54 protein-coding genes (1 of these 54 running past the window's edge) are annotated in these 57,671 nt (G+C 42.6%); 26 read left to right on the forward strand and 28 right to left on the reverse strand.

Translation table 11 applies throughout. From position 1 onward, the window contains the following. Nucleotides 1–267: 267 nt before the first annotated feature. Nucleotides 268–498, reverse strand: a complete 231-nt coding sequence (locus H9629_RS11980) for a hypothetical protein (protein WP_064096110.1) — start codon at nt 496–498, stop codon at nt 268–270. A 250-nt stretch (nt 499–748) separates the two neighbouring features. On the opposite strand from H9629_RS11980, the gene H9629_RS11985 reads away from it, so the two are divergent. Next, nucleotides 749–1,225 carry a CinA family protein gene (locus H9629_RS11985; protein WP_191731162.1) on the forward strand — a complete coding sequence of 159 codons (477 nt, stop codon included), beginning with the start codon at nt 749–751 and terminating at the stop codon, nt 1,223–1,225. Between the two features lie 102 nt (nt 1,226–1,327). Next, on the forward strand, nt 1,328–1,945 hold the full coding sequence (locus H9629_RS11990) for an aminotransferase (protein WP_081406360.1): 618 nt from the start codon (nt 1,328–1,330) through the stop codon (nt 1,943–1,945). 65 nt (nt 1,946–2,010) lie between these two features. Here H9629_RS11990 and prpC read toward each other — a convergent pair whose 3' ends face one another. Then, complete coding sequence (gene prpC, locus H9629_RS11995) at nt 2,011–3,150, reverse strand: bifunctional 2-methylcitrate synthase/citrate synthase (protein ID WP_191731163.1); 1,140 nt, start codon at nt 3,148–3,150, stop codon at nt 2,011–2,013. A 4-nt stretch (nt 3,151–3,154) separates the two neighbouring features. Beyond that, nucleotides 3,155–4,039: a methylisocitrate lyase gene (gene prpB, locus H9629_RS12000; RefSeq protein ID WP_064102075.1), complete on the reverse strand. Its 885-nt coding sequence runs from the start codon at nt 4,037–4,039 to the stop codon at nt 3,155–3,157. Nucleotides 4,040–4,269: 230 nt separating this feature from the next. Between prpB and H9629_RS12005 the strand changes: the two genes are divergently transcribed. After that, nucleotides 4,270–4,917 carry a TetR/AcrR family transcriptional regulator gene (locus tag H9629_RS12005; RefSeq protein ID WP_191731164.1) on the forward strand — a complete coding sequence of 216 codons (648 nt, stop codon included), beginning with the start codon at nt 4,270–4,272 and terminating at the stop codon, nt 4,915–4,917. Between the two features lie 113 nt (nt 4,918–5,030). Then, on the forward strand, nt 5,031–5,951 hold the full coding sequence (gene argF, locus H9629_RS12010) for an ornithine carbamoyltransferase (protein WP_191731165.1): 921 nt from the start codon (nt 5,031–5,033) through the stop codon (nt 5,949–5,951). Between the two features lie 56 nt (nt 5,952–6,007). Here the strand turns inward: argF and H9629_RS12015 are convergent, their stop codons facing one another. Beyond that, a complete protein-coding gene (locus tag H9629_RS12015) occupies nt 6,008–7,300 on the reverse strand; it encodes an MFS transporter (RefSeq protein ID WP_191731166.1) in 1,293 nt (430 codons plus the stop codon). A gap of 347 nt (nt 7,301–7,647) precedes the next feature. On the opposite strand from H9629_RS12015, the gene H9629_RS12020 reads away from it, so the two are divergent. Further along, complete coding sequence (locus H9629_RS12020) at nt 7,648–8,124, forward strand: hypothetical protein (protein WP_064102169.1); 477 nt, start codon at nt 7,648–7,650, stop codon at nt 8,122–8,124. Between the two features lie 108 nt (nt 8,125–8,232). On the opposite strand, the gene H9629_RS12025 is transcribed toward H9629_RS12020, so the two are convergent. The 10 genes from H9629_RS12025 to rpiA all read right to left on the reverse strand — a co-directional run bounded on the left by H9629_RS12025 (nt 8,233) and on the right by rpiA (nt 18,358). Then, entirely contained in the window at nt 8,233–8,586 is a 354-nt protein-coding gene (locus H9629_RS12025; protein ID WP_064102073.1) for a YnfA family protein, read from the reverse strand. Nucleotides 8,587–8,681: 95 nt separating this feature from the next. Further along, complete coding sequence (clpA, locus tag H9629_RS12030; protein WP_064096102.1) at nt 8,682–10,958, reverse strand: ATP-dependent Clp protease ATP-binding subunit ClpA; 2,277 nt, start codon at nt 10,956–10,958, stop codon at nt 8,682–8,684. Between the two features lie 9 nt (nt 10,959–10,967). Next, complete coding sequence (gene clpS / locus H9629_RS12035; RefSeq protein ID WP_064102072.1) at nt 10,968–11,381, reverse strand: ATP-dependent Clp protease adapter ClpS; 414 nt, start codon at nt 11,379–11,381, stop codon at nt 10,968–10,970. Nucleotides 11,382–11,399: 18 nt separating this feature from the next. Then, nucleotides 11,400–12,149: a DUF6776 family protein gene (locus H9629_RS12040; RefSeq protein ID WP_064096100.1), complete on the reverse strand. Its 750-nt coding sequence runs from the start codon at nt 12,147–12,149 to the stop codon at nt 11,400–11,402. A 76-nt stretch (nt 12,150–12,225) separates the two neighbouring features. Further along, nucleotides 12,226–13,281, reverse strand: a complete 1,056-nt coding sequence (gene argC, locus H9629_RS12045) for an N-acetyl-gamma-glutamyl-phosphate reductase (protein WP_171254951.1) — start codon at nt 13,279–13,281, stop codon at nt 12,226–12,228. Between the two features lie 145 nt (nt 13,282–13,426). Next, nucleotides 13,427–13,786 (reverse strand): hypothetical protein, encoded by a 360-nt coding sequence (locus tag H9629_RS12050; protein ID WP_171254941.1) that lies wholly within the window; start codon nt 13,784–13,786, stop codon nt 13,427–13,429. Nucleotides 13,787–13,925: 139 nt separating this feature from the next. Next, nucleotides 13,926–15,518: a rhodanese-like domain-containing protein gene (locus H9629_RS12055; RefSeq protein ID WP_191731167.1), complete on the reverse strand. Its 1,593-nt coding sequence runs from the start codon at nt 15,516–15,518 to the stop codon at nt 13,926–13,928. A 73-nt stretch (nt 15,519–15,591) separates the two neighbouring features. Continuing rightward, nucleotides 15,592–16,584 carry an aliphatic sulfonate ABC transporter substrate-binding protein gene (locus H9629_RS12060; protein WP_191731168.1) on the reverse strand — a complete coding sequence of 331 codons (993 nt, stop codon included), beginning with the start codon at nt 16,582–16,584 and terminating at the stop codon, nt 15,592–15,594. A gap of 178 nt (nt 16,585–16,762) precedes the next feature. Continuing rightward, a complete protein-coding gene (locus H9629_RS12065) occupies nt 16,763–17,446 on the reverse strand; it encodes a M48 family metallopeptidase (RefSeq protein ID WP_191731169.1) in 684 nt (227 codons plus the stop codon). A 240-nt stretch (nt 17,447–17,686) separates the two neighbouring features. Beyond that, nucleotides 17,687–18,358, reverse strand: coding sequence for a ribose-5-phosphate isomerase RpiA (gene rpiA, locus H9629_RS12070; protein ID WP_064096095.1), 672 nt, complete (start codon nt 18,356–18,358; stop codon nt 17,687–17,689). A 104-nt stretch (nt 18,359–18,462) separates the two neighbouring features. On the opposite strand from rpiA, the gene ilvA reads away from it, so the two are divergent. The 4 genes from ilvA to H9629_RS12090 all read left to right on the forward strand — a co-directional run bounded on the left by ilvA (nt 18,463) and on the right by H9629_RS12090 (nt 22,724). Then, entirely contained in the window at nt 18,463–20,001 is a 1,539-nt protein-coding gene (gene ilvA, locus H9629_RS12075) for a threonine ammonia-lyase, biosynthetic (RefSeq protein ID WP_144725380.1), read from the forward strand. A 152-nt stretch (nt 20,002–20,153) separates the two neighbouring features. Next, the gene (locus tag H9629_RS12080; RefSeq protein WP_191731170.1) at nt 20,154–20,621 is read left to right on the forward strand and encodes a hypothetical protein; all 468 of its coding nucleotides are present in this window, start codon (nt 20,154–20,156) and stop codon (nt 20,619–20,621) included. Between the two features lie 109 nt (nt 20,622–20,730). Then, nucleotides 20,731–21,387 (forward strand): potassium channel family protein, encoded by a 657-nt coding sequence (locus H9629_RS12085; RefSeq protein ID WP_064096092.1) that lies wholly within the window; start codon nt 20,731–20,733, stop codon nt 21,385–21,387. Continuing rightward, entirely contained in the window at nt 21,384–22,724 is a 1,341-nt protein-coding gene (locus H9629_RS12090) for a TrkH family potassium uptake protein (protein WP_191731171.1), read from the forward strand. Before H9629_RS12085 ends, H9629_RS12090 begins: the two co-directional genes overlap by 4 nt. A gap of 69 nt (nt 22,725–22,793) precedes the next feature. On the opposite strand, the gene H9629_RS12095 is transcribed toward H9629_RS12090, so the two are convergent. From H9629_RS12095 to H9629_RS12105, 3 genes are all read right to left on the reverse strand, one after another. Further along, nucleotides 22,794–23,933 (reverse strand): phospholipase A, encoded by a 1,140-nt coding sequence (locus tag H9629_RS12095; protein WP_064096090.1) that lies wholly within the window; start codon nt 23,931–23,933, stop codon nt 22,794–22,796. Nucleotides 23,934–23,954: 21 nt separating this feature from the next. Beyond that, entirely contained in the window at nt 23,955–26,894 is a 2,940-nt protein-coding gene (locus H9629_RS12100) for an insulinase family protein (protein ID WP_191731172.1), read from the reverse strand. A 165-nt stretch (nt 26,895–27,059) separates the two neighbouring features. Continuing rightward, on the reverse strand, nt 27,060–27,512 hold the full coding sequence (locus tag H9629_RS12105) for a GNAT family N-acetyltransferase (protein WP_144723977.1): 453 nt from the start codon (nt 27,510–27,512) through the stop codon (nt 27,060–27,062). A 276-nt stretch (nt 27,513–27,788) separates the two neighbouring features. On the opposite strand from H9629_RS12105, the gene H9629_RS12110 reads away from it, so the two are divergent. From H9629_RS12110 to H9629_RS12120, 3 genes are read left to right on the forward strand one after another with little or no spacing between them, the layout of a single operon-like run. Beyond that, a complete protein-coding gene (locus tag H9629_RS12110) occupies nt 27,789–28,793 on the forward strand; it encodes an adenosine kinase (protein ID WP_191731173.1) in 1,005 nt (334 codons plus the stop codon). 14 nt (nt 28,794–28,807) lie between these two features. Beyond that, complete coding sequence (locus H9629_RS12115; protein WP_171255289.1) at nt 28,808–29,116, forward strand: Rieske (2Fe-2S) protein; 309 nt, start codon at nt 28,808–28,810, stop codon at nt 29,114–29,116. 19 nt (nt 29,117–29,135) lie between these two features. Further along, on the forward strand, nt 29,136–29,750 hold the full coding sequence (locus tag H9629_RS12120) for an OB-fold-containig protein (RefSeq protein ID WP_064102168.1): 615 nt from the start codon (nt 29,136–29,138) through the stop codon (nt 29,748–29,750). A gap of 60 nt (nt 29,751–29,810) precedes the next feature. Here the strand turns inward: H9629_RS12120 and H9629_RS12125 are convergent, their stop codons facing one another. Beyond that, on the reverse strand, nt 29,811–30,497 hold the full coding sequence (locus H9629_RS12125) for a YidB family protein (protein ID WP_064096084.1): 687 nt from the start codon (nt 30,495–30,497) through the stop codon (nt 29,811–29,813). A 106-nt stretch (nt 30,498–30,603) separates the two neighbouring features. Further along, nucleotides 30,604–31,074: a DUF6231 family protein gene (locus tag H9629_RS12130; protein WP_191731174.1), complete on the reverse strand. Its 471-nt coding sequence runs from the start codon at nt 31,072–31,074 to the stop codon at nt 30,604–30,606. Between the two features lie 34 nt (nt 31,075–31,108). Here H9629_RS12130 and H9629_RS12135 point away from each other — a divergent pair, with 34 nt between their 5' ends. Continuing rightward, nucleotides 31,109–31,978 carry a DUF2797 domain-containing protein gene (locus H9629_RS12135; RefSeq protein WP_191731175.1) on the forward strand — a complete coding sequence of 290 codons (870 nt, stop codon included), beginning with the start codon at nt 31,109–31,111 and terminating at the stop codon, nt 31,976–31,978. Between the two features lie 61 nt (nt 31,979–32,039). Here H9629_RS12135 and H9629_RS12140 read toward each other — a convergent pair whose 3' ends face one another. The 3 genes from H9629_RS12140 to H9629_RS12150 form a co-directional block, all read right to left on the reverse strand. Further along, on the reverse strand, nt 32,040–33,905 hold the full coding sequence (locus H9629_RS12140; protein WP_191731176.1) for a SurA N-terminal domain-containing protein: 1,866 nt from the start codon (nt 33,903–33,905) through the stop codon (nt 32,040–32,042). Nucleotides 33,906–34,035: 130 nt separating this feature from the next. Further along, a complete protein-coding gene (locus tag H9629_RS12145; RefSeq protein WP_004279807.1) occupies nt 34,036–34,308 on the reverse strand; it encodes an HU family DNA-binding protein in 273 nt (90 codons plus the stop codon). 157 nt (nt 34,309–34,465) lie between these two features. Further along, a complete protein-coding gene (locus tag H9629_RS12150) occupies nt 34,466–34,945 on the reverse strand; it encodes a phasin family protein (RefSeq protein ID WP_064102064.1) in 480 nt (159 codons plus the stop codon). 203 nt (nt 34,946–35,148) lie between these two features. On the opposite strand from H9629_RS12150, the gene H9629_RS12155 reads away from it, so the two are divergent. From H9629_RS12155 to fdx, 8 genes are all read left to right on the forward strand, one after another. Beyond that, nucleotides 35,149–35,799 carry a hypothetical protein gene (locus H9629_RS12155; RefSeq protein WP_144723971.1) on the forward strand — a complete coding sequence of 217 codons (651 nt, stop codon included), beginning with the start codon at nt 35,149–35,151 and terminating at the stop codon, nt 35,797–35,799. Nucleotides 35,800–35,911: 112 nt separating this feature from the next. Continuing rightward, nucleotides 35,912–36,385 carry an Rrf2 family transcriptional regulator gene (locus H9629_RS12160; protein ID WP_005096769.1) on the forward strand — a complete coding sequence of 158 codons (474 nt, stop codon included), beginning with the start codon at nt 35,912–35,914 and terminating at the stop codon, nt 36,383–36,385. A 1-nt stretch (nt 36,386) separates the two neighbouring features. Then, complete coding sequence (locus H9629_RS12165) at nt 36,387–37,604, forward strand: IscS subfamily cysteine desulfurase (RefSeq protein WP_064096078.1); 1,218 nt, start codon at nt 36,387–36,389, stop codon at nt 37,602–37,604. Nucleotides 37,605–37,708: 104 nt separating this feature from the next. After that, on the forward strand, nt 37,709–38,095 hold the full coding sequence (gene iscU / locus H9629_RS12170) for a Fe-S cluster assembly scaffold IscU (RefSeq protein WP_004279815.1): 387 nt from the start codon (nt 37,709–37,711) through the stop codon (nt 38,093–38,095). A 34-nt stretch (nt 38,096–38,129) separates the two neighbouring features. After that, nucleotides 38,130–38,450, forward strand: a complete 321-nt coding sequence (gene iscA / locus H9629_RS12175; protein WP_005107159.1) for an iron-sulfur cluster assembly protein IscA — start codon at nt 38,130–38,132, stop codon at nt 38,448–38,450. A gap of 102 nt (nt 38,451–38,552) precedes the next feature. After that, entirely contained in the window at nt 38,553–39,068 is a 516-nt protein-coding gene (gene hscB, locus H9629_RS12180) for a Fe-S protein assembly co-chaperone HscB (protein WP_064096077.1), read from the forward strand. 36 nt (nt 39,069–39,104) lie between these two features. After that, entirely contained in the window at nt 39,105–40,964 is a 1,860-nt protein-coding gene (hscA, locus tag H9629_RS12185; protein ID WP_191731177.1) for a Fe-S protein assembly chaperone HscA, read from the forward strand. 15 nt (nt 40,965–40,979) lie between these two features. Continuing rightward, a complete protein-coding gene (gene fdx, locus H9629_RS12190) occupies nt 40,980–41,318 on the forward strand; it encodes an ISC system 2Fe-2S type ferredoxin (protein ID WP_191731178.1) in 339 nt (112 codons plus the stop codon). An 88-nt stretch (nt 41,319–41,406) separates the two neighbouring features. On the opposite strand, the gene H9629_RS12195 is transcribed toward fdx, so the two are convergent. The 5 genes from H9629_RS12195 to aspA all read right to left on the reverse strand — a co-directional run bounded on the left by H9629_RS12195 (nt 41,407) and on the right by aspA (nt 49,092). Next, nucleotides 41,407–42,852, reverse strand: coding sequence for an adenylate/guanylate cyclase domain-containing protein (locus tag H9629_RS12195; RefSeq protein ID WP_064102061.1), 1,446 nt, complete (start codon nt 42,850–42,852; stop codon nt 41,407–41,409). Between the two features lie 56 nt (nt 42,853–42,908). Beyond that, nucleotides 42,909–43,343 (reverse strand): HIT domain-containing protein, encoded by a 435-nt coding sequence (locus H9629_RS12200; RefSeq protein ID WP_004646760.1) that lies wholly within the window; start codon nt 43,341–43,343, stop codon nt 42,909–42,911. A 229-nt stretch (nt 43,344–43,572) separates the two neighbouring features. Beyond that, nucleotides 43,573–47,031: a transcription-repair coupling factor gene (gene mfd, locus H9629_RS12205; RefSeq protein WP_064096073.1), complete on the reverse strand. Its 3,459-nt coding sequence runs from the start codon at nt 47,029–47,031 to the stop codon at nt 43,573–43,575. 123 nt (nt 47,032–47,154) lie between these two features. Beyond that, entirely contained in the window at nt 47,155–47,520 is a 366-nt protein-coding gene (locus H9629_RS12210; protein ID WP_171255283.1) for a hypothetical protein, read from the reverse strand. A 129-nt stretch (nt 47,521–47,649) separates the two neighbouring features. Continuing rightward, on the reverse strand, nt 47,650–49,092 hold the full coding sequence (aspA, locus tag H9629_RS12215; RefSeq protein WP_064102166.1) for an aspartate ammonia-lyase: 1,443 nt from the start codon (nt 49,090–49,092) through the stop codon (nt 47,650–47,652). A gap of 418 nt (nt 49,093–49,510) precedes the next feature. On the opposite strand from aspA, the gene putP reads away from it, so the two are divergent. Continuing rightward, on the forward strand, nt 49,511–51,019 hold the full coding sequence (putP, locus tag H9629_RS12220; protein ID WP_064102059.1) for a sodium/proline symporter PutP: 1,509 nt from the start codon (nt 49,511–49,513) through the stop codon (nt 51,017–51,019). A gap of 64 nt (nt 51,020–51,083) precedes the next feature. Here the strand turns inward: putP and H9629_RS12225 are convergent, their stop codons facing one another. After that, complete coding sequence (locus H9629_RS12225) at nt 51,084–51,578, reverse strand: Lrp/AsnC ligand binding domain-containing protein (protein WP_191731179.1); 495 nt, start codon at nt 51,576–51,578, stop codon at nt 51,084–51,086. A gap of 118 nt (nt 51,579–51,696) precedes the next feature. Between H9629_RS12225 and putA the strand changes: the two genes are divergently transcribed. The 4 genes from putA to H9629_RS12245 all read left to right on the forward strand — a co-directional run. Beyond that, the gene (putA, locus tag H9629_RS12230) at nt 51,697–55,452 is read left to right on the forward strand and encodes a trifunctional transcriptional regulator/proline dehydrogenase/L-glutamate gamma-semialdehyde dehydrogenase (RefSeq protein WP_191731180.1); all 3,756 of its coding nucleotides are present in this window, start codon (nt 51,697–51,699) and stop codon (nt 55,450–55,452) included. A 184-nt stretch (nt 55,453–55,636) separates the two neighbouring features. Beyond that, nucleotides 55,637–56,719, forward strand: a complete 1,083-nt coding sequence (trmA, locus tag H9629_RS12235) for a tRNA (uridine(54)-C5)-methyltransferase TrmA (protein WP_064102057.1) — start codon at nt 55,637–55,639, stop codon at nt 56,717–56,719. Nucleotides 56,720–56,962: 243 nt separating this feature from the next. After that, on the forward strand, nt 56,963–57,187 hold the full coding sequence (locus H9629_RS12240) for a hypothetical protein (protein WP_034436106.1): 225 nt from the start codon (nt 56,963–56,965) through the stop codon (nt 57,185–57,187). Between the two features lie 391 nt (nt 57,188–57,578). Further along, nucleotides 57,579–57,671, forward strand: the beginning of a protein-coding gene (locus H9629_RS12245; protein ID WP_064096068.1) for a lecithin retinol acyltransferase family protein. It continues 468 nt past the right edge of the window; 93 of the gene's 561 nt are visible here — the first part of the coding sequence; its start codon is at nt 57,579–57,581; its stop codon lies off the right edge, out of view.

Raw genomic sequence — 57,671 nt, forward strand, 5'->3', positions numbered from 1 at the left:
AATTTATCTTTTGCAATATTTTTTGAAAATTGAATTAAATATTCATAATCCATTTTTTAAAATATTTTAAACACATCTTAATACGATAATTAAAATAATCTCCTCAATAATAATTTTTGTTTTTAGATTTTATCTTGATTTTGACTTGAATAATTTTTTCTCTTTTTTACTATTAATTTAGGTAAACTCATTGTTTTAAATTATCTTTATTAGATCACTTCTATATAGTAAGTCTCCTGTAAGGAGACTTATTAGACTCATTTTTTATTAGATATTGACCACTTTAACAATAATAGTCTGAGTATCTTCCTGCTCTTCAGCTAGATGTAAACGTTTAAGCTCCTTGCTTATCACTTTAAACTGTAAGTTCTGATAAGAAAGCGTGCCTGGAATCTGATCAAAATATTGACCATCAGCATCGATTTCTTCCTGAAATAACGGTGTTCCCAATTGATAGTCAAGACTTTTCAAGACAACATATTTTACTGTGGTTTGCATTCCAACGCCCTACTTTTACTAAGCACTTTATTTTTATTTTTACCACTGTTCCGCCTGAGAAGAAACCTCTATTTATGAAAATAGCGCAAGCTTTAACCACTCAGACTTTAAAGTCCAAACAACATGAAATTACACTTATCTCTGAAAATAGTTTTAATTTTCATAAAAATATAAATATACTTGAAGTTAATGGATGGAAAAATCTGTCTAGATTGATCGACAATCACTCCCACAAAGAAATAGAGAGACTATGATAAAGACCTGTTGCAGCTTACTCGAAGAGAAAAATATAAAAATTGCCTTTATCGAAAGCGCAAGTTCTGGATATCTCAGCAGCCAGTTCTCCATCTGTAAAGGTGAAGGTGCCGAAATGCTGCTTGGTGGTTTGATCTGTTACGATGTAAGTGTCAAGACTTCAGTATTGGGTATCTCTAAAACCTTGATTAATAGTCATACTGCCGAATCTATGCCGGTAACTGTTGCGCTGGCGGAAGCAGGTAAAAAAATGTTTCGTAATGCTGACTGGATTATCGCCTGTACCGGATTGCTTAAACCAGGTGGTAGCGCGACACCAGAGAAACCGGAAGGAACATTTTTTGTGGCCATTAATGATGGCACGCAAATCCATCAGTTTCAGTATTATCTCAAAGGCTCACCACTTGAACGCCTCAACAAACTGTCGGCAGCGGTTGCACATGACATGATCAATCTGCTGAATAACCGCTAAGCTTTCAAAGTTACTGTGTAGCCTGAATAAGCTTCATTATTTCTACCGTATTTTAGGATAGATTGGCATGATTAGTTGCCAATCTATTTTTTTGAGAGTGGAATGACCATGAATATTAAAACCGCACTGCTTCTGCTCCCTCTTAGCTTGCCCGGTCTGGCTTTCGCTACAGTAGGCGGCCCACAAAATATTGAAGTTTTAGGCTATGAAGTCAAAGAACAAAAACTTTATATCCTTCGTCATTACCTTGATGGTCGTGGACGCTTGCCTCAACTGTATTATTATAATTTTAAATCTAAAACACCGAATCAGCTGATTCAGGTCAATTCCTTATATATCAATCCTAAAACCAAGCGCATCGATTATGATCAAGACAGTCGCAAGTTTGATCAGGACATTGCCAAAATCAAAAAACGTTTAGTCCCATTGAGTCCGATTCAAAAATCAAAGCCACAGCTTAAGGTGTTAAAGACAACGAAAGGTAGCGCGCCTGCCTGGCATGATCCGAATGAAAAAGTGCCAAAATGGACCTATCAATATCAAGTGAAATCTGGCGCACAAAAAAGCCCGGTTCAGCAAGCAGTCAGTTATCAGCAAGGCTTGAAAATTAGCCAAGCCTATAAAGTTCCGAGACAGAATAAAACTCTGGTGACAGTCAAGTATCTAGGTATTCCTTTTGAAACAGGTTATAGCCTTGAAGATCCCGTACTCTTAAACTAATAATACAAATTCAATAAAAAATAAGGTCTCAGAGGAGACCTTATTTTTTCTAAGAGCTTAAGAGATTAAGCCGCTGTAGAACGCTCAGCGATTGGCACTACTTTACGCAACTCTGGACCGGTATAGTCTGCGCTTGGACGGATAATACGGTTGTCTGCACGTTGTTCCATCACATGCGCTGCCCAGCCTGTCACACGTGACATAACAAAGATCGGGGTAAACAGCTTGGTTGGAATGCCCATGAAATGATAAGCCGAAGCATGGAAGAAATCCGCATTACAGAATAATTTCTTCTCACGCCACATGACTTCTTCACAGCGCACTGAGACTGGATACAGTACCGTGTCACCGACATCTTTGGCCAAACGCTCAGACCAGACTTTAATAATGCCATTACGCGGATCATTGTCCTTATAGATCGCATGACCGAAGCCCATGATTTTTTCTTTACGTTCCAGCATGCCCAGCATTTCACGTTCAGCTTCTTCAGGCGACTTCCAGTTTTCGATCATGTCCATCGCAGCTTCGTTGGCACCGCCATGTAGAGGGCCACGCAAGGAACCGATTGCACCGGTAATACAGGAATGCATATCGGACAGCGTTGATGCACACACACGAGCGGTAAAAGTTGAAGCGTTAAATTCATGCTCTGCATACAGAATCAAGGAAACATTCATTACCTGTTCATGTAGCTCATTTGGTTTTTCACCATGCAGAAGATGCAGGAACTGTGCACCAATTGAAGCATCGTCAGTATTTTCTTCAATACGCACGCCGTCATGGCTATAACGATACCAGTAACAAATGATTGCCGGCAAAGTTGCCAAAATACGGTCTGCGATATCCTGTTGCTGCTCAAAAGACTGCTCAGTTTCAAGATTTCCCAGCATGGAAACACCAGTACGCATCACATCCATTGGGTGTGAATCGGCAGGAATACGCTCAAGCACTTCTTTTAACGCCTGGGGTAAAGTGCGTAATGATTTCAGTTTAGCTTTATAGGCGGCCAATTGCTCTGCTGTCGGCAATTCGCCAAAGAAAATCAGATAAGCGACTTCTTCAAACTGGCAATGTTCCGCCAGATCCTGCACGTCATAGCCGCGATAGGTCAGGCCTGCGCCACTTTTGCCTACTGTTGAAAGTGAGGTTTTACCTGCCACTTGTCCGCGCAATCCTGCGCCGGTGAGTACTTTTCCTTCAGCCATTTTTTTAATTCTCCTGTTTAAACAGTTTATCTAATGTGTCTTCGAAGCTGTGATAATCTAAAAATTCGTAGAGTTCTTTTCGTTGTTGCATGAGATCCAGAACATTTACCTGAGTGCCGTGTTCACGTACCGACCGCATCACCTCAAGTGCGGCTTTTTGCATTGCACGCGTCGCTGACAATGGATACAGCACCATGCCAATACCCTGCTCCGCCAGTTCATCAACTGTGTAATACGGTGTATCACCAAATTCGGTAATATTCGCCAGGACGGGCACACCGACTGCATCACATACTGTACGGTACATGGTAATATCGGTCATTGCTTCGGCAAATATTGCATCAGCACCGGCTTCAACACAGGCACAAGCACGATCAATCACGGCTTGCAGGCCTTCTTTTTGCAGCGCATCGGTACGCGCCATTACCACAAAGTTTGAATCGGTTTTCGCATCTACAGCAGCTTTGATACGATCGACCATTTCCTGTTGCGATACGATTTCTTTATTTGGACGGTGACCACAACGTTTCTGTGCAACCTGATCTTCAATATGAACTGCAGCGGCTCCTGCTGCAATCATCTGCTTGATCGTGCGGGCAATATTTAATGCACCGCCCCATCCGGTATCAATATCGACCAATAAAGGGGTATCGACACGCTCGGTAATGCGGCGTACATCTTCAAGAACATTATCCAGGCTGGTCATACCCAGATCAGGCAAACCATAAGAATAATTTGCGACTCCGGCACCTGATAAATAAATGGCTTTATAACCGACCTGTTTGGCCATCATGGCAGCATAGGCATTTACCGTGCCCATAATTTGCAATGGTTTCTCGACTTCAAGTGCTTGTCTAAATCTTGAACCTGCAGAGATTTGTTCTGTCATCTTCCTTTTCCACAGTCTTGGCTATAATTATTGAAATTCGAGTATACCCATTTGGTTTGCTCATTCCATAACCCGATAGAACAAATACTCTAAAACTTTAGTCAAATTTTCAAGTTTTGTTCTCACTAATTTTTTAAATACTGCACCTCTCTGGTGCGATTATGAAATATGCGCATATTTTTGTTATGATGGCAGTTCAATCCTTATTGACATGTTGATATATATCTCCTATGCAAGACCTCTCCCTAGAACCGCTCGCTAAAGACCTGCCGCAAACCAAACGCGGTCATGAGCGTTGTATTGCTTTACTAAACAGTGCAACCGAGCTGTTTCTGGAACGGGGTTATGATGCTGTCTCTCTGGATGATATCGTGCAGCATGCCGGTGGTTCCAAAGCATCTATTTATAAATACTTTGGTAATAAAGAAGGTTTGTTTAAAGCCATCTGTGATTACCGCCGTATCAAGTTTTTTGAAGATATCAGTATTCCCATTGAACTGATGGCACTGGATTTTCGTAGTTATTTGGTACACACCTTGCTCAATTTTTATCATCAGATCATGCAACCAGAGAATTCCGCTTTTATGCGTCTGGTTCTGGAACAGAGTCAGCGTAATCCTGAGCTCGCCCAGCATATTCATGAGCGTGGCCCAGTGCATGTACAAAGTGCCATTGCAACGGCTTTAGAACAAGCAGATGTACAAGGTTTATTACATTGCGAAAATCCTCAATATTCAGCACAGCTGTATTTTGGTATTTTACGCAATCTGGAATGGCGCATCCTGATGGGAATTCCGGTACAGGAAGATGATCAGGAAATCGACAAATACATCAGTTATTGTGTAGATCGCTTTTTAGACGGTCATCAAAAAGTCTAGTTTTTTTGCATTTTTGACTGCTTATAGTATATTAGCCGATTCCGTATTTTTTCTTAAACTAACCAACAACTGATTGTTGATCGAGTTTTTCGGCAATTATTGTGGAGTAACGAATGGCTCTCCGTCACTTTCTCACCTTACGCGATTTATCAACTTTAGAACTTAACCAGATTTTACAACGCGCAATTGAGCTTAAGCGCAAACAGCATAACAATGAAGTATTCCAACCATTTGTTGGTAAAGTGATGGGCATGATTTTTGAGAAATCCAGTACCCGTACGCGTGTTTCGTTTGAAGCTGGCATGAGCCAATTTGGCGGTAGCGCAATTTTTCTTTCTTCACGCGATACCCAGTTAGGCCGTGGTGAACCGATTGAAGATTCTGCACGCGTGATTTCAAGTATGCTGGATATCGTGATGATCCGTACTTTTGGTCATGATATCGTTGAACGTTTTGCATCCTATTCTAAAGTTCCAGTGATCAATGCGCTGACTGATGATCACCACCCTTGCCAGCTGCTTGCCGACATGCAGACTTACCTGGAACATCGCGGTTCAATCGAAGGTAAAACTGTGGCCTGGATTGGTGACGGCAATAACATGTGTAATTCTTATATTGAAGCAGCACACATGTGGGGCTTTAAGCTGAAAGTGGCTGCACCGAAAGGTTATGAACCGCAGCAACAGTTCCTGTCTGAATTCGCGCATTGTGTCGAGCTGGTAGATACTGCTGAAGATGCAGCCGTGAATGCCGATCTGATCGTGACTGACGTTTGGGCCAGCATGGGTCAGGAAGAAGAACAGAAAATCCGTGAAAAAGCATTTGCAGACTACCAAGTCAATGAACGCTTGATGGATCTTGCGCATCCAGACTGTCTGTTCATGCACTGTCTGCCAGCGCATCGTGGTGAAGAAATTTCAGAAAATCTGCTTGACCATAAAAATGCTGTGGTTTGGGATGAAGCTGAAAATCGTCTGCATGCACAAAAAGCGCTGGTTGAATTTCTGCTCAATGAAAACCTGAAAAAAGACTGATAATTTATAAACTATGAAAAAGCACCTCCCGAGGTGCTTTTTTGATTTTCCACTTCCTAAAGATCATCTTTTAGATATTGAGCTTCTTTAGGAAGTTGCCAGCTGCAGAAGAAACATATAATCAAAATCACGATCACATAGACAAAGAAACTGTTTTCTATTCCTGCTGCCTTAAACTGTAGTGCGACAGAGGGTGCGGAGCCACCAAAGACCGCATTCCCAACAGCATAGGAAAAGCCCACCCCAAGCGCACGCACATAAGGTGGAAACAATTCTGCTTTTACAATACCGCTAATAGAGGTATAGAAACTAAGTATCATCATTAGAAAGATCAGCAGAAGCGCTACAATCATGGGAGAGCTGCTGAAGGCACGCATACCGAGCACCATGACGGGATAAATCGCAATAGCCATCAGACTGCTAAACAGTAGCATTGAGTTTCTTCGTCCAATACGGTCGGACAGCATGCCAAAAAAGGGTTGTGCTATCATGAGAATAAAGATAGACGCTGTCATAATCAGTCCTACGGTTTTGGCATCAATCCCAATATTGGTCAGATAAGTTTTTGAGTAAACCGTGATCACATAGAAACTCAAAGAACCTGCTGAAGTCAAACCAACGACCAGCAAAAAGGTTTTCCAGTGATTTTTAAATAGCTCTTTAAGTGTGCCGGATTCCTGCTTTTCACTATCTTCATGCGATAAAGTTTCTTCAAGCCGGCTACGTGCCAGTAAAGAAGCAAGTGCAGCCACGCCACCTATAACAAAAGGAATACGCCAACCTCCATCTTGTAACTGCTGTTCCGTCATCATATTCAAGAAAATGACGCCCAACAAGCTTGCCAAGAGTTGACCACCAGTTAAGGTTACATATTGAAAAGAAGAAAAGAATCCACGTTGACCCTTGAGGCCGAGTTCACTCATATAAGTTGCGACTGCACCATATTCCCCCCCTACAGACAAGCCCTGTAGCAGACGTACAAGTAGCAACAGAAAAGGAGCTATCATTCCGACTTGTTCATAGGTAGGTAAAGCCGCAAACAGGAAAGAGCTCAATGCCATCAAACAGATTGAAATAACCATCGACTTCTTGCGGCCATATTTATCCGCAATACGCCCAAATAACCAACTACCAATGGGACGCATGAAAAAGCTGGCTGCAAATACTCCCCAAACGTAAATCGCCTGGGCAGAACTTTCCATTCCAGGAGCGGTTAATGCATGGGTAAAATACACTGCAAATACAGCATAAATGTAGAAATCAAACCATTCGACCAGGTTACCAGAAGCTGCTCCAACAACACCTTTAATTCGACTAATTTTTTCTTGTCTAGTATAAGTTTGGTTCAAAATACGACATCCTTATTTTAATTATTCAGGTTCAAAATTTATAGGTATTAGGCATATATCTTCCTACTAACTGTTTCCCCTTCTCCAGAAACCCAAGCTAGAGCTATTACTTTTTATTGTAGATTTTTTATAAATATAAGCTTTGCTGAATAGTCAGACAAAATAATAAGTGTAATTTTTGATGAGTTTTTTGAAGCTGAAATATGAAAATTCTAATACTCATAGGCAAATATTGTTACTAAAACTTAGCGCTTAAGTATTCGCTATGAAATTAAAGTTGTGTGTTGTTTCTATTCATGGCATGTTTCTATTTTTCTCATAAAGTTAACGTAATTTCTGTGATTCATATGAAATATAATATTAAGCTACTCAGCGTTTTAGGACTTGGTCTCGGTCTACTCACAACAAATGTAAATGCTTCCGAATTTGATCAATATCTTCATAAAAAAGGGATTCTCGACAGTAGCTTTAAAATTAAGAAAAAAGCTGAACTGAATGAATTGCTGACAGTACTGAGCGCAGAAGATTCCAGAACCTTGCCTCTGCAAATTGACCAGAATACAGTGATTGAACAATTGCAGCTAAGCGCTAATAAAACCACGCTAAAAGGAATGATTACCACACCCGACTTCAGCCAGTTTGAAAAAGACCTCGGGCGCAAAGAGGTGATGAAAGTAATTCGTAATAATCTGCTCAATAATTGTGAAATTTTCTTTGAACATCGTTATCAGATTGAGAACCCTTACAAGGTTGAACTTACATTGAACTCGCAAACGCAAACTTATAAGACTGCTATTTCCCAGAAAGATTGCAAATTGAAATAGTCTAAATATATAAGAAATTTCGGGTGATTCGATTACAGAATTTAGAAAACAAAAAAGGTAGCTTTGGCTGCCTTTTTTGATGAACTTTTTTATCGAGGTGTACTCCGATTAACGTACTAAGCCTTGTGGTTGCAAAATAATAATTAATGCGCCCAGTATGACCACCATACCGCCAAGCAGATCCCAACGTGACAGCGTCACTTGATCAATGAAGCGCAACCACATCAGGGCAGAAAAAATATAAATACCACCATATGCTGCATAGATCCTTCCCGAAGCAGCCGGATGTAAGGTTAATAGCCAGACAAAGATCGCTAAAGCCAGAGCTGTCGGAATCCACAACCAATGGCTTTTTCCCTGATTTAAAATTAGATAAGGAAAATAACAGCCTAAAATTTCCATCAATGCTGTGACCAAAAACAGGAAAAATGTCGTGAACAACTTGGTAATTTGAATATCCATAATTTATCTTTTGAACTAGATGAATGAGTTTAATGCTTTAAAATATGAATGCATGAAAAAACCCGTGCAAGCACGGGTTTAATCTTTTTCGTCAATTAGGCCGGTTCAGCTGTCTGGTCTTCAAAAACTTCAAGTTTTAAGCCGACTGCCTTACCATTTTCTTTCTTAACAGACACCGCAACATTACCACCATTTTCAGCCAGCTCACCAAACAGGATCATTTCAGCCAACGGTTTTTTCAGGTGTTCCTGAATCAGACGCTGCATTGGACGTGCACCCATCAAACGGTCATAGCCATGTTCAGCCATCCATTCACGTGCGCTCTGATCCACTTCGAGCATGACTTTTTTATCATCCAGTTGTGCCTGGAGTTCTGTCAGGAATTTATCTACAACATTTTCAATAATGCTGCTTGGTAATGCCTTGAACTGAATCACGCCGTCGAGACGGTTACGGAATTCCGGCGAGAAGGCTTTCTTCATCGCTTCCTGATTATCGTTACTATTGTCTTGTTCCATGAAACCGATGCTGGCACGAGAAATACTCTCAGCACCAATATTGGTGGTCAGTACCAAGACCACGTTACGGAAGTCAGATTTACGCCCGTTATTATCGGTCAATGAACCATGGTCCATGATCTGCAATAACAGGTTAAATACATCTGGATGTGCTTTTTCGATTTCATCAAGAAGTAATACACAGTGCGGATTTTTGTGAATCGCATCGGTGAGCAAGCCACCCTGATCAAAACCGACATAGCCGGGAGGTGCGCCGATCAGACGGGACACTGCATGGCGTTCCATGTATTCCGACATATCAAAACGCACCAGTTCCACACCCATCTGTTTCGCGAGCTGCTTGGTCACTTCGGTTTTACCAACACCTGTAGGACCCGCAAAGACAAAACTACCTACAGGCTTATCTGGAGACTTCAAACCGGCACGTGACAACTTAATTGCAGATGCCAAGGCCTCAATAGCTTCATCCTGTCCAAACACCACACGTTTCAGATCTCGCTCAAGATTTTCCAGCACACTCTTGTCATCTTTAGAGACCGTTTTTGGTGGAATACGCGCAATTTTAGAAACGATGTCTTCAATATTTTCTACCGTAATTAAACTGTCATCTTGCTCCGCTTTAAGACGGCGCTGTGCACCGGCTTCATCAATCACATCAATCGCTTTATCTGGCAGGAAGCGGTCGTTGATAAATTTTGCAGATAGCTCTACTGCAGATACCAGAGCTTGATCGTCATACTCCACATGATGGAAATCTTCAAATTTCGATTTCAGACCACGTAGGATATCAATGGTTTCTGAAATAGAGGGTTCATTCACATCAATTTTCTGGAAACGGCGTGATAAAGCATGATCTTTCTCAAAGACCTGGCGGTATTCCTGGAAAGTGGTTGAGCCAATGCAACGTAAAGAACCATTTGCCAGCGCCGGTTTGATCAGATTCGATGCGTCCATAGTGCTGCCCATGCTCGAACCTGCACCAATAATCATGTGAATTTCATCAATAAACAGCACTGCTTCTGGTTTCTTTTTCAACGCATTTAAAAGCTGTTTCAAGCGTTTTTCAAAATCACCACGGTATTTGGTTCCTGCTACCAAAGCACCAATATCCAGGCTGAAGATTTCAGCATTTTCCAAGGGTTTTGGCGCTTTACCATTAACAATCAACCAGGCCAGACCTTCAGCAATCGAGGTTTTACCAACTCCCGGATCACCGACAAGCAGCGGGTTATTTTTACGACGGCGGCAAAGGATTTGCGCGGCACGCTCAATTTCTTTTTCACGACCAATCAGTGGATCAGTCTTGCCTTTTTGTGCTTCCACATTCAGGTTAGTCGTATAAAGCTCAAGTGGACCTGAACTCGCTGAAGATGTGGATTCGCCATCTAGGTCCTCAATCTCTTCTTCAGATTGCACGTCTTCTTTACGCGTACCATGAGACAAGTACTGGGTCAGCGTCAATCGGTTAATCTGATGGCGTTTCAGCAGATAGACCGCAAATGAATCACGCTCAGAATACATGGCTACCAGAATATCGGCACCTTCTACAGTACGATCACCGCCGCTTGACTGCACGTGAAAAATCGCGCGTTGCAAGATCCGGTCAAAGCTTTCTGTCGGGTGTGGTGCCTGGTCACTATTTTCACCAAGTTTAGGGGTATGTTGTTCTACGTACTCTTCTAATTCCTTACGCAGCACGATAATATCCGCGCCACATGCTTTCAGGGCATTTACGGCGGAATCATTGTCGAGCAAGGCCAACAATAAATGTTCTACGGTCAGGAACTCATGTCTCTTTTGACGAGCCATGCTGACAGCCAAACGTAGTGATACTTCTAATTGACGACTGAGCATGTAACCCCCTTAATCTTTAGGCTCTATTTGGCAAAGTAACGGATGACCTTGTGATCGAGCATAATTATTGACTTGGTTCGCTTTGGTCTCCGCAATGTCTCGAGGATAGACCCCAGCTACACCCTTTCCTTCATAATGTACAGTTAGCATTACTTGTGTAGCTTGGTCAAGATTCATTGCAAAGTATTGTTGTAAAATTTCAATTACAAACTCCATCGGGGTGTAGTCATCATTTAATAAAACGACAGCATACAATGGAGGGCGTTTCAATTCTGGCGGCGCAGTCTGTACAGCCAAGTCAGAATCACCTTCTTCAGAAGGTTCATTTGCTAAACGGGGGCTGATATGCCAATCAACAATTCCAGACTCATTAAAAGAGTTTTTAATATCACTTAAACACATTTGACGTTTATTGCTTGGCATAAGATTTATATTTCACACTTAATTTGCATTTGCTTCGGTTTTCGGAATTTCTGACAAGGAGGCAGCCTGATTTTCGACTGCTTTGCCCTGTTCCCAACTAAAACGACGAATTACAGGTTTGGCACCAGTAAGACGCACTTCAATAAATTCAGGCTTAAAGCCTTTAGGCATGGTCCAGCGGCCTGTGAGTCGCTCATAATTTTCAAAATTGAAGTTTTTATCCTCTAATGGCACGACCAGAATTTCAGTGCCTTTAATCAGGCGCAATTCTACGCTACCTGAAGCACGGCTTTTACTTGGACTCACCTGCACCAGATCAATCTGATATTCAAAGGCATTTTCGGGTAAAGGTTTGATTGACAGATTTTGAACTGCCAATGCCAAACCACCACGCTGACGCAAAACCTCGCGATAAATGGTTCCCACGCTTTCAGCCTGAGTCTGTTCATCACGTGCCTTGGTCATGGCCAAATATAGATCATTAGCATTGCTGACCGCCAGATCACGTTCCTGAACCGCAGTATTCAAGTTTTTGTTCAATGTTTCCAGACTGGCTTTCTGTTTTTGTACCACTTCAACCAGTTGTTCCGCATCTGCATCAAAACCAACCGCAGTCAAACCTTGCCGATGCCCGACGGTATAGCCCAGTAGACCACTCCCAAGAATCAGAACAGCAGCACCGGTTACTAATGGTGTGTTGCCTTTCATCCATGATTTCTTTGTATCGGGTTCCTGAGCGATCGTCATGTTTAACTCATTATTCGGCATTTTGATCTCTGTTTGCTTTATACAAGACACACATTTAAATGCAAATCTAAATGTGTGTGAAGTTCTAATACGTTTTTTATGGTAATAAACCAATATTATTTAAGCCAGCATCTTCGGCAAAACCAAACATCAGGTTCATGTTCTGCACGGCCTGGCCTGCTGCACCCTTGACCAGATTGTCTTGTGCAACCAGAATGACCAGTTTAGCGGGTTGCGGCTTATACAGGGCAATACGCAACTGATTCGCTCCACGCACTGAACGAGTTTCAGGAGAACTGCCTGCTGGCATTACATCGACAAACTGTTCGTTGGCATAGAATGCTTCATACAGTGATTGAAGATCAGCTTGTTGACCTGCTTCAGTTAAATCGATATAGATGGTCGACAACATACCACGGATCATTGGCACCAAATGTGGTACAAATAAAATGTGATCAAACACATCTTTCTGACCTGAAATATTTTCCAGTGCTTCGACAATTTCAGGATGATGGCGATGACCCGCTACACCATAGGCTTTAAAGTTATCGGCATTTTCAGAATAAATCATGCCCAGACTAGCTTTACGACCTGCACCTGATACACCCGATTTGGCGTCGATAATAATGCTTTCAGGTTTCACCAATGCTTCAGCTGATTTCAAGACAGGTGCCAGACCCAACTGAACTGTGGTTGGATAACACCCCGGATTTCCGATGACACTGGCCTTTTTAATTTCTTCACGATTTAGCTCAGATAAACCGTATACAGAATCTTTTAACAGTTCTGGACATGCATGTTGCATGCCATACCATTTTTCAAACTGTCCAAGATTTTGTAAACGGAAATCTGCTGCCAAGTCAATCACTTTGGTATTTGCAGCAACCAGCTCTTCGGCATGTTTCATGGCGACACCATGCGGAGTTGCAAAGAAAACCACATCGCATGATTTTAATAGCTCAAGACTGAGATCAGAAAATTGCAGATCAGTATGTCCACGCAAACTTGGAAACATGTCATCTACACGACGGCCTGCTTCAGTACGTGATGTCAGTGCTGTTACATTTACATCTGGATGTCGCAGTAAAAGACGCAAAAGTTCAACGCCTGTATAACCTGTACCACCCACAATACCCACTGAAATCACGATGATTACCTCAAATAAATGTTGCCTTTTATAAGGCTAGTATGACAGGAAGTTATGCTTTTCTAAACCATTTTGCTGGGGTTTGCTGGTTTTTTATAGGCTTTCAAAAGGTCCATATAAAATTTGCATTAAAATTAGTATTTATTAGTGGTTAGTCTGCTTTTGCTGTTGACCAGCTGCAATAGCATAGATAAATCGTAAATAAAAATGCCGGCAATGCCAACAATACGATAGCGTCTAATCGAATAATAAATGGAATTAAGCCTATAATCGCTAGTAAAGTCCCCAGTGCTGAAATCCATTGAGAGATAGGCAGATGCTTCACCCATAAAATACTCATATAAAAAAGTACACCCCAGGCTACCATCCCCGCCAACATGAATAACCTGTATGGCCATGGATACACAATGGGCAGACTTGGATTAAAAATACTCATGAGAAAAAGTACATAAAAGAAAAGTGCGGGAATTGATAGCATAAAAATTAAAATACTTGTCAGTAAGCGGTTCATATTAGAATCTGATATTGTTTTTGTTATCTTTGGAGTTTAACCTAAAATTTAAAAGGCTAACAATAAACTGTACTAAAATGCTTAGGCTATTTTAATTAAAAAATAAAACCGCATGTGCGGTTTTATTTGACTTGATACATTAGACAACAAAAAAACCATGGGTTGCATCTTTCGTTAATTGATCGACCAAACCGTATTCCCAATCCAAATATGCCTGCATCGCTTCCAAAGCGTTGTCAGTTCCTTCATACGGCCGCTTATAACGGTCAATTTGTGGGGATAAGGCTCGGATATCATCAGAGGTTAATTCAAAGCCTGCTTGTTGCCAGCCCGTGTTGCCGCCATCGAGTACCCATATTTTCTGTTCTTGAGCTAAATACGGTGCAATTTCCTCAGCAGCATATTGCGCCAAAATTGCCGTGCTACAGGTCAGCACAATTACTTTTTTGGATTGAAATTCGGGCTCCTGAATCTTTTGAATCGCGTCAGCTTTTAATAACCATTGTGCACCGGGTAAATGGCCTTGCTTATAGTTTGCAAAGGTGGAGACATCCCAAATAGCAATATCCTCTTTCGCGAAGTGATTTAAGTCTTTAGCCGAAATAGTCTGGGCTAAATGCACATTTGGCAGTTTCGATTTCCAAACGCCCTGTTCTGTGAGGACCTGATTAAAATCGGTCTCTAGTACATACACCTCCCAGTTCATCTGCCCCAACCAAGATGCCGTCATATATGCTCTCACCAAAAGGTGATCAATTAAGACAATTCGTGCACCCCGTACTGCAGCAGTATGATCGGTTTCCTGTACCAGTTGACCACCCGCAACCCATCGTGATTCAGGTAAATGTCCCTGTATATATTCCTCTTCATCACGTACATCAAAAATATACGTCGTACGCGTCGTCTCTGTTTTAAATTCCTGTAGTTGTTCTAGGGTAATGGTTTTGACATGGGCTTTTTCTGCCAGTTCTTTAGCACTAAAAACCTGTTGCTCTGATATTGGAGCAATTTGATCTTTATACGAGCGTTGCTGACCGTGCTCTAAGTTCTGGCCTGCTAACGTCCAGCCAATAGTCCCATTCCGCAATGCATAAACAGGATGTGGGATTTTGGCATTGATTAAAGACTGGGTGCCAATAATACTCCGGGTTCGTCCAGCGCAATTTACAAGAATCGTGGTATTTTCATTTTTGACCAAGGCTGGTGCACGTAAAACCAGTTCAGCACCCGGTACGCTTCTCCCGGTTGGGATACTCATAGTCTGATATTCATCGAAACGACGTGCATCTAGGATAATAATATTATCATTCGCATCGATTTTAGCCTGTACATCTTCTGCACTTAGAGACGGCGTATGTTTAAAGTGCTCTACCCATTCACCAAATGCTTTACTCGCAGAGTTCACATCAATAAATAACTCACCACCCTCCTGCTGCCAGGCTCTGACTCCGCCTACCAGGACATAAACCTGGGTGTAACCATACTGTGCTAATTTTTCTGCTGCGCGTTCAACCCGACCATCATTATCATCATAAAGAACGACTGTCGTTTCTAAGCGTGGAACACGATTTAAGATTTCTACTTCTAAACGTGATAGGGAAATATTGGTGGCAAACAAAGGATGTGCTTGAGCATAAATGTGCTCCTCACGTAAATCGACAATAGCGATTTCTTTACCCGCCAGTAAAATTTCTCGGATTTGAACAGCATTTAATGCTGGAATATTTGACATAAATGACTCAGATTTGCTTAGGCTATTTTATTAAATATTAGAAGTCTCAATATGAATTGAGACTTCTAAAAGTTTATTTCGCTTTAAAAATGTCGGATGCTTTTGCATCGATGGTGTGTGGAATTAGCTTTTCATTAAAGAATGCATCAGAAATCTGTTGCTGTTCCGCCATATCTTCTGCAATAACGTTTTGCACGTTATAGCTACGATTAGCATTGGCTTGAAGTACAACGTCTGTAGGCAAGTTACCCCATAATGGCGCCAAAATTTTTGCTGCATCCTCAGGGTTTGCCTTCACCCAAGCTGCTTTTTCTTCAAGTGTTTGAATGATGGTATTGAGAATCGCCGGATTTTCCTGTGCAAATTTCTGAGCAGTCAAGTAGTAACGAATATAATTAGCATGACCTTCACCTGATGCCAAAACTTTTGCATTCTGAAGTACTGTACCACTTGAAACATACGGCTCCCATGTCACCCATGCATCTACACCGCCATGTTCAAATGCTGCACGGCCATCTGCCGGACTTAACCACGCTGGCGTAATGTCTTTAAAACTTAAACCTGCTTGGTTTAAGGCTGCGATGAGCAAATAATGGCTACCAGCAGCTTTAGTTACCGCAATTTTCTTGCCTTTTAAATCTGCAATAGTTTGAATTTTTGAGTTTTTCGGAATTAAAATTGCTTGTGCATTTGGAGATGCAGTTTCTTTTGCATAATAAGTGAGTTTTGCTTGAGCCGCCTGTGCGAATACAGGAACCGTATCTGCCACATCTGCAGTCACATCTACACTTCCTACATTAAGCGCTTCTAACAGCGGTTGACCACTGGTAAATTCGTGCCAGCTGACTTTGACATTTTTTTCAGCCAGTTTTTTCTCAAGTTCACCAGACTCTTTAAGTAAAGTCATTAAAGTAGATGAACGTTGATAGCCGATACGTACATTCTCGGCTTTATAAACCGCATCATCTGCTTCTGGTGAAGATTGTGCATTATCAGGCTTGCTACAAGCGCTTAAAAGTACGCTAAAAATTAAAGAGAAAACACATAAAAATCTAGAATAAACCATCGCGGTTTCCCCATCCAATAACCGCAGTGAAAAAACCAATGCGATCTGTTTAAATTGAAGGCATTCTAGAAAAGTGATATATGATTTAAAAATAATCTATTCTCATAAGGGATGCAGAAATTGTTCAAACATCCATCATATTTTTATCTCAAATAAATATCTAAAAATTAGAATTAGATTAAATTTGATGCCACCAATACGGTAAAGGTGTAGTTTTTAACAATTGACGATGAATTTTAAATTCTGGATCATGCTTCGCCACTTCTGTCCAGAAGCGTGGGCTATGATCAAAATGTTTAGTATGCGCCAGTTCATGTATAGCAACATAACGCGTGATATTTTCAGGAAACAATACCAGCGCGCTATTCAACATAATGTCATACCTGGCAGAGCAGCTACCCCATCGGGTTTTGGGCTGCCGAATGTTGCAAATACTGAATGGCAAATCACATTGCTGCGAGACAAGCTTTAAATATGGAGGAAGCTGTTTTTTTGCGTAGGCAATCACAAAAGCCTTTAAATATTCTTCAGGATGTCGGTCACTGATCCAAAGCTGTAAATTTTTATGATCAAAAATGAAGTTGTTCTTCTGGCTTTGATAAGAAATTTGTACAGGTTCTTTTAGATTGAATAACCGCAGCTCACTCGGTAGCGTCCGGTCAATATTTTCGATTTTTTCTTGCTGGGATTGCCAGGTTTTAATCAGCCAGCTTTCAGATTGCTCAATAAAATGCCGTATCTGTTTTTTGCTGCAAAAAACTGGAGCGGTAAGACGGATCTGGCTCGCATCGACACGCAAACGCAGCCGTGTTGAACGGACATTTCGGGTGATTTGAATTTCGGGTAAGTCGGATAAGGTCATTTTTTATATTTAATCATTTTTTTAATCCTCCCCAACCCTCCTTTGTTAAAGGAGGGAGAAAAGCCTTTATAAAAATATGTAATAACGAGCTTTTCTTGCATAAAAGTTAAAGCAGAACTTTTACTCAGAGTTTGGGTAGATTTATTTACGATAAACTCACTTCTTTCTATTTTCTACCACCTCTTTTACATTTTCTCCTAGAAGGAGAAAACTTAAGGCATGAAAAAAGGTGATCAAATCTTAAACCGCTGTACGCTCTTCAATTCCATTATCAGTCGCGACAATTGCGATATCTGCTTTGTTGATCGCAAAGATACCGTTACACACTACCCCAGGAATATCATTGATGGTTTTTTCAAGCTCAAGTGCATTCAGGATATTCAGGTTATAAACATCTAAAATCACGTTACCGTTGTCAGTTACCACACCTTCACGATACGCAGGATCTCCACCTAAAGCGACCAGTTTACGCGCTACTGCAGAACGTGCCATCGGAATCACTTCTACCGGAAGCGGGAATTCACGGCCTAATTGCCCTACCCATTTTGAATCATCTACGATACACACGAATTTTTTCGCGATAGAGGCAACAATTTTTTCGCGAGTCAGTGCTGCGCCACCACCTTTGATCATATGCATATGACGGTCAATTTCGTCCGCACCATCGACATAGGCATCTAGACCACCCACGCTGTTCATATCAACAACTTCAATGCCGAGCTTTTTCAGGCGCTGTGCTGTCGCTTCCGAACTGGCTACCGCAGCTTCCAATTGCAGCTCAGGTAAAAGCTCAATTAAAAAGTTCACAGTGCTACCTGTACCTACGCCTAAAATACCCCCTTTTGGCAAGTGTTTTAAAGCCGCTTTGGCTGCAGCTTGCTTTTTCTCATCTTGGGTTGCATATAGACTCATGGCTTCACTCAACTATTTTGGACTTTTGCAGTATTTTCGAACCGCAAAGCTGTCTGGTTTGTTACAATAAGCCCCTATTTTAAACTGTTAGATGGAAAATTAACATGCTGTCTCGTTTGGTTCGACAAATTTTACAAGCAACGGTCTATGATGTTGCAATCGAAACCCCACTCGAAGCAGCGCCACGAATTAGCGAACGACTCAATAATAACATCCGCTTTAAACGTGAAGATTTACAACCGGTTTTTTCATTCAAGCTACGCGGTGCTTATAACCGTATTAGTCAATTACCGAAATCGCAAATGGAACGTGGCGTTATCACTGCTTCAGCAGGCAACCATGCACAAGGCGTGGCACTTTCAGGGAAAAAGCTAGGTATACGCGCGATTATTGTGATGCCTAAAACCACACCTGATATCAAAGTACAGGCAGTTAAACGTCTCGGTGGCGAAGTAGTTTTACATGGCGATTCATTTGATGTTGCCAATAAATATGCGATTCAACGTGCCCAAGAAGATGGCATGACCTTTATTCCGCCCTATGACGATGAACTGGTGATTGCAGGCCAAGGTACGATTGCCAATGAAATTCTGCGTCAATGGCGTGATGTGGACTACGTGTTTGTTGCAGTTGGCGGTGGCGGCCTGATCGCAGGTGTCGCAGCTTACTTAGGTGATGTCGCACCACACGTCAAAGTTATTCCCGTGGAATATGATGAGTCTGCCTGTTTAAAAGCTGCATTTGAAGCCAATGAGCGCGTAATTCTTCCATCTGTTGGATTATTTGCTGATGGGACAGCGGTAGCCCAAATTGGTGAAAAACCATTTGATGTAATCCGTCTGCAAAAATCGGACAATTCTGGCCCAATCGTGGAACCCGAGGTGGTGCTGGTGAATACTGATGAAATCTGTGCTGCCATTAAAGATACCTATGACGAGTGCCGTAGTATCGTAGAGCCATCAGGTGCAATGGCACTGGCCGGCATCAAAAAATACGTGACTGAACATAGCATCGAAGGGAAAAACATGGTGTCGATTGTCTGCGGCGCCAACATGAACTTCGACCGTTTACGTTATATCGCGGAACGTACCGAACTGGGCGAGCGTAAAGAAGCAATCTTTGCCGTGACCATTCCGGAACAGAAAGGTTCATTCCTGAGTTTCTGCCGTGCCTTGCAAGGTCGTAATATTACTGAATTTAACTACCGTGCCAGCGATGCTTCTGCTGCGCAGGTATTTGTCGGCATCAGTCTGAAAAATGGCGAGAAAGAACGTCAGGAAATTTATGAAGCCTTAAAGTTCCAGTATGACGTTGACGATCTCTCTGATGATGAAGTGGCCAAACTGCATATCCGTTACCTGATCGGCGGTCATGCCGATATTGAAAATGAACGTCTGTTCCGCGTGGAATTCCCGGAGCGTCCTGGTGCTTTACTGATGTTCCTGGAACGTCTTGGTCCAACCCATAACATTACCCTGTTCCACTACCGTAACCACGGCGCTGCTGAAGGACGTGTTCTGGTGGGTCTTGAAGCGACCGATGCACAACAAAATCCGGACGGTTTGATCGAAACTCTCGAAACCATTACCTATCCTTATCAGGAAATTACTAATAATCTCGGTTATCAACGTTTCTTGAAGTAATTCTTCCAAATATAAGCCGCCTTTTGAGGCGGTTTTTTTAGGATAATATTTTATGTAGATTTAAAATTGCATCATCAATGAAAACACCAATTATCCATTAATTTTCAATCTTGCTATAATCAAAAATAACTACAAAAACAGAGTCTTAAAATATGAATATCACTTTTATTATTATTTTACTTACTACTTTATTTGTCTATTTATACGGCTATCCAGCATACAAATTAAATCAAGAAGAAGATCGTGTTCGAACAAGTATGAAAAATATTCCCAGTAATGCGACCGCAAATAACCTCAGCAACATCGCAGGTATAGAGGCACATTCAGAAATACTCAACCAGTATCCCAAATTCGTTGTTTATATTTTTCTAGATCATTATAAAGAAGTGAAATTAGATCCTAAAATTTCATCTTTTGTGAAAAGCTTTTCTTGTGCCGCAATCGACAATCTAAAAACTTATCCTCAACTCAAACGCCAAGCCACACTCAATATCATGAAAGATGATCATCATGAATTCGAATACATCATCCAAAATAGTTATGGAACCTTATATACACATCGTCAGGTTATGTCTGACTGTCCAAATTTTCAATCTGTACTTCATATGAAAGAAGCGTAAATACTTCAAAGATTTGTAATATTTTTACCTAAAGACTATAGCTGAAGAATCGCCTTCTTATTACCATAGCGAATATAACGAATGACATAAAGATAACGAAGGACAATCCATGGCATTATTTGCAGTCATTGGGCTTGGCAGTTTCGGTGCCACAGTGGCCACACAGCTGATCAGCCTGAATCATGAAGTGATCGGGATCGATCTGAATAAAAAATATGTAGAAAACATTTCTGATCAGCTAACCCATGCCGTGATTGCCGATGCAACCGATGAACATGTACTCGACGAGCTGAATATTCAGCGCTGTGATGCTGCTGTGGTGGCAATTGGAGAGGATATTGAAGCCAGTATTCTGTGTGTATTGCACTTAAAAAATATGGGTGTCAAGAAAATATGGGCGAAAGCGAAATCAAAATCCCATCACATGATTCTGACCCATCTTAATGTTGAAAAAATCATTCACCCTGAAGAAGATATGGGAGTTCGGGTGGCCCAGTCATTAAGCTATCCGATGGTCAGTCGCTATATGGCGCTTGAGGATGATCACTATATTGTCAAAATTGAAATTCATACTGAACAGCATGGTATGCCATTGAATCAATTGATGAAGCATGGGCCTGAAATTACTACTTTATTACATAAGCGCGGGTCTACCCTGCAATATCACGTAGATGCCAATCAGGTTCTTCAGAAAGGCGATATTCTTGTGGTTGAAGGATTATTAGAGCCTTTGCGCCACCTTTCTAAATACTTTAGACATCTATGAAAAGTTCTAACTTAAAGGAACACCGGACGATTAATCTCAGCCCTCCAAGCTTACTGGCTTTAGGATTTCTCGGATTGATTCTGATCGGTTCGCTGCTATTAATGCTGCCCATTGCACATCAGGGAGAAATCAGCTGGCTGGAAGCTATTTTTACCGCAACTTCAGCAGTCACCATCACCGGACTATCGGTGGTGAATGTCGGTGAAGCCTATACGGTATTTGGGCAGATCGTCATTATGTTTTTGTTGCAATGCGGTGGTTTGGGTTTTATGACTTTCGCCATTCTAGCAGTAATGAGTCTGGCTCCAAAAATGGGATTGAAGCAGCAAGTCATGGCACAAGAATCCATCGGACAAACCAGTCTGAAAAAAGTCAGTTTTACCATTAAAGCCGTATTTTTATATTCACTATTTTTTGAAGCAATCGGTACGCTGATTCTGACTTTGGCGTGGCTCAAAGAATATCAGTTCAGCGATGCATTATTTTATGCAGCCTTTTATAGCGTTTCAGCTTTTAATAATGGTGGATTTTCACTCTTCCCCAACAGCTTGATGAGTTTTTCCGGCCAGTATTTAATTACTTTTACTATCAGCATGTTGTATATCATTGGGGGTATTGGCTTTTTGGTGTTGATGGATGTTAAAAAAAACAAGCGCTGGCGCAAGTTAAGTACTAACAGCAAGCTGATCCTCTCTACTATTCTGGGTCTTAACTTAAGTGCGTTTATCGTACTCTGGCTATTAGAGGCCTCTAATCCGCAAACTTTGGGCCTGATGAGTTTAGGCGATCAGGCCGTAAATGCCTGGTTCCATGCTACGGTTCCCCGCTCTTCGGGTTTTAATAGCTTGCCAATGGAACAAATGAGCGATGCATCCAGTCTCGTTACCATACTGCTCATGTTTATCGGGGGCGGCTCCTTAAGTACTGCAGGCGGCATCAAGGTCGGAACGTTTATTATTGTGGTAATAAGTGTCATCAGTTTTTTAAGACGCGAAGATGAAATCCGGGTGTTTAATCACTCTATTCCGGAGAAAACCACATTTAAAGCCTTGGCGGTGGTGTGCATTACTGCTGCACTCATCATAATGGGCTTTATGAGTCTATTAATTCTGGAACCTGATCTTGATTTTCTGGACCTGCTGTTTGAGGCTGTTTCGGCGGCATGTACCGTCGGCTTGTCTCGAGGTGTGACTGAAGAATTACAACCAGCCAGTTTAATCATTCTGATGTTATTGATGTTTGCAGGTCGACTAGGGCCACTGACACTTGCTTATTTCATTGCAACTCCGAAAAAGAGCCGCATAAAACATCCTCCTTCAGAAATCCAGATTGGCTAAAATTAGCTATAAAAAAAACCATGCCGCAGCATGGTTTTTTTTAATCTCAAGATGATTAAACCTGGAATCTTAGAACCAGTTCATCAGGGAAATTCCTAGTCCCACATAAGTGGCACGGTGATTATAATCAATCAGACTTTCGCCATAGCCGTCAAAAAGCTGGAATTGACCTCGCAAACGTCCACTAATCGGGAATGACCAGTCAAACTGTACTGCACCACGGTTATCATCTCCACCTTTTAAAGTATGACGCAGCATTAATGAAAAATCATGCTCGTTATATCGATAAAATGCAGTCATGTCTCCGCGTCCGATATAGTTTTTGATCTCGGGATTGTTATCGTCTTCACGTTTCTCTTCAAAGCGATACCAAGGACGAACCATCAGGGCAAAATTGTCTTTTTCAAAACCAAAATTCAGCATCACCCGGTTCCAACTGCGCGATAGCGGATCAGAGCGGCCATTGGACTGATGGTTGAAAGTCAGGCCTAACATGCGCCAGTTCAGACCTAACAGGTCATAATTGGTACGCAAAACAAAACTGGCTTCTGGTTCATAATTGGTTTCACGAAATGGACGTGATTCTTCCGAGTTATACACCTGCCAACGCGAAGACTGGGTATAACCGAGCCAGAGATCACCATTATTTCCCAAGATATTTTCAACTGCCTTGGTCTTTAAAGACAATTGAAACTTCGCTTCAGTTGAAGTGAGATTTTGTTTCTCTGTCTCTGTATTGTTCGGGTTTTCACTTTGAGGGAATTCATTTTTTTTCGATGTCCAGAAACCTGGCATCAAATACACCGGTTGATAGGAACGAATGTTCCAGGTACCAAGTTTACTTTCCGGAGAGAGTTCCCAGCGACTATCCAGCAAAGACAGATTCGGCGTCAGCTTTGATCCTTCAGAGACATAAATATTGGAGACAGTTTTCCCAATTTTTTCTTTCAAATTATCGGGTTCAGGTGCAAGTTCTACCGCAGCACGACGCTCAGAAACGATTTCAGGCTTATCGGTTACCGGAATTTTAAATAAAGCATCATAGCAAGCCAGACGCTCTGCACTACTTTCTAGTGCGGCACAGGCTTCGGCCGTTGCCGGCATGGGGCTGTTAACTACTGTTTCTTCCGCATTCACTTGCGTCCCAACAGTACAGCCAAGCAAAACGCTCAGCTGTAGAGTTGAGCGCTTAATTGAATTAAGCGCCATTCCTTATCCTCATTTTTTTATTTATAGAACTTGTTGAATCACAAAACCAAGCTGCTCAAGCATTTCACGCTTTGCTACCGGTGCCACCACAGCCTTGGTTGCCTGCTGCTCGACCAGATAGGTCTGTGCAACACGCTTCAAGTCATCCAGCGTGACATGCAACAAACGTTCCCGAAGCTTTTTACGGAACGCTGGTGTGCGTTGATGCAGATAGGCATAACATGCAGTAATGGCTTCGCCTGCCGGTGAACCCGGTTTATCCATGCTGGCAATCAGACCCAGAATGGCTTCTTCCAACTGGTGTGGCTGTTGTGGTGCATTGAGTAACCACTGGATACTGGCATCAAAATCCTGGAAAGTTTCTGCTAGACGTGGGTCACGATAGCTGTAGAAACGGAACGAACAGGCATTGCCGTCATAGCTCGCACCACCACCATAGGCACCACCTTTTTCACGAATGGCGCTGTGCAGGAAACCATTACGTAAATAACCCGCCAGTACCATCAATGCAGCAGCATCAGGGTGTGAGACTTCAACTGCCGGATAAGCAGCCGCACAGAACTGGACATTGGCTTGAATCAACCAAGCTTCGTGCTGATCATGGGTCAGTTTTTCGACTTGAGTCAGTGCAACCGGTGCTGGATCAACCGCAAGTTTGTCCCAGACATTCTGGATTTCTTCGATTAGATGCTCAGATTGTGGTTCTTCACACACTAGCAGGAATTGCTTTGGTGCTTGCAACAAGACCCGATGAATCCGTTTTAATTCATCAATCAGCAGATCATATTCAGCCGGATCTTTTTCGATCTTAGACACCAGTTCGATCAGCCAGTTCAATGCACCCAGACCGGTATTATGATAATCACGCAAAGCCAATGCACTATGCTGACGTGAAGCGGTCTGCATCGCATAACTATGTCCAGAACCGGAAATACGTGACTGCCAGCGCGTTTTACGCTGTTGTAGCAGCTCGATAATACGGTCTTTTTCATCAAAACGGAGCTGTTCAAAACCAATCTTCAACAGACGGATCGCATCGAGATGATTCACCAAAGATTTAGTGGTCAGGGTTAGCCAAGCAGTAATCTTGTTTTTGTCATCCACTTTCGAACGCAAAGACGCGCCCATGCCCAGACCACCGCTTACCGCTGTTTGCAGTTGCTGGAACTCAAGATAATCATACTCACCCGCACCGACTTCACCCATCAGGATTGAAAGCAGATTAAAGTAAGGCGACTGCACCACTTCATCCGGAATATTAACCAGAACCTGTTGATAATAAATACCATTAGTTCCGGCATGATACAGGTTCAATGGCGTATCGACGTGGTTACAGATAATCTCGCGTAACTGACCTTGCACAATCTGTAATTCCGCAGGCACATCTTCCAGACCGACTTTCGGCAATAAGTTCAAGTCATCTGGTGTATCCTGACGCACATTTAATGCCTCAGTCTGTGCAATAATTTCAGCTTTTTGCTCTTCAGTCAGATTCTTGCCAATTTCAGCCAGACGTGCTTTTTCATCCGCTGCTTCTTTGGCAGATTTGGTCGCATCCGGAACCAGTGTCAATTGGACACGATGTGGGTTATCCAGCAGATGCTCTTTGATCAAATTGGATAACCACATTGGATCTTGCAGTTCTTCTTTGACTGCAGCAATGGCAGAGTCCACATCCCAAACTTCGACCGGATCACGATGATGAATCGCGCTGCCCAGACCGCTCAGAATCAGGCTTAAACCATACGGCGTACCATCACCATTGATTTCACGCTGATGCAATTCGATTTGATGCAGGATCGCATCGACCATGTTCTGATCAACCGGTTTAGAGGCAACCTCTTCTAGAACCTTAAATACACCATTTTTAAATTCTTCTGCATGCTCAGGATTTGAACCCTGCACCGCACAGTAGAAAGTCATTTCAAAGTTAGAATCATCCACGCCCATGAATGGACCTGTTGCATCTGCATAACCACAAGTTTCCAGATAATGACGTAGTGGTGATGCTGAATCTTCGAGCAGAATTCCTTCGACTAAACGCATACCTAAACGCAATTTAATGTCACTGGCTTCCGGCAATAACCAAGACAGCACATGATAGGTCTTGTCCTGTAGGTCTTCGGCATCAACCGCATAGCTGTCGGTAACCGTCAATGGTGCAGTCAAACGGGTTTCAGGTGTTGGATAGAGCGTCTGACCTTTTTCAAATTTGGACAATGCCAGATTTTCAAACTGCTCTTGCAGTTCAAATGCGGTTTTATTACCAAAAGTCATGAAGACTGCATTACTTGGATGGTAATGTGACTTATAGAAATCGACTAACTCTTGGTAAGTTAAATCAGGAATATCTTTAGGATCACCGCCCGAATTATAGTGATAAGTCGTATTTGGGAATAAATGATGCGCCAGCGTGTGATAAAGCCGATCTGAAGGCGAACTCATCGCCCCTTTCATTTCATTAAAGACCACGCCTTTATAGACAGGCTCACCATTTTCCAGCTCAATACGAATACCTTCCTGAGCAAAATCCAATGGATTCAGGTTCGCAGCAAATGCTGCATCCATATACACTTCGAGCAGGTTCTGGAAATCCTTGCTGTTTTGGGTCGCAAATGGATACGCAGTCCAGTCCGCCGCAGTAAAGGCATTCATAAAGGTGTTCAGTGAACGGCGAATCATCAGAAAGAATGGATCGCGCACCGGGAACTTTTCTGAACCGCATAATGCAGTATGTTCCAGAATATGCGCTTCGCCTTTAGAGTCCATCGGCTGGGTACGAAATGCGACCAGAAAGACATTTTCATCGTGATTGGTCGCCAGGTGATAATGTGTGGCGCCAGTCACTTTATGTTTATATTCAGACACGAAAATGTCTAAAGCTTCAACATGTTGTTGACGTACCAACTGAAACGCAGGATGTACAGTTTGAGAAATGGTTTCAGTGACATCTACAGTCATGCGATCTCCTAATGCTTTAATTAAAATAACTAAGAGCATTATAGCTTTAGTTATCTGAATTATTCACGTTGAAAACCGAGGATTTTGATCGAATTAAGTAAACTTGATCATTTGAAAATTAAATCATCAAATTTACCATCCAGATTCAGCTTAGGTACTATAAGCTTAGGCAATCAGATATTTAAAATAGTTATAGCTTGGATTATTTTCAACAAATACATAGTTCTGTTTTTGATAAAAACTGGCAGCCAGCCGGGTATCGGTTTGCAAGCATAAAGCGGAATAGTGCGGACGTGCCAGTTGTTCCAGATAAGCCAAAAGCTGCTTACCCACCCCATGTAGCCGATATTTTGGATGTACATAGAAGCGGCGCACACGGCCAATACGTTCCTCAATCCCATTATCGCCCCATTGCTGGTTGAGGCCACCACAGGCAATCAGTTTTTTACCGTCATGTGCGATCAGTAAATGCTCATTGGCTTGAGCAAAGCAGTTCTTCCCAGTGCGATATTCTTCAATTAACTTATCCATCACATCTAGGCCTTCTTTGCGCGCCAGCGTTGCGAGCGCTTCGATTTGGTCAGGAAGTTGTTCGACTTTTACAATTTTAATATCCATATACGCACGCTATTTAAAATGATTGTGAAAATGAGGTTCGCAGAACGACTTAAAAGTATCATACCAAGCCCGAATTATCCTTATAAATAAAAGTTCACACTTAAATCAATACTGATGAGTGCCGGCGCCTAAAAATAAGTCAAAACTTAGACCAAAGATAGCTCCTGAATAAAATACAGCATTTTTGAGAAATATTTGAAAATGATTCAGCAAACTACAGCATTTCCAAGCAATCGTGTAAACTTGATACTTTCATTTTTAATGTGATATTTGAACATGGCAAATGTTGATCTTTTTGCAATTGGTAATGCGCTGATTGACCAAGAATTTAAAGTTTCTGATGATTTCTTAAATGCACATCATTTGCAAAAAGGCACCATGCAACTTGCAGATGGTGAAACTCAGGCCACTCTTTATCAAAATCTCCAAGCGACTCAGGTGTATAAAGGTCAGGCTTCTGGTGGTTCAGCAGCCAATACTACGGTAGCATTTTCAGCACTGGGTGGTTCTGCATTTTATGGTTGCCGTGTCGGTAATGACGAACTCGGGCAAATCTATCTGAAAGGTTTAAATGATGCTGGCATTGAGACTACAACCCAATCGATTAGTGAAGGTGTAACAGGTACCTGTATGGTACTAGTCAGCCCTGATTCTGAACGCACCATGCATACCTATTTGGGTATTACGGCTGAACTGAGCAATGCACAAATCGATTTCAGTCAACTGAATACAGCAAAATGGCTTTATCTTGAAGGCTATTTGTCGACTTCGGATACCGCACGGCAAGCTGTAAAACAGGCACGTGAAATTGCCCGTGCTAACGGTGTTAAAATTGCGTTAACTTTATCTGATCCGGCAATGGTGCAATATGCCCGTGCAGGCCTTGATGAAATGATTGGCGATGGTGTTGACCTGCTACTGTGTAACCAGCAAGAAGCCTTGATGTACACCGAAACCGACAGTCTTGAGGCTGCTTCACTTAAACTGAAAAGCTTAAGTCAGCACGTTGTCATTACATTGTCAGCCGAAGGTGCACTTATTTCAGATCATGAGAACACCTTTAAAGTACCAGGCCGTAAAGTGACTGCAGTCGATGCAAATGGGGCTGGTGATGCTTTTGCCGGTGCTTTTCTGTACGGATTAAACGCCAATTTAGGTTTGCAAGCATCTGCAGAACTGGCAATTCTTATTTCCAGTCAGATAGTTTCACAATTTGGTCCACGCCTGGCAGTTGAAGACTATGCAGCCTTATTAAAAGACTTTCGAAAGGAATGTGCTTAATGTTTAAAATTTGCATGACGGAAGACATTCCAGAGCGTGAAGCACGCTCTTTTGAGCTTCCAGATGGTGATACAATTTTCATCACCCAACGTGATGGTGCATTTTATGCCTATCAGAATTTGTGCCCACATTTGCAGGTTGAACTGGAATTTCTGGAAAACCAGTTTCTGGATCGCGATCAGGAATTTATTGAATGTTCAACGCACGGTGCACTATTTCTGGTGGAAAGCGGTGAATGTATTTCTGGCCCTTGCCAAGGTCAATCACTTGAAAAAGTAGATATTACCGTGCATTCTGATGGTGGAATTTACCTCTCAGAATAAGACTAAAACGGACAACACCATGCCTGCATTGTTTCTAGACTATAATCTGATGCCTTTCCATCTCAGCTTATTGGCGATTATTCTGTTTGGCGTGGTGAAAACCGTTTGTTTCTATTTTGGGCTGAGACCCAGTAAAATTCTGCAAAAAATTTCACCCTATGATTTTCAGCATGTTGATCTGTTAAATGTGAAATTTTCAAAAACATTGATTGTATTTTTTTTCCTGATGAATTTCAGCTTTGCAGGCTATGTCTTGCAATTTCTGATTTATTCTCAGGAATTCAAGTTTCTCCCCGCTTATTACCTGATCATTCCCGCTTTGATCATTGCGACCTTTTTTACGATTTTTATGATTCACTGTCTCGATCAGGTCATTCCACCCAAATATAAAAAGAACAATGTCAATTTGCTCGGCCGGCTGGCAACGATTTCAAGTGGCAATGCCCGCCCCGGTTTTTCTGCTCAAGCACGGGTTCGGGATGAATATGGGCAACTCCACTATGTACAGGTAGAACCGGAATTTGGTGAGCTTGGCTTTCAATCGGAGATTATTCTTATTCGCATAAGAAAATCTCATTATATAGCCAAGAAAATCTGCAAGTCTAACCAGCTGTTTAGCCTAAATCTGGATTAAATATCAGGTCATTTCTCATATTGAAAATCCTGACGGCTATCAGGATTTTAGTTTAGAGATTTATTTTTTGAGAAGCCCCGAAACCATACTTAGTACATTTTGTATATCGCTGTTGGCTTCCTGCTTACTGGTCTGTTCACCTTGTGGGGTAAGAGAGTCAATAATCTGCGGCAATACCTGTGAAATAGCACCATATACATCTTGCTTAGGGGTATGAGTTTGCTGCGCTACCTCTTCAACTTCCTGCTCATCGAACAGGTTTTGTACCTGCTGCGGATCAACATGAGCATTTTCACCGGGACCTGTCGATACCCAATCGTCTACCTGACGAGTAAGGCCTTGGCCTTTTAGCTTGTCCAAGGCACCCTGCAAGCCACCCTGTTTTTGTATCCAGGCCAACACCAGAGGCAACACAGCGATCAACAAAGTTTTGCCGGTAGAACTCCCCCCGAAACCTGAGCGAGGTTGAGAGGTGCTTTGACTACTGGCACCACCACCTAGCTGACTGAGAACCGAACCTAAAATTGCACTCAGGCCATTTTGGCGTGTTTGCTGACCGGTTTGATTCTGTTGATTTTGGGTTTGTTGGGTTTGTTTATTTTGCTGAGGATTGGACTGGTTTAAATGCCCTAATACTGAGCCTAGAATATCTGCCAAGCCGCCCTGTTGTGAAGTTTTCTGCTGCGATTGTCCGCCACCTAATGCCTGCTTTGCTAATATTTCCACAATATTACTTAGGTTTGTCATGTCCTATATCCTATGTGCATCTTAACTACAGGATACGGCCTGCCTTTACATTGTCTAGGCCAGATTGTGTTAATATTTGCAATCTTGATAAAGTAGGTTTTTCGGCTTACCAGCGAAATTTATCCCAGTTTTCCGGGTTAGCCCAAAACTTGGAATTAAACCAGTCTGGCACATGTTTATAGGTTAAAATATTAAATTGCCACAGCGCAAAATCTGCCTCATGTGCGGTCTTGTCGATCAACTGGGTAAATCCCAAAGCTCTCAATAATTTTTCGTTGTGCAAACGACTGACTACCACCAGACGTTTGGCAAACAAATCACGCAATTTCACCAAAATTTGGCTCATCATCTGTTCAGACAAAAATTCAGTTTCTGTGGTATCCAGCCTCACCACAGCCACGTCATAACGTTGTTGAAAAGGCAGATTTAAAAAGTCAGATACGCTAAAATGGTACCATTGAATAGCTGGCTGAAACTGGACTTGGCTCAAGTCCTGCCCAATACAAATAGCAGTATGAATTGGCTGTTCCCGTGCGAAATCGTCTAGCATCGAAGTAATGACATTCTGCTCAGCCATAACTGCATCCTTATGATTTAAGTGAGTAATTTTTATGGAACTTCAGGGCATTTGTCATAAAATGCACGTCGGCCTCAAGGACCTTAGTGTAACTGAACAACAGTTACAGCGGGCAAATGTTGAATATAAATTAATTCTGGATCGTGCAGAAATTGATCTCCCGTTTAATTTAGGCGAGGAAATCGAGATTGAATGGACAGGGAATATTTACTGTGTGTCTTGTGGTAAAAAAACCTCCAAATCATTCTCACAAGGTCACTGTTTTAAATGTTTTAAAACTAATGCTTCATGTGATATGTGCATCATGAAGCCAGAAACCTGTCATTATCATTTAGGCACTTGCCGCGAAGATGAATTTGCACAGAATGTCTGCTTTCAGCCACATATTGTCTATTTGGCCAATTCTAGCGCATTAAAGGTCGGTATTACCCGTACCAGCCAAATGCCGACCCGCTGGCTTGATCAAGGTGCCACCCAGGCCCTGCCGATTATGAAAGTGGGCTCACGTCGTCTTTCTGGAAAGCTTGAGGTCATGTTTGGTACGCAGGTAGCTGATAAAACTGACTGGCGCAAGCTACTCAAAGGTGAAGCAGAACCACTCAACCTGATTGAAGTACGTGAACAGTTACTAGAAGAATTTGCACCAAAAATTCAGACGATCCGTGAGGAATTTAATCAGAATTTGCAGTTTAATGAAAATATTGAAGTGCTTGAAGATGAACTGCCACGTGAGTTTATTTATCCTGTAGATGAATATCCGGAAAAGATTAAATCGCATAATCTGGATAAAACTCCCGTGATTCGCGGCAAATTACAGGGAATTAAAGGCCAATATTTGATTTTAGATACTGGCGTGATCAATATACGCAAATATACCGGTTATGAGCTGATTATCCGAACTTAAACCCTCATTGCCAAAAGCATAAAAAACCAGCCTGCGGGCTGGTTTTTTGGTTAAGATCATCTTATTTGATTTTTGCCTGAGATTGCAGATAACGCGTATAGTCATCAAATTCCTGCTGACCACGAAGTTGCTGATATAACTTCACCAACTCACTACGTTGCTCTGCACTCAATACATCTACCGGGTTCTTCTTCACTTCTGATACTGCAACTACAACCAGCTCATTTGGCATTTTCGTTGTCGTTACTGACCAGTAACCTGGTTTTGGTGTCGGAAGACTAAATGCTGCGCGCTGTACATCGCGTTTTAGCAAACCTTCAGCACGTGTGTAAACACCAGCATCTTCAAAGATCAAATCACCTTTTGCCACAGCTGCAGCCGGTTTGGTTTTAAACTCATCCAGAGCTTTCTGAATTTTTGCTTTTGCCAATGCAGCTGCTTTGTCTTCAATCAATAATGTCTTAACCAGCGGTTTGGCTTCTGCCAGTGTCTGCTCACCGGCTGCATGATAATCACGCACCTTGATCCAGGCTACATTACCATTGGCCAGCTGGATACTGGATGAAGCATTACGATCACCATTTTTAACATCATCATTGAACAGTTTGACTTTGAGGCTAGCATCGCTCAACACTGGATCTCGGGTCGAAAGTTTTACCCCTTGGGCTTTCTGAACCTGTACACCTTTGACCTCTTGAATAACGACATCCAGAGAATCACTTCCTACCACCATATCATTCAGTGTATTGACCATATCGGAGAATGCATTGGATTTTTTAGCAGCCAAAACTTCTTCAGATAAACGCGCTTTTTGTGACTCAAAAGAAGGAACCGCAACATCTGGAGTTTGTACAGAAATAATATGATATCCATAATCTGTTTTCACCGGCGCAGACACCTGACCCGATTTTAAAGAACCAACTGCCTGATCAAATGCGGTACCGAATACGCCTTCTTCATAGACAGCAATTGCGCCACCTTTCGACTTGGAATCAGGGTCTTCAGAATACTGTGCGGCAGCCTGGGCAAAACTTGTTCCAGCTTTAATTTTTGCTGCAATTTCAGTTGCCAGTTTTTTTGCTTCTGCATCACTACGACTGTCCGCCGTAATTAGAATATGCTTCACCTCTGGTTTAACTGCCTGTTTTTGTTTAGCAACAAAAGCTGTATAGGCTTCCTGAAGTTCAGCATCTGTCACCGCTAAACTCTGTGCCTGAATATCGCTTGGCTTTAATACCACATAGTCCACATCTACACTGGTCGGCTGCTTAAACAGGGTTTTATGTTTTTCATAATAGGCAGCAATTTCTGCATCAGTTACTTTGACATCTTTTTTATAACGATCCAGATTAATGCTCGAAATATAAATATGGCGTTGTTCAGTTTGCAAATCAGCAATCTGCTGCATTTCGACCGGACTCACCAGCGGATAATCCAGAAAAGTCGATGACAGCATCTTCAATGCATGATCTGTACGTAAACTTTCGATCAAAGCACGATTGGTCATGCCAATTGATTTCAGATAGTTTTCATATAAAGCATTGGAGAACTTGCCATCTTGCTGGAAGGTCGGCTGTTGGGCGATCATCTGTTCAATCTGCTGGTCACTGAGACTGATTCCCAATTTTTCAGCCTGTTGCAACAATAAAGTACGGGCGACCAGCGTATCCATGGCTTTTTGGTCGATGAAGCTTTGATTCAGTAAAGTTTCATCCCCATTGGCATAACTGAGATATTGTTCTTTAAATGATTTCGTCAGTGTCTCTAATTCTTTTTGAGATATTTCAGTTCCGTTTACTGATTTTGCTGCATCAGAACTTCCGCCGCTAAAATATCCTTCAATACCTACAAGTGCTAACGGGGTCAAAAATAGAACGAGCAAGACTTTGCCCAACCAGCCCTTAATAACTTTACGAAAAGCTTCCATAAGTATTCCAATATTTTATTTGCCAAGGATTTTAACCGAAAATACCCATTGAATGAATGTGTTAATCATCTCAATTAAATTTATTAATAAAAAACGCGCCAAATAAGGCGCGTTTTGTCGCTAGAAAGACTTAAGCTACAGCGTCTTTTAAGCCTTTACCTGCTTTGAAACTAGGTACTTTGCTTGCTTTAATTTCAAGAGTAGCACCAGTTTGTGGATTACGGCCAGTACGTGCAGCACGTTCTTTCACGCCAAAAGTACCAAAACCGACTAAAGTTACAGTATCACCCGATTTTAAAGCTTCAGTAACAGAAGCAATTGTAGCATCTAAAGCCTTACCTGCGTCAGCCTTAGATAATCCCCCTTTCTCTGCAATTGCATCAATTAATTCTGATTTATTCATGAAGATTACGTCCTCTTAATATCGTTTATTTAAGGTTCAAGAATTGGTTTAACATGCCATAACGCCTTTATAGCAATGCTTTAGGTATAAACGCAATACTTAAGAACCTCTTTTTTTTCAAAAAATATGCGAAAAAAACATTGAATAATAAATAAAGTCATTTTATTTGTGTTTTTTTCGATAATTCTTCTTTCATTTTTTCTTGTTCCGCAGTCAATTGATCAACTTTGGTATGCAACTGAAGGATTAAACGTTCCAAATATTGTACATCCTTCAGTGTGACTAATCCTATACGATTCAATGAATGATGAACAGAGTTGTCAATTAATTTTTCCACTTTGTCTTTGGTGTCGATAACCGACTCTTTGGCTTTCTCCGAAACCTTTTCTACAGTTTGATCAGCAATATCGACAGTTTTAGATTCCAGTTCTTCACCCACCTTGACCAGCGAGTCAAACAGTTTATTGCCTTCTTCTTCTGCACGCGAAAATGCCCCCAGCCCTGCCAGCCAGATCTGTTTGGTGTATTTACGAAAATCAAGAACCGATTTGCGCTCTGAGGCAGATTTGGACTTGGCTTTTAGCGTTTTCTCATTCGAAGCTTCCGTTGAATCTTGTGCTGTTTTTGACTTGTCCATGTGCACGGCTCCTGCTTATTTTCCACTCAATTATTATAAATTATTCTACAAAATCACTGCATAATAGCAAATTTAGTACTTGATAGATTTGGTAAACTGTTCTACAAAGCAATTTATTTCAAGTCTAATTTGATTTAACCCTGAAATCTTTTTACAGGCAGGAAGCTTTTTCACTTTATATTTCAGGTAAGGATTGGTTGTATATGAGCGAATCGCAACAAAGTCAAAATCAACCGCATTTGTTGCTTACGATGATGTTAATTGTTCTTGAAACAATATTTACCTTCATTCTCAAGCATGATCGTGTCGTTGCTCTACAGGCCAAAAAGTTTGTAGATGAAAATATCTCGGTTAAAATCAATAGCTATATTCCATATTTTGACTTTTATGTGCAATTCACCCCAAACGGGCTATTGTTTGACCATAAAGCACCAGGCCGCATTGTAGATCTGGATGTACGCACGACCCTCCCTGACCTGATTAAAATTTTTATTTTTGGCAATCGTCGCAGCATCCGCAATATGCGCATTGATGGTCATCAGGTTTTAAAAGATGAGTTTCGTGATCTGTTAACTGTATTTAGTTTACCAAAAGTCTTGGCTGACTGGAGGCACTGGCTGTCCGAGGCACCTACAGATGAGACAGAAATTGTTGCCTCTAAAAAGCGTATTGCACCACTTCTAAAGAAAATTGAAGAGCAACGTTCCAAGATCAATACCTTGCAGGTAGAAGTTAAACAGTACAGAAACCGTCTGAAACGGATCGAGCAACGTCAAAAGCGCATTAATATTGCTTTTGGCCTGAGCACCATACTTTTGATTACGTTATTAGTGTATAATTGGCTGAGTGTGTAAATCTTTCATTATCCAAAATTTAAATCCCACTAAGGTCTACCAAAAATAACTTGACTATTTTAGTCGGGATTCTTAGAATTGACACATCTAGTCTAACCATGTGTATCGAATCATGCGCCTAACCACTCGCGGTCGCTACGCTGTGACTGCTCTGCTTGATCTAGCTTTACAGCCTTCTGAAAAAACGATTACGCTCGCTGAAATTGCAGCACGCCAAACTATTTCTGTCGCGTATCTTGAGCAGTTATTTGCGAAACTCAAACGCCATGGCTTAGTTTCAAGTGTTCGCGGAGCAAATGGTGGTTACCATTTAGCACGCAATGCAGATGAAATTACAGTATTAGCAATTATTGAAGCTGTAAACGAAACAGTTGATGCGACTCGCTGCGACCATAAAGGCAACTGCCAGAATGGCGCAATGTGCTTGACTCATGATTTATGGCAGGAACTCTCCCATCACATTGCCGATTATTTAGCAAAAATCTCGCTTGCTGATCTGGTTGCGCGTGACAATGTACAAACCGTGTCATTACGCCAAAATTCAGCCCCCTTTGATTCAGCCCTTTTATCGGTTACAGGTATTTGACATGAAACGTCCGATTTATCTTGATTATGCAGCTACAACTCCTGTAGATCCTCAGGTTGCTGAACGTATGATGGAATGCTTAACATTCGATGGTACCTTCGGTAATGCAGCATCTCGTTCACACGCATATGGTTGGCAGGCTGAAGAAAAAGTTGAATATGCACGTGAGCAAGTTGCCAATTTAGTTAAAGCTGATCCGCGTGAAATCGTATGGACCTCAGGTGCGACCGAGTCAGACAACCTTGCAATTAAAGGTGTAGCTCATTTCTATGCATCTAAAGGTAAACATATTGTTACCTCTAAAATTGAACATAAGGCAGTTTTAGATACCTGTCGTGAGCTTGAATCCGAAGGTTTTGAAATTACCTATATTGAACCACAGCCTAAAACTGGTTTAATTACACCTGAGATGGTACAGGCAGCGATTCGCCCAGATACGATTCTTGTTTCCCTGATGATGGTAAACAATGAAATCGGTACGGTGACTGATGTTGCAGCGATTGGTGAAATCACTCGTGCCAACAAGATTTTCTTCCATGTCGATGCTGCCCAAGCAGCGGGTAAAGTTGAAATTGATCTTTCGACTTTAAAAGTGGACCTGATGAGCTTCTCTGCACACAAAATTTATGGTCCTAAAGGTATCGGCGCATTATTTGTACGTCGCAGCCCGCGTGTACGCCTTAAAGCTGAAATGCATGGTGGCGGTCATGAACGTGGTATGCGTTCAGGTACGCTGGCAACACATCAAATCGTAGGTATGGGTGAAGCTTTTGAACTTGCAGGTAAAAACCTGGAAGCTGAACAGACTCGTATACGCGTACTTCGTGACAAGCTTTGGAATGGCCTGCAAGATTTGGAACAGGTTTTCCTAAATGGTCACCCGACTCAAAACGTTGCAAACTACCTCAACGTAAGTTTCAACTTCGTTGAAGGCGAATCTTTGATGATGGCATTGAAAGATGCTGCAGTATCATCAGGTTCAGCATGTACATCTGCAACACTTGAACCATCTTATGTACTTCGTGCGCTCGGTCTTTCAGACGAGCTTGCACACAGTTCGATCCGCTTCAGCTTTGGTAAATACACCACTGAAGAAGATATCGATCACGTATTGACTATCACTAAAGCTGCTGTTGAGAAGTTACGTGAACTTTCTCCGCTTTGGGATATGTATAAGGAAGGTATTGACCTTTCTAAAGTTGAGTGGGCTGAGCACTAATTTTCATCCTGAGATAGTAACGAATCCGTTGCTGTCTCATTGAGAAAAAATTTTTTACCCCCATATTTAATACTAAGGCTGACCCCGAGGTTTGGAGAAGCAACATGGCTTATAGCGAAAAAGTAATTGATCATTACGAAAACCCTCGTAATGTTGGCGTTTTAGACAAAAATGCTGAAAACGTTGGTACTGGTATGGTTGGTGCGCCAGCATGTGGTGACGTAATGCGTTTACAGATTCAGGTAAACGACGAAGGCGTGATTGAAGAAGCACGTTTCAAAACTTATGGTTGTGGTTCTGCCATTGCATCAAGTTCACTGGTGACCGAATGGCTCAAAGGTAAAACTTTGGATCAAGCTCAAGCGATCAAGAACATTGATATTGCAACTGAACTTGCACTTCCACCAGTAAAAGTACACTGCTCTGTTCTTGCTGAAGATGCAATTAAAGCAGCTGTAGAAGACTACCGTAGCAAGAAAGTTAAAGCTTAATTGTTCCACGTTTTGAAATTTTAACGGAGTTTTCATGATCCATTTAACTGAAAATGCTGCAACTCATATCAGCAATTATTTAAAAAATCGCGGTAAGGGTGAAGGTATTCGCGTTGGTGTGAAAACTTCAGGCTGTTCTGGTCTGGCTTATGTGCTCGAGTTCGTAGATGAAGTCGATGCACATGATCAGGCCTTTGAGCAGTTTGGGGTTAAAGTATTCGTTGACCCGAAAAGTCTGGTTTATCTTGAAGGTATGGAGATGGACTACGTTAAAAACGGCTTGAACGAAGGCTTCGAATTTAACAACCCCAACAAAAAAGGCGAATGCGGTTGTGGTGAGTCCTTCACTGTATAAACCCGACAGTTATTCTCTTTGACATTAAAACAGTGTGTTTCACACTGTTTTAATTGCATTTATACAGTTATTTTTGCACATTAATCGCGGATCACCTCTCCCATGAATCATTTTGAGCTGTTCAACCTTCCTGTAGCACTCGATATTGATTTGGCGGCTTTAAAGACTGAATTCTTAAAGTTGCAGCAACAATATCACCCAGATAAAGCTGAAGACAAAGATCAGGCGCTGATTAAATCAAGTGATATCAATCAGGCATTTAAAGTCTTGTCAGCGGTCGATAGCCGTGCAGCGTATTTACTGTCTCTCAAGAAACAGGATTATCACTTAGATCAGTCGATCAGTGATTTTGAATTCTTGCAGGATGCTCTGGAAATTCGTGAACAACTGGACGATGCGACTTCTGCTGAAGATTTAACCTCACTTAAACTCGAAGTCCAGCAATGGATTGAGGGTCTGGTTCGCGAGTTTAAAATTGATTATGCGGATGAAGACTGGGCTGAAGCACGCGATACAGTGCGTAAACTACGTTTCTTTGTCAAAGTCATGGCCGATATCGACAAAGCGGAAGACCGCTTCCTGGACGATGACAGCTTTGATCTTGATGATGATTTCTAATTTTTTTAATATTTAACGTGCAAAGGATGTAACACTATGGCTCTCTTGCAAATTGCAGAACCAGGTCAATCAAGTGCACCACATGAACACCGCATTGCGATTGGTATCGATTTAGGCACCACCCACTCTTTGGTTGCCACGGTTCTTTCAGGTAAAGCCAAAGTACTTAATGACGAACAAGGTCGTGTGCTACTTCCTTCTATCGTGCATTATGCAGAACAACAGACTCAATACGGCAATGAAGCAGCGCCTTTCATTATTACTGACCCGGAAAATACCATCGTTTCTGTGAAACGCTTCATGGGTCGTTCAAAAGCCGATATTAAATTCCAGCATCCCTATACATTGGTCGGTGAAGCGAATGAAATGCCGGCTTTTGAAACTGTACAGGGTCGTAAGACTCCGGTTGAAATTTCTGCAGAAATTTTAAAGCAGTTAAAAGACCGCGCTGAAGCAAGCCTGCAAAACCCGGTCAATGATGCTGTCATTACTGTTCCAGCTTACTTCGATGAAGCACAGCGTCAGGCAACCCGTGATGCTGCCCAGCTTGCCGGCTTGAATGTTTTACGTTTATTGAACGAACCTACTGCAGCTGCTGTGGCCTATGGTCTTGATCAAGAAAGCAATTTAAGTACAGATCGCAACTATGTAATCTATGACTTGGGTGGCGGTACTTTTGACGTTTCCATTCTGCGTTTTTCTCAAGGTGTGTTTGAAGTTCTGGCAACAGGCGGCCACACTGCGCTCGGTGGTGATGACCTGGATCGTTTAATCCTGAAATGGGCCAAAAAACAGCTGAATATCGATACTTTGAATGATACTGAATATGCACATTTCATTGTCGCTGCGCGCAAAGCCAAAGAAGCTTTGTCGGATGCAGATTCGGTTCAACTCCAGCTGCTTGATCAAGTATTAACACTGGATCGTCCGACATTTGAAGACATCATTAAAGTTGCTTTAGACAAAACCATCAGCGTCTGCAAACGTGTTATGCGTGATGCCAAGCTTGAACTGAATGACATTCAGAATGTTGTTTTAGTCGGTGGTTCAACACGTTCTTATGCGGTACAAAAAGCTGTGCGTGAAGTGTTCAACCAAGAACCGCTATGTACCATTAATCCGGATGAAGTGGTGGCGATTGGTGCATCAATTACTGCGAACCAATTGATTGGCAATTCAACCGATGGTTCATTGTTATTGGACGTGACCCCATTGTCTCTTGGTCTTGAAACCATGGGCGGACTGGTTGAACGTTTAATTTCGCGCAACACCGCAATTCCGGTGGCTCGTCGTCAGGAATTTACCACTTATCAAGATGGCCAGACTGCCATGTTGATTCATGTGGTTCAAGGTGAACGTGATCTGGTTGAACATTGCCGCAGCTTGGGCCGATTTGTGCTGCATGGCATTCCACCAATGACTGCTGGTCAGGCACGTATTGAAGTGACGTTCCAGGTCGATGCAGATGGCTTGCTGACTGTATCTGCCAAAGAAACCACCTCTGGTGTGAATGCCCATATCGATATCAAGCCATCTTATGGTTTATCGGGTGAAGATACTGAACGTCTACTGCTAGAGGGTTATAAGTTCGCTGAAGAAGATAAAAATCTTCGTCATTTGAATGAAACCAAAGTTGAAGCTCAGCGTGAGCTGGAAGCACTGATTCAGGCACTTAAGGTAGATGCCGCTCTTTTAACGGAAGATCAGCTTACAGCTCTGCAAACTGCACAAACCCAACTTGAAACTGAACTTCAGGGTTCAGATATCAAAGCAATTGAATCTGCCGTTGAACAGCTTAAAATACATAGTGATGCTTTTGCAGCAGCACGTATGAATCAACATATTGATGCTGCTCTCAAGGGTACTAAACTCGACGACTGGTCAAACTCAAACTAATTTAAGGTAACGACTATGCCACGTATTAAAGTTCTTCCACATGCGCAGATTTGCCCCGAAGGTGCTGAGTTTGAAGTCGAACCAAATGCCAATCTTTGCGAAAGCCTGCTGAAAAATGGCATTAAAATTGAACATGCTTGCGATATGTCAGCTGCGTGTACGACCTGTCATGTAGTCGTGCGCAAAGGTTTTGACAGCCTCGAAGAAATGAATGATGTTGAAGCTGATTTACTGGATCGCGCCTGGGGTCTAGAACCAGACTCACGTCTTTCTTGTCAGGTTAAGCTAGACGGTGAAGATCTGGAAATTGAAATTCCCAAATATACAATTAACCATGCGTCGGAAAATCATTAAGATTTTCGCTGCAAGCTCGATAAAAAACCACGCTCAGGCGTGGTTTTTTCTTTGCTAGAAAGAATTAAACTAAATTTAGATGAACTCTCTAAATATGTTCAATCACTTCATCTTCAAGCTTTAGTTTGACAATACCCTGCGAGTTGGTCATTTTCTGCTGAATTTCAATCCGTTTAATCATTTTTTCCAGTACATGAATTAACTCAGGATATTCAAAGTTTTGCACTTCGTCCAGATTAAGCAGTAAATGAAAACCCTTATATTCGTAATCGAACCAGCGCTGGTATTCGACTTTCTGAGACGCATATTTTTCCATCACCTGCCAGGTTCGCACTGGCGTTTTAATGCCTTTCAGGAAAATCGGCTTTTTCGGTGCGCAAAGATAATCATCCTTGATCAAATTATGAGTATCTTCTGAAATCAGGATTTCATCGACTGCCGCGGCACTTTGCAAACGCGCTGCCAGATTGGCATCACGCCCTACAATGGTATAAGCCATACGATGCGTGGCCCCATAATTTCCTACGTGGCAATAGCCGGTTGAAATTCCCATGCGGATATGGAGCGGCGGATAACCCATTTTTATCCAGCGTTCGCGCAGCAACTTCATTTGCTGACGCATTGCCAATGCCATTTCCATACAGTTTTTGGCATCCTGCTCCACGCCTTCAGAATGCGGATCACCAAAGAAAATTAGGATGGCATCACCCATGAACTTATCAACAGTTGCTTCATAGTTTTTTGCGATTTCGGTCATATGCCGAAGATAATCATTCAGCAGGAATGCCAGATCATCTGGAATCAGGGTTTCAGACAACTCTGTAAAACCTTGAATATCTGAGAAAAAAATCGTCAGTTTTTTACGTTTATACTCAATTTTAGCTTCAGACTCACCTTTCATGATCGATTGCCACAACTGCATAGGCGCATAGCGACTCAACTGATTGGCAAATTCCATATAACGGTTCATCTGTTCGAAATAATGGTCTTTCTTCTGGGTCATGTATTGCACACGACCACTTTGATAAAAACTTCCAACACCAAAATAGGTAATCAGGCAGATAAAACCAAGAACCGTCAGTTCACTACTGGTCGACTCAAAATAATTATTAAACCCGAAGACCAGAATATTGGCCAGATAGAAAAGCGTAATCCCGATCAGGCTGGCTAGAGAAGCCATCATAAATGAGATTTTATTACTAATTGCGGTATAGAGGACTGCCACCAGACCGAGTAAAGACAATACCAGGTCCAGATGCACGGCCGCCAGAACCACCGAAATGACAATCACATCGATCAGAAAAAGAATATTGCGCCGGATATGATAATCATATTTATAAATCATCCAGCGAGATAGCTTGGGGATGATCAGTAAAACCAGAAACAAAAAAAAGGGAACAAAAAGTTGATACTGGGTATCTGGTTCAGTGTAATGAAAAACGACCAGAACCACAGACAACATGATATATCCCATCATGCGATGGAAATATTCGAACTGATGAGGCTCTTTTTGAATCCAGTCGTCTAATTGCACTCACTCACTCCCTGAAGTCCGCAACTGTCCATGGTTCTTTGAATGCCTTTGACTGATCAGTCCATGCGCCAGTCAAATGGCATATCGCCCTGGCCACGTAAAGCCAGCATTAAGGTTTGACGCATGTGTGCAAGTACTTCACTGCTATATGGAACTGCAGGTGTGCCCCAAACCGGTTTTGGCCATGCAACATCGTTCTGGTAACGGACCACATGATGAAAATGCAATTGCGGCACCATATTGCCTAGCGCTGCTACGTTCATCTTATCCGCACGGAAAACACGTGCCAGCTGGCTAGATAACCAGCTTGACTCTCTTAAAAACTGCTCTTGGTCAGCTTGGCTCAATTCATATAGTTCAGAGACACCCGGCACACGTGGAATCAGAATCAGCCAGGGAAATTGCATATCATTCATCAAACGACATGTTGACAAAGGAAAGTCGCCTACAAAAAAAGTATCTTGAGCAAGTTGTGGATGCAAACTAAACATATCTTTATAAATGATGCAAAATTAGAATGATGGCTAATACTAACATATCCAACTGAAGCTGAATATTGGAAGCAATGTGTTTAAAGACAAATTCTCATGATTTGTTGCAAAGCAGATCACAACAATCACTCTAAACAATTCATCAAAAAAATCAAGCCTGTCGTTCCTGCAAATTTCATCCTGTAATGTAATCCCAGCTGAATTTTCAGGCTGATTTAATCGAATAAAATCAGTGTAATTCTTTGAGCAGACTATCCAGCAAATCCTGAATAAACTGAATCCGTTTTTGATAATCTTCCAGCATGACCATCACTTTCAGACGCTGTCCTCCCTCCATACGGAAATAGGTCGGATGTTTCTGCATCATCTGGATGATGGTCATCGCCTGAACCGGGGTATCCGGGGCAAATTCAATATGCCCGCCCTGGCTACTGATATCAATTTTGGTAATACCAAGCTGTTCGGCTTTCAGTCGAATCTGATGGACGGTAAATAGCTGTTTGACAGGTTGTGGCGGTATGCCAAAACGGTCGATCAATTCCATCCGGATATTGTCCAGTTTTTCCTGGGTATCGGTATTACTGATACGCTTATAAAACAACAGACGTTGATGGACATCGCCAAGATATTCATCCGGAATCAGTGCGGGCATATGCAGGGTAATTTCGGCAGTCAAAGACAATGGTGCATCGAAGTTTGGCGTTTTGCCTTTTTGAATGGCTTTGGTGGCTTTTTCCAGCATTTCCATATACAGGCTATAACCAATCGCCTGCATCGAACCACTCTGCTGCTCACCGAGCAATTCACCTGCGCCGCGAATTTCCAGATCTTCAGTTGCCAGCATAAAACCGGCACCCAAGGTTGATGCACGCTGAATGGCGTCCAGACGTTTTTCCGCATCACCTTTTAAGGCTTTTAAAGACGGCACCATTAAATAGGCATAAGCCTGATGATGTGAGCGCCCTACACGTCCGCGCAGCTGATGCAGTTGTGCCAATCCGAGTTTGTCAGCACGTTCAATCAGAATGGTATTGGCATTCGGAACATCAATCCCGGTTTCAATAATGGTCGAACATACCAGAACATTATATTCCTTATGATAGAACTGCTGCATCACCTGCTCCAGTTCACGTTCACGCATCTGCCCGTGGGCCACAATCACCCGCGCTTCCGGCACCAATTTACGGATATGCTCGGCGGCACGATCAATCGTATCAACTTCATTATGCAAAAAATAAACCTGACCACCGCGCAGTAATTCACGCAGAATCGCTTCTTTAATGGTGTCATCGGTATGTTCTTGCACAAAAGTTTTCACCGCAAGACGGCGTGCCGGCGGTGTGGCGATAATCGACAGATCACGCATGCCACTAAAGGCCATATTCAGCGTACGTGGAATTGGGGTCGCAGTCAGTGTCAGCATATCAACATCGGCACGCATGGCCTTGATTCGTTCCTTGTCGCGCACACCGAAACGATGCTCTTCATCGACAATCATCAGACCGAGATTCTTAAACTGGACATTTTCCTGCAAAATCTTATGTGTACCAATCACAATATCGACTTTACCTTCAATCAGGTCGTCAATGGTCTTGGTATGTGATTTGGAAGAACCGAAACGTGACAGCACTTCAATCCGGACCGGCCAGTCGGCAAAACGATCTTTGAATGAATCATAATGCTGTTGTGCCAGCAAGGTAGTCGGTACCAGAATCGCCACCTGCCGGTTATTCTGCACTGCAACAAATGCGGCACGCATTGCGACTTCTGTCTTGCCGAAACCGACATCACCACACACCAGTCGATCCATCGGTTTGGCCTGCTGCATATCCTGCAGCGTAGCTTCAATGGCATTGGCCTGATCCGGTGTTTCTTCATAAGCAAAGCCACTGGCAAATTGCATATACAGGCTTTGATCGATTTCAAAACTGATCCCGGGCTTGGAAGAACGCCGTGCCTGAATATGTAGCAATTCGGCCGCGACATCGTGAATCTGTTCCAGCGCTTTACGTTTGGCTTTATTCCACGCATCTGTACCCAGTTTATGCAAAGGTGCCAGATCCGGATCACCGCCACTATACCGGCTGATCAAGTGCAGATTGGTCACCGGCACGTAGACTTTTGCGGCATCTGCATAATCCAGCTGCAGGAATTCATGATCCTGATCATCAATACTTAAGGTGACCAGACCAGCATAACGTCCGACCCCATAATCGATATGTACCACAGGCGCACCCATGGTCAACTCAGTTAGACTTCGGATCAGAAACTCTTCGGAAACTTCCTGCAGACGCTTGCGACGGCGCTGTACCACCCGATGTTCATACAGCTGATTTTCAGAAATTACGCTAACACGATCAGTCAATACCAGACCGCGCTCTAAAGGCGCATTGGTAATGGCAATTGCATGCAGGGACTGGACAAAACTATCAAAATTTTCAACTGTTGGAATATCACCCAGACTTGGTCTTAAGGCGTCTTTGAGACTTTCACGGCGTCCCGCACTCTCAGCCACCAGCAGTACCGGATGATTGGCCTGATCAATATATTTTTTGACTTCATGAAACGGTTTTTCACGTTTCGGGTCTACAGGTAGACGCGGTGGCAACTGGGTATCAAGATTCAATACTCCAGCTTTTTGATCAAAAGGTGTTTGTGCGGCAATAATGCGTGCAAACTGATTCAGTTGCTCCAGCACCTGATTGGTCTGAAAAAACAGGCTTTCTGGGGGCAAGATCGGCTGATCGACATTGTGGCGACGGTCTTCATAACGGCGCACAACATCTTGCCAAAATTGGCTGAGACTTTCTTCGAGAGCCCTATCTGTAATGACAATGCCATTCTTTGGTAGGTACGAAATCAGTGAACTTTGGCCTTGCATGGCTTCCGCGCTGAAAAACAAGGGCAAATAAAACTCGATTCCCGGCGAGACTATGCCATCCATCACATCCTGATAGATCGGGTTTTTCTTTGGATTCGCGGTCGGGAAAAATTCGGCATAGCGGTCACGGAAAGTGGCACGACCTTCCTTGAGCGGAAATTCCTGTGCCGGCAATACGGTAAACTGCTGCAAACTTTCTGTGGTGCGCTGAGTTTCAGAATCAAAAAATTTCAGGCTTTCAATTTCATCATCAAACAGGTCAATCCGAATTGGTGCTTCCTGTCCCGATGCGTAGATATCCATGATACTGCCGCGCACTGCGAATTCACCCGGATCATAAACGGTATCGACCAGATGATAACCCGCCTGAATCAGCTTTTTCTTTTGTTGTTCCAGATCAAATTTCTGACCGACATGAATATCAAAATGCTCACCCAGAATCCATGAGGTCGGCGCTACACGTTGTGCCAGAGTTGAGGCGGACAGCAACAGTACACCTGTTTTGGGCATATTGGATAAGATTGCCAGACGTTCCGAGACAATATCCTGATGTGGGGAGAGACGGTCATAAGGCAAGATTTCCCAATCTGGAAAAATCGTGGGTTTAATCCCATAAAATTCCAGTTCACTTTCCAGTTGACCCAAATGCTGATTATTACGTGCAATCACGATAAATAAACGCGATTGCTGCTGCACGATTTCTTTAAGCAATAATGCAGTTGAGGAACCTTGCAGATTACCTAACCAGCGTTTCTCGCCTGCTTTGAGCTGTGGTAAATTGAGTTGGGAAATTTCTTGCTGGAACATGGATATAGCTTTAAAGTCTAAATAACCTGAGGCTTATACTAGCACGATGATCTCAGGATATTTTGTTATTTTTATGCAGTCTTGCGACATCAATACACATCGAAAATAAGCCACTTTTGCAGCTTATTTTTGATCACGCAGAAAGTTACGATAATAATCATTTAACTTCTTAAGGATCATTTTGAATTGCAGCAGGTTTTCTTTGGTATTGCCTAAAGTCGCATTAAAACGCTGATGGGCAATTTCCAGATCAATTTTTTCATTGATCAGCATTGCGGTATCATATAACGCTTTTAAATCATCAAACTGTTTTAAACGGCGATTCGACAAATACTCCAACCGTGCACCCAATTCCTGATTGAGTTGAATACCATCGACGATATAACCTGTACCTTCTACATACTGGATATTCTGCTCTTCTAAATATAGCTGTGCAGCAGTCGGTTTATTACTTTTAAATAATGCACTAATTTTATCAAACATCGCCATTTACCCAGCCAAATATAGTTCAGCTTATAGTCTAGATGAAAATGCCTCAAATCCACATCCTGAACTTGAGGCAAATTATCAAAATAGCAGCTGTTCGATGTTACAGACGATTTAAGGTCTCTGGCTCTGTTAAGAAACCTGTTCGAACTGATTCTCTGCTGAAGGGATTTCAGACACCAGATTTTCAAATGCAAAAATCTCTTCTAATTGCGCTTCACTCAATAAACCCAACTCTAATACCACTTGTGGCACGGTTTTATTTTCGCGCATACATTGTTTGCCGATTTCATCGCATTTGGCATGTCCCAATATCGGTTCAAGCAAGGTCACAATCCCGACACTGCGCATAACTGAACTTAAGCAGATCTGCTCATTGGCCTGAATACCAGCAATACATTTCTGATTCAGAGTTTGCATGCCTTGGGTCAATAACTGAATTGATTCATTCATCGCCACAGCAATCACAGGTTCCATGACATTCAATTGTAGCTGCCCGGCTTCCGCAGCCATAGTAATGGTTAAATCATTACCAATCACCCGGAAGGCAATCTGATTCACAACTTCTGGAATTACCGGATTGATTTTTGCCGGCATGATCGAAGAACCCGCCTGTAATTCGGGTAACCGAATTTCAGCCAGACCTGTACGCGGTCCCGAACTGAGCAGGCGCAGATCATTACAGATTTTGGACAGTTTTACCGCGAGACGTTTTAAACTGCTCGACAGAATAATAAAGACGCCACAATCACTGGTCGCCTCGACATAATCTGCGGCTCCTTTTAAAGGCAGACCAGTCAGGTGCACCAAAGTTTCTACCACCCGCTTAGCATAGCCCGGTGGTGTATTAACCCCGGTCCCAATCGCAGTAGCACCTAAATTGACTTCCAGCAATAACTGTCGCATCTGCCTAATCATTTTCAGATCTTCTTTTAATAAAGTCGCAAATGCTCGGAATTCCTGTTCCATAGTCATCGGAACTGCATCTTGTAACTGGGTACGTCCCATCTTGATAACATATTTAAATTCAGCCGCCTTCTGGCCTATACACTCTATTAATGCGTTAAGTACATTCAATAATTCGTCCAGACTGCTATAGGTTGCCAGACGCAAGGCTGTTGGATAAACGTCATTGGTCGATTGCGAGGTATTGACGTGATCATTCGGATGCAGAATGTGATAATCACCTTTCTGATGGCCCGACATTTCAAGGGCAATATTGGCGATCACCTCATTGGCATTCATATTGATGGATGTTCCGGCACCGCCCTGATAAGGATCGAGTGGGAATGCCGATTGCCACGCTTCCGGATGCTGAATCAATTCATCACAAGCTTTCTGAATGGCAGTACTGGTCTGCTCAGGCAATTTTTTAAAATGCAGATTAGCCTGTGCCGAGGCTTTTTTTACTTGGGCCAAGGCACGAATAAAATGTGTTTGTTGTCCCACGGCCAGTCCGGAAATCTTAAAATTTTCGATAGCACGTAAGGTATGAATCCCATAATAGCTATGTAATGGAATCTGTTTTTCACCCAACAAATCACGTTCTATGCGGGTTGGTTCGATTTGAAGCATATTGTCCACGGAAAAATACTCTTGGCGATGCACCGTATTTGGTGTGATCTCAATATGAGCAAACAAATCCACGTCTAATATGAAGACTTTGCCCTAGATTTGCTACTGTTTATTACCAATACGATAGAGCTGTTAATTCTGTAATTTTATGTAATTGTCTGACTAAAATCTCTCTACGTTAATTGTTTATTTTGCATTGCCACTTTTTTCTTAATCGCCGTCTTTTCGCCTTGTATCCCCTTAGCTCCTCATTGTCCAATTTCAGTGAATCTGAAGTAAATTTACAATAAGGAAACATAAAAGCTGTGCAATTGTTACAGAGTGTAATTTTTAAACCATGCTTGAATCACTGCCTTGCGATCTCCGTACAAAAAATCATCTTGGACGATGATTTTCATATTTACAGGATGCCCTGCCTATGACTTATTTAAATCCCACCCTGATTACCTTCGTGTTTTATATTATCGCCATGATTGCAATCGGTTTATATGCTTACCGTGCAACCTCTAATTTTGATGAATATATTTTAGGTGGGCGAAGTCTGGGCAGCGTAGTCACTGCACTTTCTGCAGGTGCATCGGACATGAGTGGCTGGCTATTGATGGGTCTTCCGGGGGCCATTTACCTCTCCGGCCTGTCAGAAGCGTGGATTGCCGTCGGTTTGATTATCGGCGCATGGTTAAACTGGTTACTGGTCGCTGGCCGGTTACGTGCACATACCGAATACCAGAACAATGCCCTGACCTTACCGGATTATTTCACCAGCCGTTTTTCCGACCGCAAGCGTATTTTACGAGTATTGTCAGCTCTGGTGATTCTGGTGTTCTTTGCAATTTATTGCGCCTCGGGTATGGTTGCAGGCGCACGTCTGTTTGAAAGTCTTTTTGGCTGGAATTACACCACAGCACTTATGATTGGTGCGATGGCGACCATTCTCTATGTCTGTATTGGCGGCTTTTTGGCAATCAGCTGGACAGATACATTCCAGGCCGGTTTGATGATTTTTGCCTTATTGCTGACTCCGATCATTACCTTCTTGGCCTTGGGCGACAACAGCCAGCAAGTGAGTGTCATCCTTGAATCGGCTCGCCCACATGCTTCAAGCATGCTTGAAGGTTTAAGCACCGTCGCGATTATTTCCAGTCTGGCCTGGGGTTTGGGTTATTTTGGCCAGCCGCATATTCTGGTGCGTTTTATGGCAGCAGATTCAGTCAAAATCATTCCTGCTGCACGCCGCATTGGCATGACCTGGATGATTCTATGTCTAGGCGGTGCAATGGCTGCCGGTTATATCGGCATAGCCTATTTTACGGTCAATCCGGCACTGAATTCGGTGGTGAATCAAAATCCTGAAACGGTATTTATGGAATTAACCAAAATTCTGTTTAATCCTTGGATTGCCGGAATCATTCTGGCTGCTATCTTGGCGGCAATTATGAGTACCTTAAGCTGTCAGCTTCTGGTCTGCTCAACCACCCTCACCGAAGATTTATACAAGAGTTTCCTGCGTAAAAATGCTTCACAAAAAGAGCTGATCTGGGTAGGTCGTGGCATGGTCTTGGTGATCGCGTTGGTTGCAATTTCATTGGCGATTAAACCGAACAGTAAGGTTTTGGGTCTGGTGGCTTATGCCTGGGCCGGCTTTGGTGCTGCATTCGGCCCGCTGATTATCTTGTCTCTGTTCTGGAAACGAATGACCCTCAACGGCGCAATTGTGGGTATGGTGGTTGGTGCCGTGACTGTAATTGTCTGGAAAAATTACATGGGTGATACCGGTCTGTATGAGATTATTCCGGGCTTTATTCTGGCCACGCTCAGCATTATCATCGTCAGCCTGCTGGATAAAGCACCTAGCGAAGATGTGGTACATCGTTTTGAAATGGCTAAAGCCGAGTATCAAAAAGAAATGGCGGAAATGAAAAAATAAACATTGTCTTCAGCATAAATTAAAGGGACTTTCGAGTCCCTTTTTGATTTTAATTTACTGCTAATTATTTAGCTTTTCCCGGCATTTTCAGATGAATTCTTTGACTTTCTTTAATCACTTCCATCACCGGATAACTGCGCGTTTCTTTAATGCCGGGCAATTGCCACAAGATCTGACCTGAGATTTTGCGGAATTCATCCATATTGGCACAGCGGATTTTCACCACAAAATCAAAACCGCCACTGATCATATGACATTCGATAATTTCAGGAATCTGCCGCACAGCATGGGAAAATTCATCTAGAACATTCGGTGTGGTTTTATCCAGTAGAATTTCAACAAAGACCACAAAACCTTTATTCAACATGATGGGATTGAGGCGCGCTTCATAGCCCACAATAAAACCTTCACGGGTCAGCTTTTGTACACGTGCCAAAGCTGCCGTAGGTGACAGATTGACCAGTTCAGCCAGTTTGATATTGGACAGCTTGGCATCAGATTGCAATAAACCCAGTATACGAATATCTATACGGTCAAGGTTCAAATAAGGACTTGGCATTAGAATTATTCTCTAAAAAAAGCGAAGACTATAGTGAGATATTCGTCAAATATTCTGTGATTATAGATTAAAACTCATTCACCTCAAAGAACTGATTGACGCAGTACAGGAAGTCACTATGCCAACCACTCTCCGCCCAGATTCAATTTTAGATGCGGCCCAGCACTCGAATTATATTGCTGAATTTAAACATAAAAACCAATACGAAGAACGGATTAATACGGCATGGCGTCGTGCTGAAACTGAATGCGTCGAAGAGTTATTGGCCCATAGTGAAATTTCTTCCGAGATAAGTGACAAGATTCAGGCACTTGCCTTTGATCTCGCACATTCCTTGCGTGAGCGCAAAAGTTCCACTGGGAAAGCCGGTATCGTACAGGGTTTATTGCAGGAATTTTCTTTATCCTCTCAGGAAGGCATTGCCCTGATGTGTCTGGCAGAAGCCTTGCTGCGGATTCCGGACAAAGCCACACGTGACTTGCTGATCCGTGACAAAATCAATCAAGGTAACTGGAAAGAACATTTGGGCCAGAGCCAATTGATGTTTGTGAATGCGGCCGCCTGGGGATTGATGCTGACCGGCAAGCTGATGGAAACCCCACAGCAAAAAAACCTGTCTAGCTTGTTGACTGGTATTTTGGCACGCAGTGGCCGCGGAATTATTCGTAAGGCCGTCGATGTTGCCATGCGCATGATGGGCGAGCAGTTTGTTACGGGTGAAACCATTGATGAAGCATTAAAAAATGCGGAGCCGCTGGAAGAAAAAGGCTTTCGCTATTCCTATGACATGCTGGGTGAAGCAGCACTGACCGATCCGGATGCTGAACGTTATTATCAGGATTATCAGCAAGCCATCCATGCTATTGGTCAAGCATCACAGGATAAAGATGTTTATGACGGGCCTGGAATTTCTATCAAACTCTCTGCGCTGCATCCACGTTATCAGCGCTCACAAATGGATCGTGTACATAACAAACTCTATGCAAAAGTACTGAAACTCGCGGTCCTGGCCAAGCAATACAATATTGGTTTAAATATCGATGCTGAAGAAAGCGATCGCCTTGAAATTTCGCTGGAACTGTTAGAACGCCTGTGTTTTGAACCGCAATTGCAGGACTGGAAAGGCATTGGCTTTGTGATTCAAGCCTATCAAAAACGCTGCTTCTATGTCGTGGATTACATCATTGATCTGGCGAAGCGCAGCCAGAAACGCCTGATGATTCGTCTGGTCAAAGGCGCGTATTGGGATAGCGAAATCAAAAAGGCCCAGATTGATGGAATGTCGGATTACCCGGTATTTACCCGCAAGGTACATACCGATCTGTCTTATATCACCTGTGCGCGTAAGCTGTTGGCTGAACCGGATTATATTTACCCGCAATTTGCCACTCATAATGCACAAACGGTAGCGACGATTTATCAGCTGGCGCAACCTGAGCAGTATTATGCAGGCCAATATGAGTTTCAATGTTTGCATGGCATGGGCGAACCGCTCTATGCAAATGTCGTGGGCGATACATCGAAAAATAAACTGGGTGTTCCCTGCCGGATCTATGCGCCAGTCGGCAATCATGAAACCTTGCTGGCTTATCTGGTGCGTCGTTTACTGGAAAATGGTGCCAATACGTCCTTCGTCAATCGTATTGCCGACAAGACCTTGAAAATTGAAGATTTGATTGAAAATCCACAGCAAACGATTTTAAAGGCATCAAAACAGGAAAACGTATTGGGTGCCAAGCATCCGCATATTCCCTATCCGCAAGATCTTTATACCGATGCACGACTGAACTCTTCAGGACTCGATTTGGCCAATGATGCTGAACTCAGGGTTTTAAATGACGTCGCATCCAATCTGGCAAATACGCAATTTCAGGCAGCGGCTATGGGAACGGCATTTAGCAACGTGGATACGACCCATGCAGTTCCCGTAATCAATCCGGCACAACATCAGGATGTGGTCGGCACGGTCTATGAAGCAACTTCTGAACAGGCCGAAATTGCACTCACCCAAGCCCTCAATGCACAAAGTTTCTGGGCTAATTTGCCTAAAAATGAGCGTGCTGCCTGCCTGAATAAAGCCGCAGAACTGATGGAACAGCGCTTGCTTCCGCTCATGGTTCTTCTTTCTCGTGAATCAGGTAAAACCTATGCCAATGCGATTGCTGAGGTTCGTGAAGCAGTAGATTTCTTACGCTATTATGCAGCTCAAGTTTTGGATCTCAGTGACCATGTACAGATCCAGCCTTTAGGCACCGTGCTATGTATCAGTCCATGGAATTTCCCGCTGGCGATTTTTACCGGCCAGATTTCAGCGGCACTGGTAGCAGGTAATACCGTGATTGCCAAACCGGCTGAACAAACACCGCTCATTGCAGCACAAGCCGTACAGATTTTATGGGAAGCAGGGATTCCGCAGGATGTATTACAGCTGCTACCTGGGCGCGGTGAAACCATTGGTGCACAGCTCACTGCAGATTCGCGTATTCAGGGCATCATGTTTACCGGTTCCACCGAGGTCGCCCAAATTCTACAAAAAACCGTTGCAGAACGGCTAAACCAGTTTGGAGAAAGCGTCACCCTGATTGCTGAAACCGGTGGTCAGAATGCCATGATTGTGGATTCATCCGCCCTGACCGAACAGGTGGTGCTGGATGTTGTGAGCTCTGCCTATGACAGTGCCGGTCAACGCTGTTCTGCCCTGCGTGTCCTCTGTGTGCAAGAAGATAATCTGGAGGCTGTGCGCAACATGCTCAAAGGTGCGATGCAACAGTTGCGCGTTGGCAATCCGGTCTTGCTTAAAACCGATATTGGTCCGGTGATTGATGCAGAAGCCCAACAAAATATCCAACAGCATATTGAGCAGATGCGCAGCAAAGGCCATAAAGTTTATCAGTTGATGTTTAATCAAGACCAGACTGAATTAACTCCAGGAACATTCATTGCACCAACCCTGATTGAACTGCCAAATCTGGATGATCTGGAACGTGAAGTATTTGGTCCGGTACTGCATCTGATCAGCTATAAATATGGCGAACTGGAACAGTTATTAGATCAGATCAACAGTAAGGGCTATGGCCTGACTATGGGTTTGCACACGCGCATTGATGAAACCATGCAAACCGTGATTGCGCGAGCAGAAGTCGGCAACCTGTATATCAACCGCAATATCGTTGGTGCTGTCGTGGGTGTCCAGCCATTTGGTGGTGAAGGCTTGTCCGGCACCGGCCCGAAAGCGGGTGGCCCGTTGTATATCTACCGTTTAATGCATCACGTATCCGAGAAAAAACTGGCTCAGCCTTATGCAGTTCAAGCGGAGCCAGCCCTTGTTGAAAATCACCTTGTTCAGGAGTTTAAAGCTTGGTTAGCTAAAACTTTCCCAACTTTATCTTTAAAAGCGCCTATGCAAATTGCGACTGGTCAAAGCTTTAGCCTGCAAGGCCCAACTGGTGAGGATAATCAGTACATCATCTTGCCACGAGAAAGTGTTTTATCCTTAGCACATACCGAGCAGGATCAGATTCAGCAAATTCTGGCGATTTTATCGGTTGGCAGTCGTCCTGCGGTACTGGCGGACAATACTTTTATGCTGAAATATTTACCAACGATGCCGGCCGCGGTCAGCAAGCAGTTTAAAGTGATCCGGAATATTGAAATAGGTGCATTTGGTGCCGTCCTGCATCATGGTGACACTGCTGAACTGATTGATTTGCAGAAACGCATTGCAGCCCGAAAAGGTCCAATTATTAGTGTTACTCATTTGAGTTCGGGAAACTACGATATTCCGGTCGAACGATTGGTGATTGAACGCGCCATCAGCATCAATACGGCGGCGGCAGGCGGCAATGCCAGTTTAATGACCATGGGTAATCTCTAAATAAGTCGAATAAATCCCGCATTTTTAGTTCAAATATTTCCTCTTTATGACCAAATTTTTCTCCTCAGAGTGTTTGGTCTTTTTTATGCAGTTTTTAAAGCCGTTCTACCAGAATAGGCTTAGGCAGATCGGCAATTTTTTGCTACCATTTGCGCTTTAAAATATTTGCGATTTCTTACTGCATATGACCTCATCTTATCAGCAACAACTTGAAGCCAAAATTGAACGCATCAGCGCTCAGTTTGCCGAATATCAACCACCTGCTTTAGAAGTATTCCAGTCTCCTGAAAAATATTTCCGCATGCGTGCTGAATTCCGGATCTGGCATACTGAAGATGATCTGTTTTATGCCATGTTTGAACGTGACGAGAACAACAATAAAAAAGTGATTCGGATTGATGAGTTTCCAATTGCAGACCGCAGTATTAATGACTTGATGCCGCAACTACTGGCAGCATTCAAGGCAGATGCCAATCTGGGTCATCGCCTGTTTGAAGTACATTTTCTGGCGACTTTAAGTGGTCAGGTTCTGGTATCCCTAATTTATCACCGTAAACTGGATGAAAGCTGGGAACCAGCAGCAAAAGCGCTGGCGGAAAAACTCAACATCAAACTGATTGGTCGCAGCCGTGGCCAGAAATTTGTCCTGACTGATGAATATGTGGTGGAAGAACTGTCTGTTTTTGATCGTCGCTATAAATATAAGCAGATCGAAAGCAGCTTCACCCAGCCCAATGCACAAGTTTGTCAAAAAATGCTGGAATGGGCATGTGATGCAGCGGAACAATCAGATAAAGATTTGCTGGAACTCTACTGTGGTAATGGCAACTTCACTCTGCCGCTTTCAACCAAGTTCCGCCGTGTATTGGCCACTGAATTAGCCAAATCTTCAGTTTATGCAGCTGAGTGGAATATTGAGCAGAACCAGATTGAAAATATTCAGGTTGCGCGTCTGTCTGCCGAAGAATTCACTCAAGCTTATAATGGCGAACGTGTTTTCCGCCGCTTGCAGGAAGCACAAATCGATATTTCGACTTATGATTTTGATACGGTATTTGTCGATCCACCGCGTGCTGGGATTGATACTGAAACACTGAAGTTGTTACAACGTTTCCAGCGTATTATTTACATTTCATGTAATCCAGATACTTTATATGACAATCTGAAACAATTGTCTCACACCCACAAAATCAGCAAATTCGCCATGTTCGACCAGTTTCCTTATACTCACCATGTAGAGACAGGTGTTTTACTGGAAAAAGTATAAAGAATTTGTTTCAATTTATTATATTGTTACAATAATGGAGCTTTTTGAAGCTCCATTTTTTGTATTAACAATCATAAACTTAATAATAAATATTGACTTGTACAGCAAGAAATATCGTTAGAAATATTGGCTTCAATCGGAAATTTTCAAGTCTGACTGCTGCTTTTATCACATAGGTCCTATTGCTTTATTTATTTAATTGGCTATATTTCACTCTATGTTAGGTTGTTGTATGAAGGCTCTATGAGTTTTTGGCAAAAGTTGTTTTCTAATGAACAACACAATGAACACAAGAATCAAATCGCTTGTGTTGAAAATGATTGCTCTTGCAAGACAAATGAACAGCTTCTTGAAGCACTTTCTAAAGCCACTGATGAAGAAATCATCATCGGAATTAAAAAGGTTCTCGTATCTCGAGGCTATAGCCGCAAAGAGCTGAATGAACTTCAGCACTTGCCATTGCAATAATCGGCCAACGTTACAGCCGTAAAAAAAGCACCTGTTTCATCAGGTGCTTTTTTTATTTGGAGAAGTGGGATTGTATAATTTAATCCCCTCTTCCTTTACTCAGGTTATAAGGCTAAAAATGACTTGAGAGTCTCTGTCATTAGGCAGAGAAATTCTGCATGATACCTTCGATTCCAGGTTTTGATTTTAGAGCAAGAGCTGATTTTCTTAGGCTATTTAGATCTTTTTATCACCTCTATATTTCTTCGATTCTAGCTTCTTTGAATTATTTAAAAAATGATGATCAAGTCTCCAATTTTATTCTGAAATGCAGACAAGACATCGATTAATTTTGTAAAACACAGTACACTTCCTATTAAACGACAATGCTTTTAAATGGCTTAATTCTGATATGCAGCGGACTAAACGGTTTCCCATAGGGGCACATCTTATGGTCAAACATTTCGGCTATACCCATCACGGGATTTATGCCGGACGTGGTCGT

Source organism: Acinetobacter pecorum, assembly GCF_014837015.1.
In the GTDB taxonomy this organism is placed as follows: Bacteria; Pseudomonadota; Gammaproteobacteria; order Pseudomonadales; family Moraxellaceae; genus Acinetobacter; species Acinetobacter pecorum.

Excerpts from the sequence above, each read along its gene's own strand:
- H9629_RS11980 (WP_064096110.1), bottom strand. The coding sequence starts at position 498 with ATGCAAACCACAGTAAAATATGTTGTCTTGAAAAGTCTTGACTATCAA.
- H9629_RS11985 (WP_191731162.1), top strand. The coding sequence starts at position 749 with ATGATAAAGACCTGTTGCAGCTTACTCGAAGAGAAAAATATAAAAATT.
- H9629_RS11990 (WP_081406360.1), top strand. The coding sequence starts at position 1,328 with ATGACCATGAATATTAAAACCGCACTGCTTCTGCTCCCTCTTAGCTTG.
- prpC (WP_191731163.1), bottom strand. The coding sequence starts at position 3,150 with ATGGCTGAAGGAAAAGTACTCACCGGCGCAGGATTGCGCGGACAAGTG.
- prpB (WP_064102075.1), bottom strand. The coding sequence starts at position 4,039 with ATGACAGAACAAATCTCTGCAGGTTCAAGATTTAGACAAGCACTTGAA.
- H9629_RS12005 (WP_191731164.1), top strand. The coding sequence starts at position 4,270 with ATGCAAGACCTCTCCCTAGAACCGCTCGCTAAAGACCTGCCGCAAACC.
- argF (WP_191731165.1), top strand. The coding sequence starts at position 5,031 with ATGGCTCTCCGTCACTTTCTCACCTTACGCGATTTATCAACTTTAGAA.
- H9629_RS12020 (WP_064102169.1), top strand. The coding sequence starts at position 7,648 with ATGAAATATAATATTAAGCTACTCAGCGTTTTAGGACTTGGTCTCGGT.
- H9629_RS12025 (WP_064102073.1), bottom strand. The coding sequence starts at position 8,586 with ATGGATATTCAAATTACCAAGTTGTTCACGACATTTTTCCTGTTTTTG.
- clpA (WP_064096102.1), bottom strand. The coding sequence starts at position 10,958 with ATGCTCAGTCGTCAATTAGAAGTATCACTACGTTTGGCTGTCAGCATG.
- clpS (WP_064102072.1), bottom strand. The coding sequence starts at position 11,381 with ATGCCAAGCAATAAACGTCAAATGTGTTTAAGTGATATTAAAAACTCT.
- H9629_RS12040 (WP_064096100.1), bottom strand. The coding sequence starts at position 12,149 with ATGCCGAATAATGAGTTAAACATGACGATCGCTCAGGAACCCGATACA.
- H9629_RS12050 (WP_171254941.1), bottom strand. The coding sequence starts at position 13,786 with ATGAACCGCTTACTGACAAGTATTTTAATTTTTATGCTATCAATTCCC.
- H9629_RS12055 (WP_191731167.1), bottom strand. The coding sequence starts at position 15,518 with ATGTCAAATATTCCAGCATTAAATGCTGTTCAAATCCGAGAAATTTTA.
- H9629_RS12060 (WP_191731168.1), bottom strand. The coding sequence starts at position 16,584 with ATGGTTTATTCTAGATTTTTATGTGTTTTCTCTTTAATTTTTAGCGTA.
- H9629_RS12065 (WP_191731169.1), bottom strand. The coding sequence starts at position 17,446 with ATGACCTTATCCGACTTACCCGAAATTCAAATCACCCGAAATGTCCGT.
- rpiA (WP_064096095.1), bottom strand. The coding sequence starts at position 18,358 with ATGAGTCTATATGCAACCCAAGATGAGAAAAAGCAAGCTGCAGCCAAA.
- ilvA (WP_144725380.1), top strand. The coding sequence starts at position 18,463 with ATGCTGTCTCGTTTGGTTCGACAAATTTTACAAGCAACGGTCTATGAT.
- H9629_RS12080 (WP_191731170.1), top strand. The coding sequence starts at position 20,154 with ATGAATATCACTTTTATTATTATTTTACTTACTACTTTATTTGTCTAT.
- H9629_RS12085 (WP_064096092.1), top strand. The coding sequence starts at position 20,731 with ATGGCATTATTTGCAGTCATTGGGCTTGGCAGTTTCGGTGCCACAGTG.
- H9629_RS12090 (WP_191731171.1), top strand. The coding sequence starts at position 21,384 with ATGAAAAGTTCTAACTTAAAGGAACACCGGACGATTAATCTCAGCCCT.
- H9629_RS12095 (WP_064096090.1), bottom strand. The coding sequence starts at position 23,933 with ATGGCGCTTAATTCAATTAAGCGCTCAACTCTACAGCTGAGCGTTTTG.
- H9629_RS12100 (WP_191731172.1), bottom strand. The coding sequence starts at position 26,894 with ATGACTGTAGATGTCACTGAAACCATTTCTCAAACTGTACATCCTGCG.
- H9629_RS12105 (WP_144723977.1), bottom strand. The coding sequence starts at position 27,512 with ATGGATATTAAAATTGTAAAAGTCGAACAACTTCCTGACCAAATCGAA.
- H9629_RS12110 (WP_191731173.1), top strand. The coding sequence starts at position 27,789 with ATGGCAAATGTTGATCTTTTTGCAATTGGTAATGCGCTGATTGACCAA.
- H9629_RS12115 (WP_171255289.1), top strand. The coding sequence starts at position 28,808 with ATGACGGAAGACATTCCAGAGCGTGAAGCACGCTCTTTTGAGCTTCCA.
- H9629_RS12120 (WP_064102168.1), top strand. The coding sequence starts at position 29,136 with ATGCCTGCATTGTTTCTAGACTATAATCTGATGCCTTTCCATCTCAGC.
- H9629_RS12125 (WP_064096084.1), bottom strand. The coding sequence starts at position 30,497 with ATGACAAACCTAAGTAATATTGTGGAAATATTAGCAAAGCAGGCATTA.
- H9629_RS12130 (WP_191731174.1), bottom strand. The coding sequence starts at position 31,074 with ATGGCTGAGCAGAATGTCATTACTTCGATGCTAGACGATTTCGCACGG.
- H9629_RS12135 (WP_191731175.1), top strand. The coding sequence starts at position 31,109 with ATGGAACTTCAGGGCATTTGTCATAAAATGCACGTCGGCCTCAAGGAC.
- H9629_RS12140 (WP_191731176.1), bottom strand. The coding sequence starts at position 33,905 with ATGGAAGCTTTTCGTAAAGTTATTAAGGGCTGGTTGGGCAAAGTCTTG.
- H9629_RS12145 (WP_004279807.1), bottom strand. The coding sequence starts at position 34,308 with ATGAATAAATCAGAATTAATTGATGCAATTGCAGAGAAAGGGGGATTA.
- H9629_RS12150 (WP_064102064.1), bottom strand. The coding sequence starts at position 34,945 with ATGGACAAGTCAAAAACAGCACAAGATTCAACGGAAGCTTCGAATGAG.
- H9629_RS12155 (WP_144723971.1), top strand. The coding sequence starts at position 35,149 with ATGAGCGAATCGCAACAAAGTCAAAATCAACCGCATTTGTTGCTTACG.
- H9629_RS12160 (WP_005096769.1), top strand. The coding sequence starts at position 35,912 with ATGCGCCTAACCACTCGCGGTCGCTACGCTGTGACTGCTCTGCTTGAT.
- H9629_RS12165 (WP_064096078.1), top strand. The coding sequence starts at position 36,387 with ATGAAACGTCCGATTTATCTTGATTATGCAGCTACAACTCCTGTAGAT.
- iscU (WP_004279815.1), top strand. The coding sequence starts at position 37,709 with ATGGCTTATAGCGAAAAAGTAATTGATCATTACGAAAACCCTCGTAAT.
- iscA (WP_005107159.1), top strand. The coding sequence starts at position 38,130 with ATGATCCATTTAACTGAAAATGCTGCAACTCATATCAGCAATTATTTA.
- hscB (WP_064096077.1), top strand. The coding sequence starts at position 38,553 with ATGAATCATTTTGAGCTGTTCAACCTTCCTGTAGCACTCGATATTGAT.
- hscA (WP_191731177.1), top strand. The coding sequence starts at position 39,105 with ATGGCTCTCTTGCAAATTGCAGAACCAGGTCAATCAAGTGCACCACAT.
- fdx (WP_191731178.1), top strand. The coding sequence starts at position 40,980 with ATGCCACGTATTAAAGTTCTTCCACATGCGCAGATTTGCCCCGAAGGT.
- H9629_RS12200 (WP_004646760.1), bottom strand. The coding sequence starts at position 43,343 with ATGTTTAGTTTGCATCCACAACTTGCTCAAGATACTTTTTTTGTAGGC.
- mfd (WP_064096073.1), bottom strand. The coding sequence starts at position 47,031 with ATGTTCCAGCAAGAAATTTCCCAACTCAATTTACCACAGCTCAAAGCA.
- H9629_RS12210 (WP_171255283.1), bottom strand. The coding sequence starts at position 47,520 with ATGGCGATGTTTGATAAAATTAGTGCATTATTTAAAAGTAATAAACCG.
- aspA (WP_064102166.1), bottom strand. The coding sequence starts at position 49,092 with ATGCTTCAAATCGAACCAACCCGCATAGAACGTGATTTGTTGGGTGAA.
- putP (WP_064102059.1), top strand. The coding sequence starts at position 49,511 with ATGACTTATTTAAATCCCACCCTGATTACCTTCGTGTTTTATATTATC.
- H9629_RS12225 (WP_191731179.1), bottom strand. The coding sequence starts at position 51,578 with ATGCCAAGTCCTTATTTGAACCTTGACCGTATAGATATTCGTATACTG.
- putA (WP_191731180.1), top strand. The coding sequence starts at position 51,697 with ATGCCAACCACTCTCCGCCCAGATTCAATTTTAGATGCGGCCCAGCAC.
- trmA (WP_064102057.1), top strand. The coding sequence starts at position 55,637 with ATGACCTCATCTTATCAGCAACAACTTGAAGCCAAAATTGAACGCATC.
- H9629_RS12240 (WP_034436106.1), top strand. The coding sequence starts at position 56,963 with ATGAGTTTTTGGCAAAAGTTGTTTTCTAATGAACAACACAATGAACAC.